The organism is Terriglobus saanensis SP1PR4, from assembly GCF_000179915.2.
Taxonomy (GTDB): domain Bacteria; phylum Acidobacteriota; class Terriglobia; order Terriglobales; family Acidobacteriaceae; genus Terriglobus; species Terriglobus saanensis.
In genome coordinates, this window is record NC_014963.1 from 3849432 (window position 1) to 3906221 (window position 56790).

A 56790-nucleotide genomic window follows, 5' to 3' on the forward strand; every position below is an offset into this window, starting at 1 on the left:
AGCGCGCTGCTCTTTCATGAACAGCGCGCAACTTTGTCTACGCCAACTTCGACTTCACGCGATCACTGATCATCTGCACAGCGCGTTTGCCGCTCAGCGCCGCGCCCTCCTGCCATCCCACGATATGGCTGGTGTGATCTCCCGCAAAAAAGATCGGGCCATCGGGCGTGGTGAGCGTTTCATACGTCTGCGCCGACATCGCACCGACCCACGAACCTTCGTTCCACTTGATCTGTTTCCACGCGTCGTAGATCGGTTTTTCCAGTTCATGCCCGTGGCCGGGATGCATCTTCTCCATGGACGCGCGTGAGCGTGCAAAGCGCTCGTCCATCGTTAGCTCGTTAAATTTGGTATCGTGCTCATCCATGTAACCGACCACGACCACGCCGCGCTCCGTCATCATCTTCGCGCTCGGATACCAGATGGGGCTTGGCCCCTGTGTAGTGAACGACAGACCTCCGTACAGGTTGTAGTCCTTCTCCCAGAAGCGACGCGACTCCCATGCGATTTTGAATGCTGAGCGATACGCCGGCGCGGCAGCGGCCACGGCAGTCTTGTGCGCTGGATCAAGGTCTGCCTTGGTCTTATTCAAGATCGTCAACGGCATCGCGCAGATCGCGTAGTCGGCGTCGATGTGTTCGCTCCTGCCCTTCTTCGTATAGGTGATGCGAACGCCGCTCGATGTCTTCGCAATCTCCGTCACCGGGGCGTCTTTAATCACAGCATTTCCCAGAGCGCGTTCAAAGCCGAACGAGATCTGCTGCATGCCGTTGATCGGCTGGAACATCGTCGCCTGCCAATCCCAGGCCTCTTCAAAGAGCACGCCGTTCCAGAAGTTCGCATCCAGAAGCGTGTGCATCGGGATCGTATGGTCGTTCACGATCATCTCTTGCGCGCCTGCTCCCGGATACTGCTTGATGTCCGCGCGATCCGACCCTTTGTACTTTCCGGACATATCCAGCGGACCGTAGACCTTCAGAAACTCCGTCATGCGCTGCTTGTCTTCCGAACTCAGCTCCTGGTCCAGCGAACCATTCTGCACCGCCTTCGAGAGTAGCTCGCTCACATTGCCTCGCGTGTCGTTGATGACCTTGCGCTGCACGAAGGGCTTTCCCTCGTTCACCTTGTCACTCTGCAGAAAAGACGATCGCGAAGTATTGACCTCTACCTCAAGCGGAACGCCGAGCTCCTTGCAGTACGACAGGATGTTGGAGTGCACCGAGGGTAGGCGGCCCGCTCCCATGTTCTGGTAGAGCCCGTCGCTCCAGGTCACAGGCTGCTTCGTTCCATCTACGAACTCCACCACGTCGCCCGCACGCGCGCTCCAGTTGCGTCCACCGACATGCGGTTTCGCCTCCAGCACGGTCACATCATAACCCAGCTTCTTCGCCTCATATGCGGACGCCAGCCCAGCGACTCCACCACCCAGCACCGCGATACGAATTCCCTTGCCGATCCCCGAAGCAGCCAGCACGCTCTCCTCTGCAGTCGCCTTCATCGGCAGCAAGCCGAGGGACTGCATACTTGCAAATGCCGCAGCATACCCACCAGCCTGCCCCACCCTTGTCAGAAAATTCCGTCGTGTCATTGCCATGAATTGCTGCTCTCCATTCGGTCCGTCAAAATACCAGCTCCTTCCAGCGCCTCACTGGGTGGGTTCTCTGGCTTGTCGCGTGCCCCGACCATATCCGCCAGAGACGCAGCCTTGCGGTGACCGCTGTCACAGGGGAACGTCTAAACGGGATGCGTCCCAGGCGACTTGGGGCGCTGAATACGCGAAATCTGTCATCCCGAGCTAAGCCTCGCGCATCGTACAAAGGAGATATGACCGAAACCTTCACAGAGATCGACCGCAGGCACATGGAGCAGGCCCTGACGCTTGCCCGCGCCACCAGCGGCCTTGCCTCCCCCAATCCGCAGGTGGGTTGCGTGCTCGCTCACGGCGAAGAGATCGTCGGCCAGGGTGCGCATCGCTATGTTGCGCGGGACCACGCGGAGATCGTCGCGCTCAAGCAGGCGGACGGCAAGGCGAAGGGTGCGACGGCGTATGTCACGCTTGAACCCTGCAGTCATCACGGCCGCACCGGCCCCTGCGCCAATGCGCTGATCGAAGCAGGCGTGGCCCGGGTCGTCGCGGCCACACTCGACCCCAACCCGAAGGTTTCGGGCTCCGGCATGGCACGAATCGAACAGGCGGGTATCGTCGCACAGCATGGCCTGCTGGAAGAGCAGGCCCGGGCAATGAACGATGCCTTCGCGCACTACATCCTGACACGGCAGCCGCTCGTTACTTTAAAGTCCGCGCTCTCGGTGGATGGCAAATTGGCTCCTCTGCCTGCCAATCGCATTGGCAACTCTCCCTTCTGGCTTACGGGCACTGCGGCGCGCGAAGAGGTCCATCGGCTACGCCACAGCAACGACGCCATCCTCACCGGCGTCGGCACTCTGATCGCGGATGACCCTCTGCTCACCGACCGCAGCAACCTGCCCAGGCGTCGGCCGCTGCAGCGCATCGTCCTCGACACGCACCTCCGCCTTCCGCTGACGGCGCGCATCCTGGACACGATTAACGACGATCTGATCATCCTCTGCTCCGCCAGAGCCCCGGACGAGACGCAGAAGCACCTACGCACCCTGGGTGTGCGCGTCGAGCACGTGAGCGAGATCCTGACGAAACGCGGCACGCATGAGCTCGACATCCCTGGGACGCTCAAGCTCCTGGGTACCTTCGACCTCCTTTCCGTCCTTCTGGAGGCCGGACCGAGCCTGAATACCGCCTTTCTCGATGCCGACATGGTGGACAAAGCCGTGCTCTTCTTTGCGGAAACAGAGCTGGGCAATGACGCCCTGCCCTTCGCCTACGGCAATCACTCGCCCTTCCGCCTCGTAGAGCATCTGCAAAAGGTCGCCCGGTGCGACTTCCAGAATGAATCCGGATCTCTGGATGCCTGTATCCGTGGCAATCTTCGGGATCCCTGGGCCGATGTCTTTGCCCTCACACCACCCAAACTGCGTTAACCTGAAGATATGTTTACGGGATTAGTTGCAGAGACAGGCACCATCGAAACCCTTTCGCCGACCGAAGGCGCGATGCGCATCGTCGTCAGCGCTCCGCTCCTCGCCAGCAAGCTGCAGCTAGGCGACTCCATCGCCGTGTCGGGCGTCTGTCTTACCGCGCTGGACATCACGGAAAATACCTTCGCTGCGGACCTCGCCGCCGAGACCATCGCGCGCACTTCGCTCTCGCGGTTGACCCAGGGCACCGTGGTCAATCTGGAGTTGCCTACCGCCGCCGGATCGCCGCTCGGCGGGCACATCGTGCAGGGGCACGTGGACGGCGTGGGACGTCTGCTCTCGCTTACCGCAGTCAACTCCGCCGCGAACACCCAGACCGACTGGCTCCTCCGCATCGAAGTGCCCGTTCCGCTGCGACGCTACATCGTGCACAAGGGTTCTATCACGATAGAGGGAATCTCGCTCACCGTTGCAGCCTTCGAGGAAGGCATCGTTACGGTCGCCATCATCCCCCATACCTACGCTGCTACCAACCTCCACACTCTTGTAGAAGGATCCGAGGTCAACGTAGAGGTCGATGTCATGGCGAAGTACGCGGAACAGCGTGCACAGCCTGCTCACGCCGAAGAGATTACGGAAGCGTCCCTCATTAGCGAGGGCTATTAGAGCAACTTCCAATCTTTGTTTGTCATCCCGCAGCGCCACTGTTGTCATTTCGTAGCAAAGCGAAGGAATCTGCTGTTAATCCTTCACCACGCTAAGCTCCAGTTGTTCCGCAACACCCTCTTCCACATATGGGTGAAAGTGCATACGGCACCGCGCTTCATAGAGCCCGGCAGCTCCCACCACGACCAGCTCCTGGCTATGCCCTAGACGCTGTGTATGAATCGCCGGCTGTCCGCAGACCATGCAGACCGCCGAAAGCTTCGTCACCTTGTCCGCAAGCGCCATGAGATTCGGCACAGGGCCGAAGGGCTCTGCAGTGAACGTCGTATCCAGTCCTGCCATAATGACGCGTTTGCCCAGAGCCACTAGTTCCATCGTGAGCGGAAGAATGCCCTCATCGAAGAACTGCACCTCATCCACACCGACGACCTCCACCTCGTCAATCTGTCGCGTACTGAAGAGCGCCTCGCGTAGACGTTCTGCATTCGGCGTCACGACGGCGGCTTCGTGCGTCTGTTCGGAGTGCGACGCGATATGCGTCCGGTGGTAGCGGAGATCGATGTCCGGTTTGAAGCAGGCGACGCGCTGCCGCGCAATCCGCGCGCGCTTCAGGCGGCGGATCAGCTCTTCGCTTTTGCCTGAGAACATGGGCCCAACTACGACTTCCAGAATCCCCGGATGACATGGATCAATCACAAACAATCTCCCGTGCGACTATCGTATCCCGCCGCGCACTGTGGAGAAGCAGTCCCAAGGGTCTCAACCCGGCAGCGGCTGCCACAACTCCACACGGTTACCGTCACAGTCCACGATCCACGCAAATTTTCCATACTCCGAATCATCGCGCTTCGGATCGATGGTGACACCGGCAGCTTGCAGTTCCTCCAACAATGCGTTGAGATCGTCCACGCGATAGTTGATCATCGTGCGCTGCGCACCTTCGCCGAAGTACGTCGTGTCTTCGGGAAAGGTGCTCCACGCGGTCGTGCCCGTACCGGGGGGCACCTCGTCCGTCCAGTCGAAGCTAATGCCCCACTCCTTCGGTTGCATGCCGAGATGTTCGACGTACCAGGCGGACAACCTCTTTGGGTCGTTGGATCGCAGAAACACACCGCCAATGCCGGTCACACGTGCCATCGTCTTCTCCTCTAGATCTTCTCCACGTAGACAGCGGTGCCGTAGGCCAGCACCTCCGTCACACCCTGCATCAACTCGTTCGCGTCGTAGCGCATCCCGATAATCGCGTTTGCGCCGTGCTCCACTCCATGCTGTGCCATGCGACGAAAAGCATCTTCACGTGTCTTTTCGCAGAGGTCTGTGTAGAGCGTGATATCGCCGCCAATCATGGTCTGCAGACTTGCGCCCAGCGTGCCAAAGACACTCCGCGAGCGCACGACAATGCCGCGCACGATTCCAAGACTACGGACAATACGAAAACCCGGCAGCTCAAGACCGGTAGTTACCATTCCTGTTTCCATCACGCGCAGACTCCCAAGCGCAGAAGCGCTTTTCTGTCATACGGATTCTATGACAGCGAAAGTTCCGTAGCGCATGGAAAACAAAGAAATAAGTGCGGGGCCGCTAGCGTTTGCCGAGGCTGTAGACCAGGCGCGAGACCACACCGGAATCAATCGCAGCAACGGCCACCTGCACGCCTTTGCGCAACGAGTTCGCCTTGCCAGCCACCATGAGCACGGCGGCCGCGTTGAATAAAACCACATCGCGACGAGGCCCAGGTTCACTGCCAAAGATCCCACGCAGAATCGCTGCGTTCTCCTTTGCATCGCCACCGGCCAGGGCGCTCATCGGAGCGCGCTTCAAACCGGCATGCTCGGGCGCGACGGTGTAGCTCTTCACCACGCCATCGCGCACTTCAGAGATCTGGCTCACTCCCGAAATGGACAACTCATCGATGCCGGAACCACCCTCATCGCCCGCTCCATGCACCACCATCGCGCGCCGCATGCCCATCAGAGCGAGCGCTTCGGCGACGATCGGCACCAGGTGCGCCGAATAGACGCCCATCACCTGCGTGGTTGCGCCTGCGGGATTGGTCATCGGTCCCAGGACATTGAAGATCGTCCGTGTCCCGATAGTCTTGCGCACAGCAGCCACGATCTTCATCGCAGGATGCATCTTCGTCGCGAGGAGAAAAGCAAAGCCTTTGGCACGAATCACCTCGGCGGCCTGTTCGGCTTCCAGGCCCACGGGAATACTGAGGGCCTCCAGCACATCCGCCGAACCGCACTTGGAGGTAACGGAGCGGTTGCCATGCTTGGCTATGGGAACGCCTGCGCCCGCAGCCGTAAGTGCAACGGCGGTGGAGATGTTGAAGGTCCCGCTGTCGTCGCCGCCCGTGCCGCAGGTGTCCACCAGCGTGGCCCGCTCCTCATCTGTCAGAGGGAGAACGACAGATGCGGACCGCATCGCCTCGGCAAATCCAGCCAGTTCCTGCGCTGTTTCTTCTCTTTGCTGGAGAGCGAGCAAAAGCGCCGTCATCTGTTCTTCGGAAAAATCTCCGCGCAGGAGTGCCTGCATCAAAAGGCGTGCTTCTTCGCGGGAAAGGGGAGTGCTGGCGGCCTGCTCTAAGAGATTCGTCATCCTCTCCACCGTAGCACTCACAGGAAGGTCGCCGCCCAATGCGGTAATCGCACGATTGTGCGATTACGATTTGCCCCTTGTTTATGCGCTTCGGTACGATGACTCGTTAGTACTTTGCCCGGAGACATTGATGAAAATTCATGAATACCAGGCCAAAGAGATCCTGCGCCACTACGGCGTTCCGGTCCCTGAAGGCGAAATGGTCAGCACGATTGAAGAAGCGGACACGGCAGCCAAGCAGCTCTTCTCAGCCGGTAACCCCGTCGTAGTCGTCAAAGCGCAGATCCACGCAGGCGGTCGCGGCAAGGGTGGCGGCGTCAAGGTCACCAAGTCGCTCGAAGACGCGAACGCTGCCTCCAAAGCCATCCTCGGCATGCAGCTCATCACGCATCAGACTGGACCGCAGGGACAGAAGGTGCAGCGCCTTCTCATCGAAGCAGGTTCCGCCATCGATCGCGAACTCTATCTCGGCATCGTGCTCGACCGCGCTACCGCCAAACTGACTTTCATGGCGTCGCAAGCGGGCGGCATGGAAATCGAAGAGGTTGCCGCAGAGAATCCCGACGCTATCTATAAGGAAGCGATCGAACCCGCTCTCGGTCTCCAACCCTACCAGGCGCGCAATCTCGCCTTTAAGCTGGGCCTCAAGCCGACCCAGATCAACCAGGCCGTCCAATTCATGATTGGCCTGTACAAAGCCTTCATCGAAACCGACTGCTCCCTGCTTGAGATCAACCCCTTCATCACCACGAAGGACGACAAGCTGATGGCGCTTGACTGCAAAATCAACTTCGACGACAACGCGATGTTCCGCCACAAGGACCTGAAGGAACTCCGCGACATGGCCGAGGAAGATCCCCTCGAAGTCGAAGCCAGCAAGGACGCGCTCAACTACATCAAGCTCGACGGCAATATCGCCTGCATGGTCAACGGCGCAGGCCTCGCCATGGCGACGATGGATATCATTCAGTACGCTGGCGGCTCAGCAGCGAACTTCCTCGACGTGGGCGGCGGTGCAAACCAGCAGCAAATTGAAGCCGCCTTCGCGATTCTTCTCGCCGATCCGAACGTCAAAGCGATCTTCATCAACATCTTTGGCGGCATTCTGCGCGTTGATGTTCTTGCGACAGCAGTCGTTGCCGCAGCAAAGAACCTCAACGTGCAGCTTCCCATCATCCTTCGCCTGGAAGGTACCAACGTCGAAGAGGGGCGCAAGATCCTTGCGGACTCCGGCCTCCACTTTGAAGTGGGCGCAACGATGAAAGAAGCCGCCGACCTCGCCGTCGTCGCAGCTAAGGGAGGCAAGTAATGGCAGTTTTGGTCGATAAAAATACACGCCTCATCGTTCAGGGCATCACAGGCCGCGAAGGCACCTTCCACGCCAAGGGCTGTGCAGAGTACGGCACCAAGGTCGTCGGTGGAGTCACTCCCGGCAAGGGTGGGACCATTCACGAAGGCTGGCCTGTCTTCAACACCGTCGAAGAGGCAGTGAAAGAGACCGGCGCCAACGCAACGGTGATCTTCGTTCCCCCACCGTTCGCGGCAGACGGCATCCTCGAAGCCGTTGCAGCCCAGCTTCCCCTCGTCATCTGCATCACCGAAGGCATCCCGACGCTCGATATGGTCAAGGCCTGGAGCATCGTCAAGGATTCGAAGTCGGTTCTCATCGGACCGAACTGCCCTGGCGTCATCTCTCCCGGCAAGGCCAAGATCGGCATCATGCCCGGCCGTATTCACAAGGAAGGCAACGTAGGCATCGTCTCCCGTTCCGGAACGCTGACCTATGAGGCCGTCTACCAGCTCACGACGCGCGGCATCGGCCAGTCGACGGCCATCGGCATCGGTGGCGATCCCATTATCGGAACGAACCACGTTGCGGCCCTTAAGCTGCTCAACGATGACCCCGAAACCGAAGCGATCATCATGATCGGCGAGATCGGTGGAACCGCCGAAGAGGCAGCCGCGGACTTCATCAAACAATACGTGAAGAAGCCCGTCGTTGGCTTCATCGCCGGACAGACCGCACCTCCGGGCCGCCGTATGGGCCACGCTGGCGCGATCATCTCGGGCGGCGAAGGCACGGCTGAAAGCAAGATGGCCGCGATGGAAGCCGCTGGCATTCACGTAGTCAAATCGCCCGCAGAGATCGGCGAGATGATGGCGCGTGTCCTCGGCAAAGCATAGTTTCCATTGAAATACCGACGGCGAAGCCATAATGGCTTCGCCGTTTTACTTTGCCGCCAGAAACCGTCGGAACCCGCGTCAGTTGCGGCGTTTCCCGTACAATGGAAGGGTTGGACTCTATTTAGATCAGGAGCATCATGTCACAGCGTACCTTCTCCATCATCAAGCCGGACGCCGTCCGCAAGGGCGACACCGCCGCTATTCTGGCCGTTATTGAAAAGGCCGGCTTCAAGATCCTCGGCATCAAGAAGATTGTTCTCTCCAAGGCTCAGGCCGAAGGCTTCTACCATGTTCATTCGGCTCGTCCTTTCTTCAACGATCTGACGACCTTCATGACCTCCGGTCCCATCTTCCCGATGGTTCTCGAGAAGGACAACGCGATCGCGGATCTCCGCAAGCTCATGGGCGCGACCAATCCCGCGAACGCGGAAGATGGCACAATCCGCAAGCTCTTCGCTGCTTCGATCGAAGAGAACGCCATCCACGGATCGGATGCTGAAGACACTGCGGCTTTCGAGATCGGATACTTCTTCGCAGGCTACGAACTGAAGTAGTTTTGTTTGCTCCAAGATAAAAGAGGCCACCTCATCGGTGGCCTCTTTCGTTTGCGTGCTTGACGATTATTGGTTGTCAGAGTGCGCGTTCCGGCGAGCCTCTTCACGTGCCTTGGCCGCTTCTCTCAACGCGTCTTCACGGGCCTTACGGGCTTCTCGCAAACCATCTTCGCGAGCTTTACGCGCCTCGTTCAAGGCCTCTTCTCTTGCCTTGCTGGCTTCCCTCAGCGCATCCTCACGTTGCTTGTTTGCGTCCTTCAGAGCCTGCTCGCGTTCGCGATTTGCCTCTTGCTGGGCCTGACGCATCTGTTGTTCCGCCTGCTTCACTGCTTCTTTCGCCTCAGCGAGTGCGCGCTCCGGATCTGCGCTCTGGGTGAGTACAGGGGGCGCTGGGGGTTCCGGCATACGGAGAACGGGCATTGCCGGTGGGACGGGCGGCAGAGGCGCAAGGTCGGCTCTGCGCAATGCGATATCGCCGTGCGTCGTGGTGAGACGGATCGCGTGTCCGCCCCCGCCAACGGTACCGCTCAGGCTGCCTGCATTTTCACTACTGCGGCTGGCGAGTGAGAAGTCCGAGTGGACCTCGCCGTCGGTCGTGTCGGCCTGCACGGTGAAACCGGCACGGTCAGGAATGGAGAGATGCACGGAGCCGTTGTGATTGTCGACGCGTACGGCGCCCAGTGGAGCGGCAGCACCGATCTCGACTTCACCGTTCTTGTTCTGCACCGTGAGATCGCCGGAGACCCGGGTCAAGTTGATGTTGCGGTTCTTGGTATCCACCGTGACCGGACCGACAGCCTGCTGCACGTTGAAGTCGTCCGTACCATCGATGTTGACCTCGCCATCCAGGCGCGCCAGCGAAAAGGTGATCTTGCTGCTCTGGAACATGACGGCGTCGCGAATGTGCTGCATGTGGCCGCCGCCGAAGAAGTCGGCCTTCACGTTCACTTTGCCGGCGATGTCGGAGAGATTGATCTCATCGCCACGACCCTCCACCGTAACTGGTCCTGTAATACTCGCGATGGCCAGAGCGGAAGAGCTTTGATTGATGTGCGCGATCACTGCGCCGGTGATCCCCTTCAGGTCGATGTCTCCGTGATTTGCTGTGACCGTGACGTTCGCTTTGATGTTGCTCACATGCACGTCGCCACGATTGGCATTCACCGTAATCTGTGTCCCTGCGGGCACCTGGGCCGTGATGTCCGAGTGTCCACTGTCGATAGTGGGAATGGTAATCGACATCGTATCGCCGGTGGTCGCGATGCGCGCTTCAAGCTGCTTCAGCTTGTCCTGCGCATCGTCATCGTTCTGACTGTAGACCTCGTTATGCGCGGTCAGGTGGAGCTGCCCGTCGTCGCTCAATCCCGTCACGGCCACATCGCCGCGTGCGTTATCGATCGTCAGGATGCTTCCTGCAGCCAGTGCACGGACGATGGGTGCCGGATCATTTTCATGCTTCGATCCTGCAAAGTGGTCCCAGTCCTCGCCATTGATCTTCATGTCACTGAAGTCGAAGCTGTGCTCCTTGGCTTCACTTGCCGCGATGCCAGCTATGATCAGCAGGGCCACAACAAAACTGAAACCCGCGCCGAGCTGATAGCGGAGGGGAGGAGCATCCGAAGCCCGTCTGGCCCGCGCGATGCCCCACTCCGCAAACATGAAGAGGCCAATCACGATCAGCAGGCCCGGCCACCACTCCGCATACCAACTGGCGAGATTCGGCATAGAGACGCGACCGCTGTGCACCAGGAGGAAGACCACGCCTATGGCGACGAGAAGCAACGGTCCAACTAGCGAAGTGCGGCGAAGGCTGCGACGGTAGGCGCGCCACTGGTCTTTCTGTGCGCGTGCCTGGGCCTTCCAGGCATCACGGCTGGCGCGTGCTTGAGCCTGCCACGCCTTGCTCTGCGCACGCTGCCAGCGCGGGTCGTTGCGTGGATCGTTCGGCGGGGGAATGTTCGGATTGTAAGGAGGCGTGGCCATGGCTATCGTCCTTCCCCATTGCGGTCATCGTGATGATCTGCGCCCGGATCGTTGTAGCTGGGCGATGGGACGATCGACGTTTCGCTCGGTTGCACCGGAGGCACGACGGGAGCCGAAGCAGCGTAACTCTCGGCGGCCATCTGCTGTGCCATGAGCCGTTCAGCAATAGCCCACAATCCGAGGTAGATGAAAAACAGCGGCCAGACGCTTCCCCAGCGAACAATATGGAGACTCTGCAAAAGAAAGATCACACCGAGGAGGATCAACCAGCCGGAGCGTCGTGCCGCAAGCAGCAGGTTCCATCGATACGCTGCGGAGCCATCGTTCGCAATGCGAAGGATGCCACTGCGCTGTACAAACATCCAGACACCCAGGCCGATGAAGAGCAGCGGAAGGAAGAGCGATCCGTGGACGACGTACACACCATGGGTATGAGTCGCCAGAAAGAACAGACCCAGCCCAATCATCCAGATAGCGCCCGTAGGAACGCGTGATGCAAAGCTGTTCATATCCGGCGGCGGAATGACGGGAGGAGCTACTGGAGGCGCGTAGCCATACTCCGGCGGCGGCTGAGTATAGGGCGAAGCTCCGTAAGCCGGATCCGCACTGTAAGGATTCGCGGGAGGAACATATCCCGGAGCAACAGGAGGCACATATCCCGAAGGGACATAACCGGGAGCGGTATAGCCCGGAGGAACGTTGCCGGGCGGCGTATAAGGCGGCACGTACGGTCCAGATCCTGGCCAACCCTGTCCGTGACCAAAGCCGATACGGTCCCCAAGATCGTTCAAGCCGAAGGGATTCGGAAGAGGCATGCCGTTGCGACGCGCCACGGCAGTCTGGTGCGCTTCGATGACCTGGTAGAAGACCCAACCGGCAACAAAGAGACCGAAGATCCCATTGACGTCAGAAGACAACGAGACGAGCACGGCGAAGATACCGATATGCACAAGTCCTTTGACCAGCTGGCCGTTGTACATCGCGCCGACACCGGGGATGAAGCCAAGGAGCGCTGCGAGGCCTGGATTGGGCGTTGTAGGAGGGACGGGCGGGGGAATAAAGCCGCCTGGATACCCCACTGGAGGAACATAGCCCGGCTCGCTGGCCTGGGGTTCCGGCGCATCCTGATTGGTGAACTTCTGCTCTTCGTAGCTCATGCCCATACCCCCGTCATCCGTACGTTCTTTCGTATGAATGTTCCTGCATTTCCATCAAGAATTCTGGCCCGATCTGCCTTCATTGCAACCGTTGTAAACTTCGCAGCGGGGATGCGACGACTGGAGCCGCCGCCTGCGGGTTTCTTCGTATCCGGTGCAGGTGGTGCAGGTTCTGTCCGGTGATGCTGAGTCTCTCGATCATTGTCCCGCTGTAGATCGCGCACACGGGATTCCAGCTCATAGACCACACGCAGGTTGTCGTAATAACGGACCACGTGGGCATTCGTTTGATAGAAGCTGCGGCGAAGGCTTGAAGGCTTCAGGTCGGCAAGACGAATCTTGGTGACCCGAACGCCTACCAAATTCAGGGTAAGCGCAACAGAGAAGAACGCCATCGCTGCCGTCATCGCCAGACGAGGCTGCATCGCCATACGAACGAAGCTCTGCGCCCCGACCGCAAAGCGGGGACGGAAGGCAAGGACCTTTCCCGAAGCGGGAATCGCCTGCGCCTGTGCTCCGGCAACTGCCAGACCAGGATTCATCCCGGAGGTCTGGGACAGAATGCGATTGACGAGCGTATCCGGTGGCTCAGGTGGGGCGTCTTTCAGCATCTCCATCCACGCAGCACCACGGCGCGCGTCGGCCACCTTGCTCGCACACGCGGAGCAATGAATCAGGTGCAGATCAAACGCTGCCTGTTCTTCCGCCGTGAGCATTCCATCCAGAGCATCCATCAGGAGCCGTTCGCAGTTTGCGCACGTCAATCCTTCTGTACTTCCTCGCTGCTGTCCGCCGAATTGTGTCTTGTCGGCCATCTAAACCACCTGCCCTTCTATACGTCCTAAAAGCCTTGCAAGTTCCGCGCGCCCCCGGCTGATGCGGCTTTTCACCGTACCCTCCGGAACATTCAGCACAACGGAAATTTCTTTGTAATCCATGTCTTCCAAATCGCGGAGAATCACCGCTTCGCGCAGTTCCGGAGACATTTGCTTCAAACCATGTTGGATGCGCGCACGCATCTCTTTCTGCGCCACCTGGTCGTACTGGCTGCGGCGCGGATCGCTCAGACGGTCGGCCATCGTTGGCCCATCGTCTTCGCCGTCCATGCTCGCATCAATGGAATCAGTGACCCGCTCCTGCCGCGTACGACGGAAATGGTCGACCAGAAGGTTACGCGTCAGCGTCGTAAGCCAGGTCGTAAAGCCGCCCTTCGTCGCATCAAAATTGTCGAGATTCCGGTAGACCTTCAGGAAAACATCCTGCGTAAGGTCCTCAGCGTCGGAAGGAGAACCGGTGAAGCGATAGCAGATGCCGTAGACGCGACGGTGCTGGGAGATGACCAGCTTCTGCCAAGCCAAAGAGTCTCCCTGCGAGCAGGCGACGACGAGCCTCTCCAACTCCAGCTGTTCCGCCGTCTTCTCCAAAGGTCTCTCCGCGCGCTGGCCGCCCATGGTCGGACCCCGACCATTGTTCATGGCGCCACCCGCTGTAACAGGAAGTGTATCGCCGATTTGCGCCAACGGAACGATCTTCACATTCGGCCGTGGGAAAGGATTCTCCGGAAAGCGGGCAAGCCGGGGCGTCTTCGGTCCCAGAGAAGCCATCGAGATGTGCAGAACGCCCATGCATCTCTATACGCAATGTCCTCTGGCGGAGTTCCCTGGGGGAACTTCAAAGGCGCAGCCAGTGGCCGCGCCTTTGAGTTACCACCGTACTTTGTCATCGTGTAACGGGGAAAAGGATCTGCCCATGTACACTTTGTCATCCCGTAGCGAAGCGAAGGGATCTGCTTTTACGAAGTGCCTTTGAGACTGCTTTGTGCTCTCCGCGCCATCCTTTCGCGATGAAGCCGCGAAAGAATGGGACACAGACTCTTTTATGCCGCAGGAACGACGCCGCAGGCGATCCGGTTTCCCGAAGCTCCGGCTGGATCCGTCATCTGGTCGTCCTTCTTTTCATGCACCACGACCGAGGTTCCGCCGTTGGCGAAGATCGAGTTCGGGGCAGACGGATCCAGAGACAGATAATCCGCAACAAACGTCTTCTCGCCACGGTGGTTCTCGCCAACCGTCACGCTCTCGGGAAAATCTCCGTCGTGGTGACCGTCTGTGCTCATGAATCCGTGATGCTTCGTGGTGGGGTTGAAGTGTCCACCCGCCGTCTTGAAATCGGGAGCTTCGCACTTGCCCACCGCATGCACGTGGACTGCGTGGTCGCCAATGGGAAGATTTTCCAGCTTCACTTCAACCTTCACGCCTTTTTTAACCTGCTTGAAGGTGACCGTTCCGGCATCTTTGCCCTGCGGGTCCTTCAGAATGACCTTCACCGACTTCTTCTGGGCGACCGCAGGCGCCACCGCCAGCGTCATCGCTGTTGCTACCGCTGCTAATCGCATACCGAAATTCATCTGTCGTTCCTCCGTGGATTGAATGCACGCTCAGAATACTCCTAGGATGGCGAACCTTTCGATTGATCCCCACAGGTATCTTACTTTCAGTAAGATCAAACCGTCGGGAACTCTCTGCCGTCTACAACATTAGTCGAGGTAAAAGACATCTTCATGCGACGCATCTCACTCCTCCTTCTTCTGTTTGTTGCTTCCATTACACAGGCTGAGACCCAGTGGGTCGGTACTTGGGCCACCTCGCCGCTGAGCGGAAACGCAAAGATCAGCGACACCCTCAAGCTAGGAGAGGCGGAGACCACGGTGCGCGAAGTCGTGCACATCTCGCAGGGCGGAAACACCATGCGTCTGACCCTGACCAATGAATTTGGCGGCGTGCCGCTCAATATCTCTTCGGTACACGTCGCATTTCTTTCTGCCGGAAGCCGCATCCTCCCCGCTACGGACCGGGCCATCACCTTCGGAGGCCAGAGCTCGACAACCATCCCCACGGGACAGTTCCTCTCCAGTGATCCTGTGAAGTTGACCCTGCCCATCTTCTCCGATCTCGTCATCAGCATCGTCGTTCCGACACAGGCGCTCACTACCGTCACCTATCATCCTCTTGCTGTGGAGACCACTTATTTCGCTGCCGGCAACCACGCTGCGGATGAAGCCATGGACGAAGCACCGACCAATACCTCCTGGTACTTCCTCAAAAACGTCCAGGTGAATGCCGAAAAAAAATCAGCTGCAATTGTGACGCTTGGGGATTCCATCACAGACGGCACCGCCTCTACAGTCGATGCGAATCGCCGCTGGCCAGATGTTCTAGCTGCGCGGCTGGCCTCGAATAAAAAGACCAAGTACCTTTCCATTCTGAATGAAGGCATCAGTGGCAACCGCATTCTCCACGAAGGTACGGGACCGCGCGCATTAAGCCGTCTCGATCGAGATGTTCTCGCGGCACCGGGCATCAAATTCCTTATCCTCTTGGAAGGCATCAACGACATAGGACGCACCGTCCAGCCTCTGCGACCTGGAGACGAGGTCACTGCCGACGCCATCATCAACGGCATGAAAGAGATCGTCATGCGCGCCCGTGCCCGGAATATCCGCGTCATCGGCGCTACGCTTACTCCTTTCGTCGGCGCAAAATACGCCTCACCCGCGGGCGAAGCGATGCGGCAGCAGGTAAACGCCTTCATCCGCACACAAGGCAGCTTTGACGGTGTCATCGACTTCGATAAGGCGACCCAGGATCCCGCCCACCCAGACCAGTTCCTTCCGAAGTACGATCACGGCGACCATCTTCACCCGTCCGACGTTGGGTATGCCGCCATGGGGAGCTTCGTCGATCTGAAGCTCTTCAAATAAATCAGGGACCATTCCGTACTTGCAAGTCCGGATACGCTTCAAGAGAGAAAGAATAAATTCAGCGCCTCCGTGTCTTATCGACAACAACCATTAGTTGAAGTCGATCCGGGAGATCCCATTGAAGTTGAATCCGAAGTTTGCTCTTGCTGCCTCATTAACCGTTCTTGCCCTCTCTACAACCGTTCACGCGGAAGATCTAAGCAGAGACATTCTTGTTCGCGAGAACATGGTGTGGGAGACCTTCGTGGGATCACAACCCAATATCACGGCTTTTAAGCAGCTTTTAGCCCCGGATTACCTCTGCATCGAAGCTACGGGAGTGCTGATGAATGAGGCAGAGAATGTTGACCAGCTTAAGATTTTGACTTTTTCGTCTTTTCAGATTCACGATCCGCACGTCATTCGGATTTCGGCCAAATCAGCTCTGATCGTCGCCCGCGTTCATTTCGAGGGCACGGCCGGAGGACAGAAAATGGATGGCGAAACTTTGACTTCGACAGTTTGGATAAAACAAGGCAAGACCTGGCTGGCACAACTCCATCAGGAAACATTCAAAAAATAGTTCGTCGCGTTTGGAAGCGCTAAAGTGTCTTTGTCATGTGGACAATCGGAAGTGTCTCTCCGTTTGGAAGCGGGATAGTTCTGTACTCCCTCGGAAGGTATCCTTTGAGGGAGTACAGAGGTACACCAGTGAGAGTCGATCCCATCTCAAGCTTTCGAAAACCGGCTTCATGCGCCGCGTCCTCACAGTGCTTCAACATCAAAGTACCCAGTCCCCGACGCGACCACCCGTGATGAACGAAAATCGCCCGGATTTTTGCCGGTTCCGTGGCAGGATCAAGCAAGGTTAGCTCCCGATTCGGCCCATGGTCGCTACCAAAGAGCGTCCTTCGGTAACTCCATCCACCGGACGCAACGATCCGATCTGGCTCTGCAATAGGTGCTGCCACGAAGTACGTTCCGTCTTCAACGAGTTGCGTATCCAGCCCAAGCGCATGCCCTAGGGCACCCTCGATCTGCGCGGCGCTGTAATCATTCTTCTGCAGATGACGGACGGACAACTCGATCAGTTCACGAAGCTCGGGGATATCGCGAGGTTCCGCGCGACGAATTTGAAATTCTTCAGTGCTCAAAAGATCTCACCGGCTTTTCTGAAGGCCGCGCTCCGAATCGCCCAGCATTGATCCAGTATCTCGTTCCCACTGCGATCACCCGATGGCCATTCGCAAGGAAGACATCACTCAACGTGCCCGTACCTGCTGCGATATCGGCAACGGTCCAGTCCGGCACCAGACCGCACCACTTTTCGAGCAGCGGCAACGCTACGAAAGGGTCGTAACGTTCGCGATACTGGGCGTACTCTGCCACCCTACCGCTGAATCTCTCAACATGAACACTCATCTCCATTCATTCTAGGCAGTATCGACAATAGACTTTGCTCCGTTCCTTTGATTTGTTGTCCTGTTTTTCATGGGTATTGGGCGTTCTGAGTTGAGTGAGTGCAGTGGAGCCGGATCGAGGGTCTGCTTCCCGTGCGTGTGAAGACCGTAGACCGGACCACCGTGGGCAACCGTGTTTTTATCAAAGGGGTTCTTTGGGTGCTTCGCCTCCGGTGCTCGCTGACACGGTCACGGAAGATCTTCTCCCAACCCGCCTTGGCCGCCCAGCGACTGAACCGCTTATGAACGTTCTTGTACTTGCCGTAACGCTTGCGCAGATGCACAGAATAAATGCGGGGGTCGAGAGAAAAGAGGCCGAGAGAAAATTGTTGATATCATTTTGTAAATTGTCAGCAGTGCTATTCTCGTACGATGACCCGCTTCTTATTGCTGGGGATGTTGCTTAGTTTGCCTGTATGTGCACAGCAGACCAACCCTCATATACTTCTCCACACCGATCTTGGCGACATTGAATTGGAAGCCGACGCAAGACAAGCGCCAGCGACCACTGCAAACTTCCTGCGCTACGTAAATGGTGGATTCTATGATGGAGGTGCTTTTCACCGCACTGTGACTCCACAGAACCAACCTGACAATCTGATCAAGATTGAGGTTATTCAAGCGGGCATCAATCCCGACTTGGAGAAAAAAATTTTCCCTGCAATTGGTCTTGAACGAACGAATAAGACCGGCCTCCATCATGTCAATGGCACGGTCTCGATGGCCCGCAATGTCCCGAACTCTGCAACATCTGAGTTTTTCATCTGCATCGGCGACCAGCCAGAACTTGACTTCGGAGGAAAACGAAATCCAGATGGCCAGGGCTTTGCCGCATTCGGGCACGTTGTCCGGGGGATGAGCGTGGTTCGTAAGATCCAGTTATCGTCGGCAGAGGCACAGAAGCTTACGCCACCCATTGGAATTCTTTCTGCAACAATTGTAAAAACCAGAATCAGCCATACTCGCATCGAACAGCCTCAATAGATGGAGTGAACGAAGTGATACAAGCAATTCGCCCATTCTTGGCTCACCGTCTCTTATTACTTCTGTCGCTCAACGAAGTAATAAGAGAAGTCCACACCTATTGTTCGGATCATCTGGCACACTATCGTTTCTGGCGCGCCTCGAAGCCTCATGATAGCGCTCTGAGCGCCCGATTCCTTCACAAAGCCCCGCTCTCTTCTTCGGATGAAACCTCGCTGTGCAAGCCGAAAAGATCCTACGGAAATTTGGCGTGAGGGATGGCCCCTACCTCGCCGACGTCGTTTTACTGATGGCGAAATAAGCAGTGCGCATGCAGTCGCCGCAGTTGGTCTTCGCAGGGGTAGACACGCTCCATTTCAGAGCGTGCAAGAAGGCTGGTATTTCGCTCTTCGGGAGTAATTTGAACGCCTACTGGTCTCCGGGGGAAACTGGCCTGGACTAGCGTCGCTTTTGCTTCGATACCATATCCGGCGTCTCGTTGTATCAGATCGAGGCCACCCAGCGGAAGCGTCAGATCTTCCTGCCTCATCACGACCTTGTTCATCGTGATTTCGATTTCCAGGCCAGCGAAAACGGCCTCCACCTAATTTCTTCGACTTCTAGACATGACGCTCATCTTTATCCATTGCGAAGACACTGCTTGAGAATAGCTTCAAACGTAACAAAGCCCACTCCGAAGAGTGGGCTTTGCTTTTGAAATAATGCCGGCGACCACCTAATCTCCCACACAGTCACCCGTGCAGTACCATCGGCCCAGCGAGACTTAACTTCCGTGTTCGGGATGGGAACGGGTGTGGCCCTCGCGGTATTTTCACCGGCAAATTGTCGAATGATCGCGTTGCGATCTTTCACGACTGAATAGATTGGGCTAGAGGTATTTCCTGTTTGTTTCTATTAGTAACTACATGGCTTGTGTCGAGAATCTCTTCGAACAGACTATATAAAACATCTGCGCAGAGTAAATTCTATGGACAAGCCGAACGGGCGATTAGTACTGGTAAGCTACACGCATTACTGCGCTTCCACATCCAGCCTATCAACCAGGTGGTCTTCCTGGGCCCTTCATTTCCCTTTTGGGTTGGGAGATCTCATCTTAGGGCATGCTTCCCGCTTATATGCATTCAGCGGTTATCATAACCGAACTTCGCTACCCAGCCGTGCCTTTGGCAAGACAACTGGAACACAAGAGGTTCGTCCATCCCGGTCCTCTCGTACTAAGGACAGCCCCCTTCAAATCTCCTACGCCCACAGCAGATAGAGACCGAACTGTCTCGCGACGTTCTGAACCCAGCTCACGTACCGCTTTAATAGGCGAACAGCCTAACCCTTGGAACCTTCTACAGCTCCAGGATGCGATGAGCCGACATCGAGGTGCCAAACCGAAGCGTCGATATGAACTCTTGGCTTCGATCAGCCTGTTATCCCCGGCGTACCTTTTATCCGTTGAGCGATGGCCCTTCCATACAGAACCACCGGATCACTAAGGCCTGCTTTCGCATCTGCTCGACTTGTAGGTCTCGCAGTTAACCACACTTATGCCTTTGCACTCGACGGTCGATTTCCAAACGACCTGAGTGTAGCTTCGCGCGCCTCCGTTACAATTTAGGAGGCGACCGCCCCAGTCAAACTACCCGTCTTACTATGTCCCTCTCCCAGATAATGGGAGCAGGTTAGGATCACAACAATCGCAGGGTGGTATCTCACCGTTGGCTCCACCAAAACCGAGATCCTGGTATCAAAGCCTCCCACCTATCCTGCGCAGCAATTGCCGTAAACCATAGTAAAAGTATAGTAAAGGTGCACGGGGTCTTTTCGTCTAGCTGCGGGTAACCGGCATCTTCACCGGTACTACAAGTTCGCCGAGCAACTCGTTAAGACAGTCGAACGATCGTTACTCCATTCGTGCAGGTCGGAACTTACCCGACAAGGAATTTCGCTACCTTAGGACCGTTATAGTTACGGCCGCCGTTCACCTGGGCTTCAATTCAGAGCTTCGACTTGCGTCTAACCCCTCCTTTTAACCTTCAGGCACCGGGCAGGAGTCAGCCCCTATACGTCGTTTTAGACTTTGCAGAGACCTGTGTTTTTGTTAAACAGTCGCCGTTCGCGTTTCACTGCGGCCACCTCGGGCTATAAACCCTAACGTGGCGACCCTTCTCCCGAAGTTACGGGTCTAATTTGCCGAGTTCCTTAACAAGCTTTCACTCGAGCGCCTTTGGATATTCTCCTCGTCTACCTGTGTCGGTTTGTGGTACGGTTCCCAATCCCTCTCCTTAGAGGTTTTTCTTGGCAGTGTGAAATCAGCAGCTTTCAGGCATACGCCTTACTGTTTTGTACCTCACTGTTAAGTCTCAACGGATTTGCCTATCGAGACCAGCTTACGTACATCAACCCCCATAGCCATAGGAGGGCCTGCTTATCCTTCTGCGTCACCCCATCGTAATAACGAGGTACTGGGAGGTCCGGAATATTAACCGGATATCCATCGCTTACGCCTTTCGGCCTCAGCTTAGGGACCGCCTAACCCTGAGCGGATTAACCTTCCTCAGGAAACCTTAGACTTTCGGCGTGAAGGGTTCTCACCTTCATTATCGCTACTTATGCCGGCAGGGTCTCTTCTCGAAACTCCAGTAGTCTTCTCAGTCTACCTTCATCGTCGCGAGAATGCTCTCCTACCACGCACACTAAAAGTGTGCATCCGCTGCTTCGGTATATAGTTTTAGCCCCGTTGTATTGTCGGCACCGGACCGCTTGACCAGTGAGCTATTACGCTTTCTTTAAAGGATGGCTGCTTCTAAGCCAACCTCCTGGCTGTCTGAGCGTTCCGACTTCCTTTCCCACTTAACTATAATTTGGGGACCTTAGCAGGCGGTCTGGACTGTTTTCCTCTCGACTGTGAAGCTTAGCCCCCACAGTCTGACTCCCGGGCTGGTTGTGATCGGCATTCGAAGTTTGGCTGGATTCAGTAAGCCGGAAAGCCCCCTAGTCCAATCATGTCTCTACCACCGATCCAAATCACCCGAGGCTAGCCCTAAAGCTATTTCGGAGAGAACGAGCTATCACGGAATTTGATTAGCCTTTCACCCCTACCCTCAGCTCATCCGAGCTTTTTTCAACAAACACCGGTTCGGTCCTCCAATGGGTGTTACCCCATCTTCAACCTGGCCAAGGGTAGATCATCCCGCTTCGCGTCTATTCCTGCCAACTGAACGCCCTATTCAGACTCGCTTTCGCTGCGGCTCGCTCACGCTTAACCTTGCTGACAAGAATAACTAGCCGGCTCATTATGCAATAGGCACGCGGTCAGACATTCCCTTACGGGCATAGTCCTCCCACTGCTTGTAGGCACACGGTTTCAGGTACTTTTCACTCCCCTCAATGGGGTGCTTTTCGCCTTTCCCTCACGGTACTGGTTCACTATCGGTCAGAAACGAGTATTTAGCCTTACGGGATGGTCCCCGTGGATTCAAGCAGGGTTTCTCGTGCCCCGCCTTACTCAGGTACCTGCTTCGAGTCTGGATCAATTTCGTCTACGCGATTGTCACGCTCTATGATCTCCCTTTCCAGGAAGTTCGACTATCGACCAGATTGGTAACTCTACTGTTGCAGGCCCTACAACCCCCGTTGCACCGTAATGCGACGGGTTTGGGCTCATCCGATTTCGCTCGCCACTACTTTCGGAATCGAGGTTTCTTTCTTCTCCTGGAGGTACTGAGATGGTTCACTTCCCTCCGTTCGCTTGTTCCTACCTATGTATTCAGTAGGACATACCCAGGTTTTACCTGGGTGGGTTTCCCCATTCGGAAATCTCCGGATCAACGCCTGTGTGCGGCTTCCCGAAGCTTATCGCAGCTTGCCACGTCCTTCATCGCCTGTTTCTGCCAAGGCATCCACCGTGCGCCCTTAGTAGCTTGACCATAGAATTTACTCGCACGCAGAGGTCATTGCTGACCAAAGCGCCTCATAATCTACGTTTTGATAATTTATATAGTCCGCCGTGTCAGATCGCTTCACGCATCGGAACACACCCGATACATCCACGCCTGACTGAATATTCTAAAGACACTCAACACTAAATCTTCATCGCAAGGAAACTACCCATGCTTTGAAGGCTCAGCCTTGTAGTTACATTTACCCAATCTATTCAGTTGTCAAAAATCCTCAACGCGCCTTGTAACGCGTCCACCTTGTGGTGGCATGAGCTAAGTTGCCGCCCAAGGCTCAGCACCTGGATAACTCCAGAAGCTCAACCTCATTCAGTAACTTTCCTTCGAGAGCAGATAATGGTGGAGCTGACCGGGATCGAACCGATGACATCCTGCTTGCAAAGCAGGCGCTCTCCCAACTGAGCTACAGCCCCATGATAAAGCACATAACGAGCGCAATGGTGGGCCTGGGTAGACTCGAACTACCGACCTCACCCTTATCAGGGGTGCGCTCTAGCCAACTGAGCTACAGGCCCAGCTAGATGGCTTAAGATATCTTACAACATCTCAAGCCCTCGCTGATCTTGTGGAGCTCGTTGAGCTCTCGAAAGTTTTCGAGGACACAGTTGAACGTGCGAACCGGCTACGCCGGATCTGACCATCGTAATGATCGAAGAGACTAAAAGAAGGTCTAGTTCAGGCTCCTCCAGTATTCACCCGAAGGCTTAGACTGGAAGGTTTCCGACAACTCATGAGCCACTCAGCCGAAGCTGCCCGTGATACACGGGACGTGGTCATGTGCCGGAGCGTTCTCTTTTAGAAAGGAGGTGATCCAGCCGCAGGTTCTCCTACGGCTACCTTGTTACGACTTCACCCCAATCATGAATTACACCTTGGGCGGCTGCTCCCTTGCGGTTAGCGCACCGACTTCTAGTGCAACCCACTTTCGTGATGTGACGGGCGGTGTGTACAAGGCCCGGGAACGTATTCACCGCAGCGTTCTGATCTGCGATTACTAGCGATTCCAGCTTCATGGAGTCGAGTTGCAGACTCCAATCCGAACTGAGGCCGGCTTTTTCCGATTGGCTCCCCCTCGCGGGTTCGCAGCGGTTTGTACCGGCCATTGTAGCACGTGTGTAGCCCTGGACATAAAGGCCATGAGGACTTGACGTCATCCCCGCCTTCCTCTCCGTTATCCGAAGCGGTCTCGCCAGAGTGCTCAACTGAATGGTAGCAACTGGAGATAAGGGTTGCGCTCGTTGCGGGACTTAACCCAACATCTCACGACACGAGCTGACGACAGCCATGCAGCACCTATATAGCAGTCTATTGCTAGACGCCGACGTTTCTGCCGGATTCCACTACATTTCGAGCCCAGGTAAGGTTCTTCGCGTTGCGTCGAATTAAACCACATGCTCCACCGCTTGTGCGGGCCCCCGTCAATTCCTTTGAGTTTCAGCCTTGCGACCGTACTCCCCAGGCGGATTGCTTATCGCGTTAGCTTCGGCACGGCAGGATTGGGTACCTGCCACACCAAGCAATCATCGTTTAGGGCTAGGACTACCAGGGTATCTAATCCTGTTTGCTCCCCTAGCTTTCGTGCCTCAGCGTCAGTTATGGTCCAGTGAGCCGCTTTCGCCACAGGTGTTCCTTCCGATATCTACGCATTTCACCGCTACACCGGAAATTCCACTCACCTCTCCCATACTCAAGCCCGGCAGTTTTTGATGCAGACTTCGAGTTGAGCCCGAAGATTTCACACCAAACTTGCCAAACCGCCTACGCACCCTTTACGCCCAATAAATCCGAACAACGCTTGCCCCCCTCGTATTACCGCGGCTGCTGGCACGAAGTTAGCCGGGGCTTCTTCTATGGGTACCGTCATTATCTTCCCCATCGAAAGGAGTTTACGTACCAAGATACTTCATCCTCCACGCGGCGTTGCTGCGTCAGGGTTTCCCCCATTGCGCAAAATTCCCCACTGCTGCCTCCCGTAGGAGTCTGGACCGTGTTTCAGTTCCAGTGTGTCCGTGCGCCCTCTCAGGCCGGATACAGATCATTGCCTTGGTGGGCCATTACCCCGCCAACTAGCTAATCTGCCGCGACCCCCTCTCCAAGCGCATTGCTGCTTTGACTCGTAAGTGTTATGCGGTATTAGCCCAGGTTTCCCTAGGTTATTCCCCACTCGGAGGTAGGTTAGTCACGTGTTACTCACCCGTACGCCACTTTACTCAGGACCGAAGTCCCTTTCTCGTGCGACTTGCATGTGTTAGGCACGCCGCCAGCGTTGATTCTGAGCCAGGATCAAACTCTCGTTTGAATTCTGGTTGCTTGCCTTACGACGGAGGTCGTAAGAGTCAAGCGCCTGTCAGCGCTCGAAAGGCCGACAGGTTTAAAACTAGTGAGAATGACTAAACCAAAGGCCTACTTCATCTCACGACTGGCACGTTCAACTATGTTGTCAAAGATCCTCGCCAGATCGGCCTGAGCCGTCTGCTTTGGATCAAGGACATCTAAGAGGCAAAGCCTGCTGTAGAGTGTCCTCGAACTTGATGGCGCTGTTTTCGTCTTGGTACTGACCTTCTTCATCCGCCTTGATACTCAACTACTTAGTATCTTTTGGCCCGACTACTTGTCAGTGACGTTTTGCGCGAACTCTCTAAGAGTATCGCTTTCGCTTGCCCTTGTCAATCCCCTCGCCAATCTTCTTTTCAACCCGTCAGGGAGAAGAACCAGCTGGAAGAACCAAGGCAAACCGAAACACACTCGGAAGCTCGCGAAACAGCGCACAAAATCTCAATCATCTCTAAAGTTGACTGCCATAAAAGCAGTAACTCCGAGGCTCTAGGCCTCTCTTGTAGAGCAGTGGCTTGGGTTTGGATTGGGCCGCCGTAGCTTGCCACAACAAACGCTTGGACTGCAGCTCCATCAACTCGCCGGAAGCCTCTCTGAGGCCCTATCCGTTGTCGCCATTCTTTTCTGGCAGACCGCAAGCGTGAAACGCTTACTTCTTGTTCTTTACTTCTTTGTTTTCTGCAACTTCTTGACTCTACAGGAACATTCCGCTTTCTGCAACTTCATGTTTCAGCAGGCTGCTTCTTGTTTTCTGCAACTTTCCAACTCTACAGGAACATCTTGCTTTCTGCAACTTCGTGTTTCAGCAGGCAACCTTTTGTTTCCGCAACCTCTTGACTCTACCGGATCATTTCGTTCTGTGCAACCCCTGAACACCGTCTCTTGATCGGTGACTCAGTGCGAAGCACTCACTCCCTGAACCTTTCTGAGAGTAACGAAGCATTCACGATCCCGCAAACGCGCAACGTGGAAAACCGGTGGAGAAACTCCCTACAATAGCCCTACGCCATAGCGAAAGCCTGCGTGAAATAAGGGGAAACATGGAAGCGAACGAAATTCAGGAATTTGTCGAAGACCAGGAGAAGGGACGCGAATCGCACCTCTACCCCGTCTCGTTCTCGATCAGCGTACTTGCGGTACTGGTAGCCCTTGTTACCGTCATGAGCCACCGCTCTCATACTGAAGCCATTCTCGCCCAGGCCCGTTCTACCGATGAATGGGGGCTTTATCAGGCAAAAAAGGTCCGGCAGAACCAGATCAACCTCGCCTCCGACCTTCTCGCAGTCGTGGCTCCTACCAATCCCACCGCATTGAAAGACCAGGCAGCGTACAAAGCGCACACCGCCAAGTGGGACAACGATCTGAAGGAGAGCGAAGAGCGCGCCCGCAAGTTAGAAGAAAAGGTCGAGCTCGCGGAACATCGGGCTTCTCGTTTCGATGCCGGGGAAGCCCTCCTGCAGATCGCGGTCGTTCTTTCTTCCATCACCCTCCTCACACGTCAGAGAACCTACTGGCTTTTGGGTCTGGCGATAGGAGCCGTCGGCTTAGCCTTCGCACTCACCGGATATCTGCTGCGTTAGGCGGATATACTGGCAATTACTCGCATCCAGCGATCGGTTCGGAGAAAGCTATGGCAATAGAGACGACTGAGAAGATCTGGCACAACGGAAACCTCATCCCCTGGGAGAAAGCCCAGATCCACGTCATGAGCCATGTCGTCCACTATGGCTCTTCCATCTTTGAAGGTCTGCGCACCTACGGACAGGGTGATACCGCAGGCATCTTCCGCCTTCCGGAACACATGCAGCGCTTTCTGGATTCGGCAAAGATCTACCGCATGCCGATTGACTACACCCTCGACCAACTCTGCGATGCCGTCCTGCAAGTCGTCGAAGCGAACGGCGTTGCTCCCTGTTACATCCGTCCCATCGCCTTCCGTGGATACGGCGAGGTCGGTGTGAATCCCCTTCGTTCACCGATGGAGATCTACATCATCAATTACCCCTGGGGCAAATACGTGCCTGGCAATGCAGGTGCGGATGTCTGCGTTTCAAGTTGGAACCGCCTCGCGCCCAACACCATGCCTTCTCTCGCAAAAGCTGGCGGAAATTACATGAACTCGCAGCTGATCCGTATGGAAGCTGAAGTGAATGGCTACTCCGAGGGCATCGCGCTCGATGTGAATGGATACCTCTCCGAGGGTTCTGGCGAGAATCTCTTCCTCGTGCGCGGCGGCGTGCTCTACACCACACCGCTTGCGAACTCGGTGCTCAGCGGCATTACGCGCGCGTCCATCCTTACACTCGCCAAGGAACTCAACATCCCTGTCGTCGAGCAGACTCTGCCCCGCGAGATGCTTTACATCAGCGACGAAGCCTTCTTCACCGGCACCGCGGTTGAGGTCACGCATCTGCGCTCCGTCGATCGCATTCTCATAGGAGACGGCAATATGGGCCCGATCACAAAGCTCCTTCATGATGAGTTCTTTGCCCTTGTGAACGGCAAGAAAGCCGACCGTCACAACTGGCTCACGCCCGTGAAGGTCAAATCCGCGGAAGCCGTTCCCGCATAACCTGTAACTTGCGGACGAAAAAGGGCAGCCGGAGATCGGCTGCCCTTTCTATGTCTTTCGTAATTCCTACGACATACTTTGTCCTTCCGTAGCGAAGCGAAGGAATCTGCTTTTTCAGTTATCGAGTCGAGCTAGTAACATCGACCACTTACTGCAAAGCTAACTTCGACAGCTCTTCCATAATCTGGTCTGGAGCCTTGCCACTCTCATTCCCAAGAACAATGACATTGACATCCTCCGCCGGGAAATACGTCATGTAGTTATTGAATCCATACACGCTCCCCGAATGCATCACAGTCTTATGCCCGGCAACCTCTCCCATCACAAGGCCCATCCCATGGAGCGCTTTCACAGGAGTCGTCATCTTAGTGAAAGACGCGGGCGATAGCACCTTCCCTCCAAACAGCGCATTCTCCCACTTCAAAAGATCGTGCGTCGTGGAGTGAATTGCACCCGCAGCGAAAGACACGCTCGTACTTGTATACCCTGCCCGGATGAGCACGCCATCTTTCAATTCATAGCCTACTGCGCGATGCGGAAGGATCATCGTATCCACACCAAGCCGCGATTCTTTCATTCCTACGGGACCGAAGATATTTTCCTGTAAGAACACTCCGAGATCCTGCCCACTGACTCGTTCGATCACCATCCCCAGGACGTCATAACCTGAGTTGCTGTAGTTGTACTTGGTGCCCGGCTCAAAATCCAAAGGCAGATCTCGAAACTTCTCCAGTAGCTGCGCACGCGTCTTCACCGCCGCACTCCATTGGTCATAGCCTGCAAAATCCGTCACATTCGGAATTCCGCTCGTATGCGTCAATAACTCCGCCAGCGTAATCTTCTCCCATGTCTTCGGCGTGTCCGGAAGATACTTGCTCAGCAAATCGTCCGTCTTCAACTTGCCACGTTCTTCCAGCAGCAGAACGCTCGCGGCCGTAAACTGCTTCGTAATCGAACCTAACCGAAACCGTGTATCCGGAGCATTCGGAATCGACCACTCCGCATCGGCCATGCCGTATCCCTTGTCCAGCAGAACACTGCCGTGCCGCACTACCAGCACAGTCCCCATGTACTCATGCTTGTCCACATACGCCTGCACCGCCGCATTCATCTGCTTCGAAACAGAACTCTGCGCCCCAGCGGAGATCGCCAGCAGCAACGCACAAACTGGAAGTTTTCTCATTGCGCTTACTGTAAGCGAGTCGAGCCAGGATGCAAAGCCGATGATCTGGCGAGCTACTGCAACTACGAGATGAACTTTAGAAGATTAGGACTGGGATAACACGCGCTGTCTGTTCCGACGCAAAACGTCAGGTTCCATCCCGTCTGCGTATTCGCCAATTTCGTGGGCACGTCGATGGTGAAGCTAACCCGGTCGCCTGGCCTCCAGTTCCCTTGCATCTCCGGATAAATCTTGCTTTGAGTCCGCTCTCGATTCGTGAGCTGCGTGCAATAAATTTTCACTGTATTGAAGGTCGGATTGTTCGGCTCGTTGGGAACAGTGAACGATACCTGGTAACGCACCGCATCCGGCTGATCGCTCCTGGTCACCTTGATGCCCATATTGCTCGATGCATTCACTGCCTGTAAAGCACTCGTCCCTGCTGCAGCAGTAGAGGCAACGGCATTTGAGAAAGGAATCTCCGTTTGCGGCAGCGGATACAGACACTGCTGCGTGATCTTTCCCTTGCTATCCGAGATAAAGGCTGTATCGATGAAGAAGAGCAGGTTCCGGCAGGACTGTTGCAGACTATGCGTATTAACTGCCTGTTGAATCAGGTCCGCTTGCATCTTGGCTCGATTCAACTCACGCGTGCTGCGATCGTTATACGAGGCCATCGCAAGATTGCCGACCAGTCCCAACGCCGTGGCAAGCAATCCGATCACAGCGGGATTGCTCCACTTCAGCGTCTGTGCAGACTTCTGTGCCGAAGCAAACTTATCGGCTAACTTCGGCGGCGCTACCTCCGATGCCGCATCGGATAAATCGGGAGCTTCGATCTGAGAGTGAGCCATGCGTCTCCTGCCAACGGATAAGGCCGCAGTCGCTACATTCCGACGACAGCCTCCTCCGTTGTTCTAAAAGACACGTCAACACACAAAAAAATTCCCTTCAGAACTACTTCGTATGCCAACTAAGGCTTCGTGGAGACTTCATCAGGAGTCGCCGTTGCCGCAGCTTCGTGCGTCTGCCACCCTGGCAGCTGCTGCGATCCAGTAATCAAACGCGCACCCTCTTCAAAGAAGAGATACGTATAAGCCCAGGAACGAAAGACCGAAAGCCGGTTGCGGAATCCAATCAGGAAGAAGATATGCACGATCAACCAGGCAATCCACGCAGGAAAGCCGCTCAGGTCGGCCTTGAAAGGCCACGCGACGCGCGCCACCGCGGCCTTTCTTCCGATCGTTGCCATATCTCCCTTGTCGAAGTAATGGAACGTCTTCTTTATGGGTTCTCCGCGCAGAAGATGCTTGATACTTTCTGCGGTGTAAGTGCCCATCTGCATTGCAGGCTGTGCTACTCCCGGGACCTGTTTGCCATCGATCTCCACATGGGCAAGATCGCCGCAGATAAAGATCTCTTCATGTCCTGCGGGATGGAGATAGCCATCCACCACAACGCATCCGCGCCGATCTGTCTCCACGCCCAATAGCTTTCCAAGGGGAGAAGCCTGCACACCTGCAGCCCACAACGTCACGACAGAGTCGATCTTCTCGTCGCCGACCATTACGTATCCCGGCTTTACATCCGTTACGTGAGCGTTCGTACGCACATTCACGCCCAGGCCCGCGAGTTGCTCGAGCGCCTTCTTCTGCAGGTCCTCGGGGTACATGCTCAACACATGCGGTGATCCCTCAAGAATCGTCACCTGCGCCGTCGATGGATTGATGTGCTTGAAGTCGCTCTTCATGTAAAGCTTCGCAATGTCCGAGATAGAACCTGCCAGCTCCACGCCCGTCGGTCCGCCGCCAATGATTACGAAGTTCAGAGCCGGATGCTGGCCTGTCTCCTGCATCTCGTTTTCAGCAAGTTCAAACGCCAGCAGAACACGACGGCGAATCTCCAGCGCATCTTCGATTGTCTTGAGTCCAGGCGCCAGCGCGGCCCAATCGTCGCGCCCGAAGTACGAGTGAGTCGATCCCGTAGCTATCACAAGATAGTCATACCTCAGTACGGTCCCGGATTTGAGCGTGACGCGGCGCGTGTCTTTGTCCACCGCAATGACTTCGTCCATCAGCACTTCTGTATTGGGCGAACGAAGAATCGCCCGGATCGGTTGCGCAATGTCAGCGGGAGAAAGCACCGCCAACGCCACCTGGTAGAGCAGCGGCTGAAAGGTGTGATGGTTCTTCCGATCCACCAGCGTCAGATTGACCGGCGCATCAGCCAATCCCTTGGCAACGTTCAATCCGGCGAATCCAGCACCCAGGATCAAGACACGTTTCTGCTCCGCCGTCGCTAAGTCCTGCATACCCTTCACCTCGCATCATCTCTCAGCTTCACTGTTCAGATGCCCGGGATGGTCATTTCGTCTCACACAAGATTCATTTCACGGGGAGACAGAGCGATCCGGCGGTTATTCCGTTGCAACCAACCCGGCATGCCGCTTGGTAAACAAACTCACAATAACCAGCGCCAACAGGGATACCAGCAGCGCAGGAAGAATCGCGTCCCTCTCCGCCACAACACGCGGAAACCAACCACTCACACGCTCCCAACTCACCGTGATCACCGTTCCCGCAGCGATACTGGCCACCGCCCCCGCGGCCGTTGCCCGCTTCCAGAAGAAAGCCGCCAGAATCACAGGCGTAAGCGCAGCCGAGTAAATCGTGTAGGCATACAGGGTCTTCTTCAGCACACTCTCCGTCCCCAGAGATTGAAACAGCGCCCACAGACCGAGCAGCGCCACCATCCCGCGAGACACCAGAAGAATCTCCTTGTTCTTGGCACCCGGCCTGACGTAACGGATAAAAACATCATTCACTAGGTTGGTCGAAGGGGAAAACAGATAGTTGTTGGCCGTCGAGATGATCTTTGCAAAGATCGCACCCATCATCACCGCCCCAAGAATCCCCGGCAATCCGTGCAGCGCCGAGTACGCCAGGATCTCGCGCGGACGCGCATGCACCTCGCCCGTGGGAAACAGAGCAGATCCCACAACAGCAATCGCCACAATAATCGTCTCCAGAATCACCGTGCCGATGATCCATCCAACCACCGCCTGTCGTGCGTCCTTCTCACTCTTTGCGGAGAAAAACTTTTGATACATCGACTGGTTTCCGAGCATCAACAGGCACGTCGGCAGAAACAGCTCCAGAGCCTGCCATCCACTCAAATCGCCGAGGACCTGAAAGTGCGTCGCCGGAAGCGCGGCGTGAACTGCGCCCCAACCTCCCGCGCTATGCGCCAGCAGGGGCAGCGCCACCAACATCGTGACGGTAGTCAGCATTCCAATGGCAACGTCCATGTACGCAACAGAACTCATACCCGCAATCGCCGTGAATACGATGACGAATCCTGCCAGGATGTAGCGCCCCATAATCGGCGTGACCACATCCGGAAAAATCAGGTGCAAAATATCTCCGCCACCAATCAACTGGTAACTCGTAATCGCCGTGTAAGTGAACAACACGGCAATCACCCCCAGCACGCGCGCCGTCTGGTTGTAGCGCGCCTCCAGTAAGTCGGGAATGGTGAACTGCGCAAACTTTCGGGCACGTGGCGCGATGAAATAGATCAGCAGCAATCCAGCCCAGCCTCCACCACCCTGCCACAGTGCTGCGAACCCATGCCGGTAAGCGTTCTCCGCTCCACCCAGCAGACTGCCCGAACCAATCCAGCTCGAGAGCAGCGTAAACACCAGCACAAACGCGGGCAGACTTCGCCCAGCCACCAGGTAATCCGCCTTCGTCTTCACCTTACCCAGCCGCGACAAACTCACTGCCAGCAGCGAAAGTACGATCAACCCAACCACAACGCCGTAAAGATTCATAAGTGCCAGCAGTGTACTCGCAAGAACCTCATAACCTGTAGCGAACGCCCTGTGCCCCATTCTTTCGCGTACTTTGCGAAAGGGTGGGGTCGCGCGGAGCGCACAAACGGATTTGTCAGGGATCTGCTTTTCAAACCATCCGAATCCAAGAAACACCCCACTATTTCCATCACATCCCCAACAACCCGCATCCAACCGAAAATGCCAGACAATCCCAAGCTCACCGGAGCACCCGTTCGCCTGGAAGGCCGGGCTAAGGTCACCGGCGCGGCGCGCTACACGGGAGACTTCGCCGACGAAACCCTGTCCGCCTATCTCCATCCCGGCGAGACGCCGAAGAAGGTCCTCTACGCGGCAGCGGTGCAGAGCACGATTCCCGCTGGCCGCATCCTCGCCCTCCACACCGAAGCAGCAGAGCAGATCGTGGGCGTGCACGCGATCCTCACACACAAAAACGCACCACGTCTCAAAAAAGCGCGCAGCCTCATGCAGTCCGAACTAGCCAAATATCTTCCGCTGCAGAACGACACAATCCACTATCACGGCCAGCCCATCGCGCTCGTCATAGCAGAGAACTCCGAAGCCGCAAATCACGCCATCACCCTCATCTATGCGACGTATGCCGAGTCTCCGGCGCACGTCGACTTCGAGGCGAATCTGCACAAAGCCCAGCCCGAAAAAAAAGTAGGCTCGGGCGAAGCTGGTCACAAAGAACGAGGCCATCCCCAACACGAGTTCAACAAATCTGAAGTACAGATCGACCACATCTACACCACCGACCCCACGCACCATAACGCGATGGAACCCGGCGCAACGCTCGCCCACTGGCACGCGCCTTCTAAAACAGAATCCATCGAACTCACCTGCATCTGCTCCACTCAGTTTGTCTACGGAGACGCCATCTTTCTGGGCGAAGCCTTCGACCTTGGCATGCGCGACGGCATGCTCCGTCTCGGTCTACAGATCGGGCTCGGCGCGGAGATGTCATCGAAGGTACGCGTGGCCGCTCCGCTCATCGGCGGCGGCTTCGGTTCCAAGGGTAACAACTCGCATCTCGCGCTCGCGGCCATGGCGGCCAAATATACGGGGCATCCCGTCAAACTCGTTCTCACACGCCCGCAGACCTTCAGCATGATGCCGTATCGCGGCGGGGCCTGCCAGCGCATCCGGCTCGGCGCGGACAGCACCGGTCGTATCTCCACGCTCATGCAGGAAGGCATTCTGCAGAACGCTGAGACCGGCACCTTCATTGAACCCATCGGCGAGATGACCTCGCATCTCTACAACGTTCCCAACACCCTCATCGACCATCAGAGCGTCCGCCTCAACGTGAACGCCACGGGATGGATGCGCGCCCCTGGCATCACGCCCGCGCAGTTTGCGCTCGAAAGCGCACTCGACGAACTCGCCGACAAACTCGCCATCGATCCCATCGAGTTGCGGCTCATCAACTACGCCGAAAAAGATCCGGACACAGGTAAGGAATGGTCTTCCAAGAAACTCCGCGAGTGCTACATCGCGGGCGCATCGGCCATCGGTTGGCACAAGCGCAACGTGGAGACACGCGAAGGCGAAGAGGCCATCGGCTACGGTATGGCGACTGCGGTTTATCCGACCAATCACTTCCCTTCCACGGCGCGACTCACTCTCAATGCAGATGGCACCGTTCTGGTGCAGGCCTCGGCTCAGGAGATCGGCCAGGGCACCATCACCACCCTCGGCGTCATCGCTGCCGAGGCCCTTGGTTTGCCACTTACGCAGGTCCGCGTCGAAGTGGGCGATACCACTCTACCCATGGCCTTCATGGCGGGCGGCTCATCGACATCGCTCTCCGTCGGCACAGCCATCCTCGACGCCGCAAAGAAACTCCGTAAGAAGATGACCCAAACGCAAGAGCGTCCACTCTCCGTCAAAGGCATCGCCGGTCGCACCTTCGGTCGCTCCAAATATGGTCGCGCAGCCTTCGGTGCACAGTTCGTCCGCGTCGCAGTGAATCACCATACGGGTAAGATCCGTGTCACCCATATGGCAGGGGCCTTTGCTGCAGGTCGCATCCTGAACCCACGCACAGCTCGCTCTCAATTTTTAGGCGGCATGGTCATGGGTCTCGGTCACGCCCTGATGGAACAGACTTCGCTCGATCTGACTCACGGCGCATGGGTCAATGCCAATCTCGGAGAAGCCCACGTTCCCACCAACGCGGACATCCCCGAGATCACAATTCAGATGATCGAAGAAGACGACTCGCGAGGCTCAGATCTTGGAGCAAAAGGCATTGGTGAGATCGGCATCACCGGAGTCGCCGCGGCCATCGCCAACGCCGTCTACAACGCCACAGGCAAACGCATCCGCTCACTCCCAATCACCCTCGACAAAGTTCTATAGCCTCCGACGTCGTGCCCCCTTCTTTCTCGGCTTTATCGAGAAAGGGTGGGTCGCGCGGAGCGCACAAACCTGATGTATTAGGAAGCCCACAACCGGGTGCCCCATGTCCCGCCTTTGGGACATGGGTTATGCGCAAAGCGCATCCTTCGCCAAGAGCGAAAAAAGCAGATCCCTTCGCTTCGCACGGGATGACAAAAAAGTTACGGTGGAAAGATGCCTGACACTTTTACTGCGGCAGCGCCACCACAGTTCCCTCAGCGATCTGCTTATCCAAAATAAGCTTCTCCGCCACAGCCGCCTCGATCTCCGAGTTCACCTCGGCCCCCAGCAGCAACATCAACCCCGCAACATAAAACCACGTCAACAGAATGATCACCGCCCCCAGCGACCCATACGTCACCGAGTAGCTATCGAACCAGTGCAGATACAGACGCAGCCCCAACGACCCCAGCACCCACCCCAGAAGCCCAATCGCACTCCCCGGACTGAACCAGTGCCACTTCCGTTTTTGCACGTCCGGCGAAAAGAAGTAGAGCAGTGCGAAGATCAGCACCATCAGCAGCGTCGCCACAATCCACGCTACCGTCCGTGTGGCAATGGAGACCGCAATCGCTCCGGAAAACTTGTAGCGGACCAGTTCCGCGCCGATCGATCCGCCCAGAAGCGCACCTAAAGCGGCCGTCAACACCAGGGAAACCGCGATCGTCAGGACCATCGCCTCGCCACGTGCCCGCCAGTAGCTCCGCGTCTCCTTCACCTTGTAGACCGCGTTCAGCGTGTCCTGGATGGCGCTCACGCCCACACTCGCAGACCACAACGCCGTCAAAAGCCCCAGCGTCACCTTCCGGGTGGAACTCGCCTGCGTCGTCTGGTGGAAGGTGTCCATCACAATACCAAACGCGGCCGGAGGGACCAGCGAAGCGATTTTGTCCAGCAACTGGACATAGATATGGGTAGCACTCTTAGCCGCCAACCCCATCACAGACGACATTGCAATCAGTGTAGGAAACAATGCAAAGAAGAAGTAATAGGCCAGTTGCGAAGCCCGTCCAAAGAGATTGTCCTCAATCACTGCGGTCCACGTGCGCTTCGCCACCACTTTGACGGGAACGCCGCACAGGTCCCACATCCCCTCAAGTGGGCTGTGCGACACATATTCCCAGACGCTCCGTTCCGCTGGCGGACAGGACTGTTCAAACACGACGCACCTCAGGCCATGAGATGCAAGCGCAGGAATCCACGGCTACCGCCATTTCATCCAATCTTCAACCATGCCCCGTCAACATCCTCCCATCGTCAACAAACTCCTCCAGCTCTGGAACGTCGTCCGCGAATCTCATCGCCAGCCCATCGCGGGAACCCAACAAAAGCCGCGCCTCGTCTCCGCAGAAGAAGTCGGCGCCACCTTCATCGGCCATTCCTCCTTCCTCCTGCAGATCGGAGGAAAGAACGTCCTCATCGATCCGGTCTTCTCCCGATACCTGATTCTCCTGCGCCGTCAGCGTCACCCAGGCCTCCGCATCCAGGACCTTCCGCCCATCGACGCAGTGCTTCTCACCCACGCGCACATGGACCATCTCAACCTGCCGTCCCTGCGCAAGATCATCCGCCGGACCAAGCGCCTGACCGGCCACCCGCCCGAGGCCATCGTCCCTCGCAACGTCTCCGACCTCGTCGCCAAACTCGGCTTCCGCAAGATCACCGAACTCGAATGGTGGCAGGATACGGTTGTCGAAGAGAGTGAAGTCACCGTCACCATGACCCCCTGCAAACACTGGGGAGCCCGGATGTTCTCCGACACTCACCGCCACTTCGGCGGATACGTCCTCGCCACGGCCACCCAGTCGATCTACCACTCCGGCGACACTGCCTACTTCTCCGGCTTCCGCGAGATCGGCCGTCGCCTCCACCCTCAGACGGCCCTGCTCCCCATCGGCGCTTACTCCCCGGACAGTTACCGTGCCGTCCACACCAGCCCGGAAGAAGCCCTGCAGGCCTTCCAGGACCTCGGGTCCGCCGCCACCTTCATCCCCATGCACTTCGGCACGTTCCCTCTTGGTCAAGAACCGATGGAAGAACCGCCCCTGCGTCTCCTGGCCGCCGCAAGGAAAGCAGGCATCGAGGACCAGATTGTCGTGCTTCAGGAGGGAGATACGGCGCGCCTTATTGCCTCACCAGTCATCCAACCTGTATGACTTCGCAATCGAACTCCGCGCGTACAGCACTCGTCGTCGGCGCAACCGGCATCACGGGACTCTCCCTGACCTCTCATCTCGCGCGCAATCAGTGGCAAGTCCTTGGCCTCGCCCGCAAGCCGCAGGCGTCTGCTGGAGTGACACCCATCGCCGCGGACCTTCAAAATCCTGACTCCGTCCGCGCGGCTCTCAAGGACCAGAAGATCACTGACATCTTTCTCAATGTCTGGTCGCGTCAGGCCAACGAAGCGGAGAACGTCCGCGTCAACGGAGACATGCTGCGCAACCTCTTCTGGGCGCTTCCGGCCAACATCGAATTGCAGCACATCGCTCTCGTCACAGGAACCAAACAGTATCTTGGCCCCTTCGAAAGCTACGGCCAGACCTCTGCCGAAACTCCCTTCCGGGAAGACACGCCCCGCCTGCCCGGTTTGAACTTCTACTACACGCAGGAAGACATCGTCGTTGAAGAAGCAGCGAAGCGCAACGCGACATGGAACGTCCATCGTCCGCACACCGTCATCGGATACGCCCGTGGCAATGCGATGAACATGGGCACAACGCTCGCCGTCTACGCTACGCTCTGCCGCAAGACGGGCGAGCCCTTCATCTTCCCCGGTTCGCATCTGCAATGGAACGCCATCACCGACGTCACCGACGCACGCATCCTCGCGCAGCATCTGGAGTGGGCCGCACTCACACCGGCGGCCCACAACGAAGCCTTCAACATCGTGAACGGAGACACCTTCCGCTGGCGCTGGCTCTGGCCCCAGATCGCCGCCTACTTTGGCATCGAACCGCAGGGGCCTCCGGAAGCTATTGCACCGCTCGATGACCGCATGGAGAAGGCTGCGGGTCTATGGAAGGCCATCGCCGCAAAACACAACCTCGCCGAAGACAACATTGACAAGCTCGTCTCCTGGTGGCACACCGATGGCGATCTCGGACGCCAGCTCGAATGCGTCAACGACATGACGAAGAGCCGACTGCTCGGCTTCACCGCTCTGCAGCCAACTCCACAATCTTTCTTCGACCTTTTTGATGAGCTGAAAAAAGACCGTACTATCCCCGCATAGAGACCAAGGGTGAGCGCACTCCCGCGCTCACCCTTCCGCACAAAGATTCTCTCTTCATATTTCAGAACACTAAATTTCCGCAAACGGGAATCTGCGATCTCTCCTGTCAAAAAATAATCTTCTCTTCATATACTTCTCCTGCGAACAGGCTGTCTTCGAACGAACATATTCGTAGACCGCGCGAGGCTGTGTACAGTAACTTCCCTTCCCAGATGCTGTATGTTGCAAATTCCCATATCAGTACTGAAGCAGTAAGCGCAGCGCGGTCACTGGAATAAGAGACCTGCTTCGGTGTTCTTCCCACTAAGCAACAGACCTCGGGTGATTTTTCGTTGGGATGTGTGGCAGAAAGGAATGTTTCTGGAGCCAACATTCTCTTGTGCGCGAATGTTGCCGCGCAAACCATTCTCTTCAACTGGAAAGATTTGAAAGGAAAGTGAAATGAAAAACGCATTACTCGCCTTATTGCTGATGCTTTCGTTAGGAGCAGGCACCATGCTGGCTCAAGATTCTGGAGCATGTCCGACACCGCAACCGACCTCGAAAGGCAATGGCCTAGTCGCTGGTGTGCCGGTAGACGGTGGTGGACTGAGGTATTACTTTCCCGATGCTCTGCTCGGAGGATTTGATTGTTTTGAACAGTTGAAGTCCTGGTTCCCTTCCACGATTGCGTCCACAGGTTCAATCAACCCGAAACATATCGTGGTAGACATGGCCTACGCCGATGAAGGCACAGCAACCTTCTTCAACGTGGTCGTTCCCGTCGCTGGCGCTTACACTCTGGATTTCCGCTACGCCTTTGAGGAGGGTCTCTATCCTGGCGTGAAGGACAGGCCAGAAGGAATCACCGTGAATGGAGTTCTCATCACAAATGATATGCATTTCCCGGAGACCGGAAGCTTTGAGGTCTATCAGGACCAGACCATCGTGGTTCCTCTTGTAGCCGGAAAAAATACAGTCCAGATGACGAACATCGCCGCCCAAAGCGTCTCACGAGTCGACTCCATGACGGTCACACCGTACAACGGTGCTGTCCCCTGCGAGGGCCTGCCGACTGCCATCAGCGGTCTGAGTGCCCAGGCAGCCTCTACCACCCAGATCAACCTTAACTGGAATGCAAGTACCGCCCCCATGAACTGCGGCAGCGTTACATATAACGTCTATCGCAGCACAACACCTGCATTCACGCCCTCCGGTTCAAGCCTGATCGCCAGCCAACTCATCACGCCGCAATACAGCGATACCAATCCGGTTTGCGACACGACCTACTACTATGCCGTTGCGGCCGCCGATCCCAATGGCACCTCGTCGACTTCGAACCAGGTCACCGTTGCAACAAATGAGTGCCCTGCAGTCGGAAACGTGCAGATCAATGCTGGCGGCCCGGAAGTGGATCCCTTCGTTGCAGATATTGACTTTGCAGGTGGAGGCAAACAAAATCACACCAATACCATTGACCTGACCGCAGTCCCCAACCCTGCACCCATGGCGGTCTATCAGAGCGCACACACAGGAAACTTCACTTACACGATTCCCGGCTTCAACCACGGATCGACTCACACGATCCGGCTGCACTTTGCCGAGACTTACTTCAAAGTAGCGGGTGCCCGCACCTTCAACGTAACGATCAACGGCAATACTGCGTTGACTAACTTCGATATCTTTGCGGCGTCCGGTGGAATCAATAAGGCCATCGTGGAAGAGTTCACCCTTCCTGCCAGCGACTCCGGCAGCTACGTCATCAGCTTCGCTTCCGTCGTCAACTCCTCGCTCCTGAGCGGAATTGAAATTCACTAAACCTTAAACAATCTCGCCCGCGGGTAAGTTACCCGCGGGCGAGATACATTCGATGGTTATTAAGTGGCTCGGAAGATCTAAGACCAACTTATTTCTCCACCGTCCAACCGACCTTTGTCCCGTTCTTTGCGTTCTGCTCTTTGAGCCATTTCGTCAACGGAGCAAAGTACTCAAGCATGGGACCGGCATCGAGATGATCGCTGCCTGTCATCTCCTTGAGCGTCTTCTGCCAGGGCTGGCTCTGCCCCTTCTCAAGCATTGCATTCAGCCTGTCGCCCGCCGCCTTGCTTCCATAGAACGAGCACCGGTTGAGAGGCCCCTTGTATCCGCTCGCCTCGCACATCGCCTTGTAAAACTGGAACTGATAGATACGCGCCAGGAAGTAACGCGCATATGGCACATTTCCCGGAATGTGATACTTCGCACCAGGATCGAAGTCTGCCTCCGTACGTGCGATCGGAGGAGCAACGCCCTGGTACTTCTCGCGCAGCTCCCACCATGCCTTGTTGTAATCCCCAGGCTTCGTCTCTCCGCTAAAGACCTGCCATCTCCACTTATCCATCAAAAGGCCAAACGGCAAAAACGCGATCTTATCCAGCGCGGTTCTCAGCTGCAAAGGAATGTCCGCCTCAGGCGGAGGAACAGTCTCGATGAGCTTCAGCGTCTTCAGATACTCCGGCGTGATCGACAACGCCACGGCATCCCCAATCGCTTCGTGGAACCCATCGTTCGCTCCGTTGCGAAAGAGGAATGGCTGCTTCCGGTACGCCCTCTGATACATGTTGTGACCGAGCTCGTGATGCACCGTGACAAAGTCCACATCGTCCACGTGGATACACATCTTCAGCCGCAGATCGAGATCGTTATCCAGGTCCCACGCACTCGCATGACAGACAACGTCTCTATCTGCCGGACGAGTAAACTGCGACCTCTGCCAGAACGTATCCGGCAGCTCCGCAAATCCGAGTGAGTGAAAGAACCCTTCGCCAAACTTCGCCATCTGCTTCCCCGCTTCAAGCGGTGGCACATTCCCAATCCGCGTCTTTAGAGCAGCCTCAAGGTCATACGTCTTCACGGCATCCGCGGGGGCTACGAGGTCATAGACATTGCCCCACTCCTGCGCCCACATATTGCCCAGCAGATGCGCGGGAATCATGCCGTCCTTCCGTTCCGCCGCAGCACCGTACTTCTTGATCAATCCCGCACGCACATACGCATGCAGTTCCTGATAGAACGGCTGAAGTTGACCCCACACACGATCCAACTCCGCCGAAAACTCTTCGGGCTTCATGTCATACCCGGCACGCCACAGATCGCCTGTGTCTTTGAAGCCGAACTCCTTCGCACCCTGATTCGACAGCTCCACCAAGCGCTCATACTTCGGCCGCATGGGCACGCTGACCTTGTGCCAACCCACCCAAAGATCTTCCAGCTCCTTCGCATCGTGGCTCTTCGCCATCACAACATCGATCTGGTCGATCCCAAGGCACTTCGTCTTGTCTCCACCAACGCAGTACTTGCCCTTGCCATACATCCCATCCAGAGAAGCACTCACTTGCGTCAACTCCGCCAGCAGCTTCTCATCCGTGGGAGAGCCGTTCAGCTTCAGCAACATAAACTTCCGCTGCATGTCGGTAGACAAGCCCTTCAGCCCATCGAAGCGACGAGCCTCAATCACTGCACGATTCGCGCGCGCCGCAAAGCGCTCATTCGCCTTGGCCGCAATGGCTTCGGTGTCGTCGTTGATGAAGGTCTCCTGTACCCAGGCCGCACGTTGTGCCTCATTCGCCGCCGTCAGCAGATCGGCCTCAGTGGCCGCCATCCACTTTTCGGCTTCGGCGGGTGAAGGAGGAGCACCCTGCGAGAAGAGCGCAGGGACAAACGACATCGCTAAAACAAGGGCAAGAAAACGAGAGCTTCGCATGCCGAAAAGTCTATCGCACAAATTAAACGTATGTGTCATGTAGCGCTATCGATACGAGCCTCGCCCCGTGCCCCATTCTTTCGCAGCTTTATCGCGAAAGAGTGGGATCGCGCAGAGCGCACAAACCAGACTTGTTAGGAACGCGAAAAAAGCAGATCCCTTCGCTACGCTACGGGATGACAAAGTAGAACAAAAAACGGGTGCCCCATACATCGCGCTCTTTGCGATGTGTGGGTTATGCGCAAAGCGCATCCAGAACACCTCACCCTAACTCCACACCCAAAACTCCATCCACCACCTGCGAAGAAGTAACCCCCAACACCTTAACCACCTTCGACCGCGAGCTCACCCCACTCAGGATCTCCACGCTCATTCGCGGTACGTCCAGTAGAGTAGCAACAAACCGCACCAGCGCCTCGTTCGCCTTGCCATCCACCGCAGGCGCAACCAGCGCGATCTTCACCGCCTCGCCATAGATCCCAACCACCCCAGAACGCTTCGCCCCTGGCTGCACACGCACCGCAAAGGTCACCCCACCCGTGACCTCGCGCACCACCAGGCTAACCGCGAGACCCAAAGATCCCCGTCCCAATCCGCACGCACGTCGATCCCTCTTCGATCGCCACGGCAAAATCGTGCGACATGCCCATGCTCAACTCCGGCAGCGCGAGATCGCCATGGAACTCCGAACGCATCGCATCGCGAATCTCGCGCAGCTTTTTGAAGTAAGGCCGCGCGCCTTCAACATCCTCGGTAAACGCAGGCACCGTCATGAAGCCGCGCACTTCGATGCCATCAAACTCCAGGATCTCGCGCAACACTCCGGAGAGCGCATACTCAGGCAGACCGTGCTTTGTCTCTTCCTCGGAGAGCTTCACTTCGATCAACACCGGAAGCACCAGCCCCGACTGCGCCGAAACCGAGTTCAGCTTCGCCGCCACCTTCACTGAATCCACAGCGTCGATGCCAGAGAACGCCCACGCCGCCTTGTTCGCCTTGTTGCTCTGCAGGTTGCCGATCAGGTGCATCTCCACCTTGGCGACCTCTTCTCCTATGAGCGAGTGCAGTTGGTCGCGCTTGTGCTCCCACTCCTGCACCTTGTTCTCGCCAAAGAGCGTCTGCCCGGCGCGGTAGGCCTCCGCGAGCATCTGCGGCGGATGCGTCTTCGACACCGCCATCAACTTCACTTCGCTGGCATCCCGTCCGGCTTTTTCACACGCTGCGGCTATCTCCGCGCGAATTTCACTTAAGTTCTCTGCAATCGACATAGTTACAGCTTAATGCCCACACGCCTGCATTGAAAAAGTATGCGGACAGTCTCTCTCCTTATTGATTGGTTCCAACGCTTCAGGAAGCCCTCTATTCTGTCATCCCGTAGCGAAGCGAAGGATCCGCTTTTTTCTCTGTAAACACCTGATCGCTCTTGGAGCGAACGATGCGCTTCGCGCATAACCCACACATCGCAAAAAGCGCGATGTATGGGGCACCCCGGCTTCAAGTGTGGATCTTTTCTCTTGTTTTAATTGTAGCGATTCGGAGTAGGTAAATCGGCAGTTTGACATGGACTGTATTACTCATGCTTTCAATCATTTGCGAGGAATATTTGTTTGGAGGGGCTTGACAGGTTTTCAAGAAGTCGGCAAAAAAGAAGCAAATCCCTTCGCTCCGCTACGGGATGACAAAGGGTTTCTACGGACGGCAAGGCCTACCGTCGAACGGGAATTCCCAACCTGTCACGCCACCGCTCAGCAAACTCCTTCGCCGCAACCCGCCGCACCTTCTCACGCAAAACATCCACCTCCACACCAGCACCAGGATCAGTCTCCACCACCAGCGTCCGCGCATCCTTCCACCCCGCAGCCACACCAGCCATCCGGTGAAGATCCACCTCCCGCACCCCGGCCTTCGCCAACACCCAAACCCGAACCGCAGGCGGATGCTCTCCCTCGTCTCCCATAATGGAGAACGCACGCGACCCCGGCGACCACTGGATCTCCCCCTGCTGCCAGGCGCTCAGATCCAGATCCGCCACCCACTCTGCACCGTGCAAAACGACAATCCGAGCCGACTCTCCCGAGCTGTAATCAAATCCAACAGAGTATTGTCCGTCCGGCGACCTCACCTCGGCCGACTCGCAATGATGCTCGCATTGCAGATCGAAGATCCGCGCCGCCTTCGCCCATCGCGGAGCATGCTCCTGTCCCCAGGCCACCCCGCTCAACAGTAAAAGAAAAACAACAAACCGCACTAATCCCGCCCCAGCCGTGCCTTCGCGCTCTGCATCCGTCCAACCGCAGGCACCATCTCGCCAGCCTTCGCCAAGCCATAGCGCGGCATATTGGCATACACCGCCTCGTACTCGCCCGCCTTCACCATGTACGTTTCGTGAAAGATGCCCACCGCTCCGTTCCCTCCGACCAGGCGATTGAACTCCGCCCATGCCGGAAGATGTGCCTTATCCTTCGCATGCGCGTAGGCATGAAGATGCTCAAAGCTCCGCCAGTACTGGGTCATCGCGATCGTTCGGCCACTGAGGGCGCTACTCGCGTGCAGCAGCCCAAGCTCCGGATGCTGGAAGAGTTCGGTCAACATGCGCGGCATCGCCCTTGTGACCGGCAACCACTTTGAAAACGCAAAAAGCCGGTTCACGCGCATCCCGATCAGGAAGACGACAAAGTCGCCTTCGATCTGCGCCGCGAACCGGCCGTTATGAATCTCCGCCATCGAAAGTCCCTCAGCGAGAAGTTATCGTCCGTGCTCTTCCAGGTACTTTTCCACCTCAAGCGCCGCCATGCAGCCCGTACCCGCAGCCGTAATCGCCTGCCGATACTTCCGGTCCTGCACATCGCCCGCTGCAAAGACGCCAGGAATCACCTCGCCGTTATGCGTGCAGAAGACTTGCTCCTTGCTCAGGATGTAGCCGTCCTCGTCCAGGTCCATCTGTCCGGCAAACATCTTCGCGTTCGGAATGTGTCCGATGCCCAGGAAGAACCCAGCCAGAGGGATCTCGCTCGTCTGTCCGCTCTTTACATTGCGAATCACGATGCCGCGGACTTCCTTCTCCTCAACGCCCAGCACTTCCTCGACAACGGTGTTGGTCATCATCACGATCTTTTCGTGCGCCATCGCGCGCTCCAGCATGATCTTGCTGGCGCGGAAGCTCTCCGAGCGATGGATCACGTAAACCTTTGTGGCGAAACGCGTTAGGAAGAGCGCCTCTTCCATCGCGGAGTCGCCGCCGCCGATGACGCAGATGTCCTTTCCGCTGAAGAAGAAGCCGTCGCAGGTCGCGCAGCTCGAAACACCATGGCCGATAAGGGTCTGCTCACTTGGCAGACCCAACCAGCGCGCCGAAGCTCCGCTCGCTACAATCAGCGTCCGCGTCTTGATCGTCTTGTTGCCCAGGTTCAGTTCGATCGGACGCTTCGTCAGATCGACCGAGACGAGATGCCCCATCTCCATCTCCGCTCCGAATTTCTGTGCCTGCTTGCGCATGTTTTCCACAAGCTCCGGTCCCTGGACGCCCTCGGGCCATCCGGGAAAGTTTTCCACCAGTGTCGTGATGGAGAGCTGGCCGCCCGGCTCATGCCCTTCCAGCACAAGGGGCTTCAGATTGGCGCGTCCGGTGTAGATCGCCGCCGTCAGCCCGCTGCATCCTGAGCCCAGAATTACCGTGTCGCGTGTCATTGTTTCGGTTGCCATCGTTGTCGTCCTTTGAAGAGTCCCCTCATTCTAAATGCGCCACCGAGCCAAACGATTCATTCCAAGCCACCCATCGACCTCCGGGAGCGTCCATCTTCCGTATGACTACGGAGACACGTATCCCCCATTTCTGGAAAGGCCTCTGCTGCGGACTCATCGGTGGCCTCGCCGGAACCGCCGCCAAGTCCGCAGCAGAGGCCATCTTCCCGCCCCGCGTCCACGGGGAACCCGAGCCGCCGGAAGTACTTGCAGAGAAGGCGGCTGGACATCACCTGGCGCTTTCCACGCGAAATGCGGCGGGCGAGACCATCCACTGGGGCTTCGGTGCGCTCGCAGGCGCTGTCTACGGCGTCGCGGCGGAGTACTATCCCGCCTCCACCGAACGTGGCGGAGCCGCCTTCGGCATGGCGCTCTGCGCAGCCACTCATGAGGGAGCGCTCCCGGCCCTGGGCCTCGCGGCTTCGCCTGCAGAACAAAGCTCTCGCGAAAAAAGTTCAGAGGTCGCCACTCACGTCGTCTACGGCGTCGTCACCGAAACCGTCCGCAGCCTTCTGCGCCGAGTCCTCTAGCTAAGAACCCATGTCCCAGAAGCGGGACATGGGGCACGCCTATTTCCGAGTCCTACCGCAGCAACGCAGAAGCAGCCCAAAGCACCGGTGCCTGCCCATGGAAGTCCCCGGTCCGGCGCTTGCGCTCGTAGTAGTAGCTCAGACTGTCCAGCTTGCCCGTCCCCTCGCAGACCTGAGTTACGTCGGCGTTCTGGTCGACAAACCCGGCCAGCGAGAGCCAGGCGCGACGAGCCGCCGCGGCGTTTCCCTGCGCCGGAAGCCAACCGTTCTTCACGCCCGAGATCAGCGCGAATGCGAACATCCCCGTGGACGAACTCTCCGGCCAGGAATCTTCGCGGTCGATCAGCTGCCGCCACGATCCGTCCTTGTTCTGGTACTTCAGCAGGGACGACATCATCAGTTGGTAGCTCTTCATGATGCGTGCTCTCTGCGGATGATCGTTGGGGAGCGAACGCAGCATCTCGGTCATGCCCGCAGCCACCCAGCCGTCTCCACGTCCCCAGAAGTACTTCACATCCGGAGCGTGATAGAAGAGCCCGTTCGGCTGTTGCAGCTTATCCAGGTACGAGACCATCTCCACCGCCGCGCGATCCAGATATTTCCGGTCCTTCGTCGCCCGATAGGCCTCAAGTTGCAGAATTGTCAGCATGTACATGTCGTCGATCCAGTAACGCGTCTCCGCGCTCAGGCCGTCGGGCTGCGGATTCTCCCACTGCCGGTCCGCCCAGCTCTTTCCCAGCGCCAGCCACTTTGCATCACCAGTCTGGATGGCAAACTCCAGCGGAGCCACGCCAAAGATGGAATCGTCCACATGATGTCGCACCGGAATCCGTGCCGCCTCGGTTCCACCTACCTGCAGCGGTTCGAACTTCTTGATCAGCCGGTCCCGCAGGTCTGTGTCCTTGGTCAACTGGGCAAACGTCATTGCGCCATACCAGGTGCAGATCTCCGAGTAGTGGATGGTCGCGGTGTACTGGTGTTCCTGGGGAACAAAGTGCTCCGAGACACGCTTGCCCACCTCCTGCGGACTCATATCCTTCGGCCAGTTCGTAAACTCCGGGATCTCAGCCGCACGTACCTGTCCCACCATAGCCACACCCAGCACCATCGCCGCCACCACGCGCACTGCCGCTAACGTCCGCATTCGATCTCCTTCAAAGCGTTACTCTGTTTTCGCAACCCATCTTCCGGGGAAAGCACGGTACTGTCAATACAGACTTCCATTTCTCCCTCGAAACCCTCCTATGCCAACTGCCCGACTCACCCTCGAACTCAACATCGAAGGCGCCCACTCTCTGAAGGACCGCCGCCAGGTCGTGCGCTCGCTGAAAGATAAGCTTCGTCACGCCTTCAACATCTCCATCGCAGAGATGGACGAGGCCGTCGTCTATAACCGGGCCGTCCTCGGTGTCGCCGCTATCTCCCACTCCACCGAATACCTCCTCGGCCTCCTCGAAGAAGTCGAACGCGCCGCCACCCGCATCGGCGTCGGCCTGGGAGCCGAGATCCTGGACGCTACCGTAGAGCTTCTCGACTAACCAAGTCCGGGTGCCCCATGTCCCGCCTTTGGGACATGGGTATGCGCAAAGCACATCCTTCGCTCGAAGAGCGACCCCGACGAAAGCCGAAACAACAGATCTCTCCGCTTTTGCTATGCGCCGAAGGCGCATCCGATCGCGCTCCGCGCGATAACAACAGATCTCTCCGGCGTTACGGGATGACAAAGAGGAGGACTGAAGCGCACCAACCCTGTCCAACCCACAGAATCCCCAATTGCGTTACCCTTAAATGAGACATGCCCGAACACAGAGCCAGAGAACACCACCGTAACCGTCTCGCCGAAACCCTTCGCGAAGAGATCGCCATCATCATCGAAGGCGAACTCAACGACCCTCGGATCGGATCGACGACCGTCACCGAGGTGGCACTTGCGCCAGGAGGCAAGTCCGGACACGTCTACGTCGCCGTCGTCGGCACAGAAGAAGAGGAAGACGCTACCCTGGAGGGCCTCGTCGCCGCCCGGGGCTACATTCGCTCCCAGCTGCTGGAGCGCATGGGTGTGCGGCATCTTCCCGACCTCGCCTTTCATATCGACCGCTCCGAGCGACTGAGCGCGCGCATGGACCAGATCCTTACGCGCGTCGCCAAGCGGACCGGAAAGAGCAAGGCTCGCCAGTCCAAAGAAGACGCTGCCAAGGCCGCAGCGGCAAAAGTTGCCGAACAGGAAGCCATTCTGGCGACCGTAAAAGTCCTCGCGAAGGCTGACGCCTACTCCGAGAAGAACCTCATTCGCAAACCCGGAAAGAAGTCAGCGGACAAGTCGGAACGCTAGTCAACCGTCGCCGTCTGTTAGCTTTATGTGGATCTCTTGCTTTGCCCACGATGCCTGAAGACCTCCAGAACGAGCCCGCAGGAAAGCGTCCCTTGCGGGAACGTCTGAGCCGCTGGCTGGACACGCCCGCCGCAACCAGCATGTGGGAGATGCTGATCCTCCTGGCCGCAACGGCCTTCCTTCTCTTCTTTGGCCTGATGCCCCTCCGTCTGGGGCACATGGAGTTCAGCCGAGCGGAGATGGGTCTCGTCGGCGCGGACGAACCGCGCTATGCCCAGATCGCCCGCGAGATGTTGGAGGTCCACTCGAAAGAGTGCCACGATCTCCACGCGCGGATGTGGCCGCATAGCTTCCACGCAAAGGACCTCAATGCCAGCTTTCACTGCTCCATCGCTGGCGGCATTACCCCCATCCTCTACGGCCATCCCTGGCTCGAAAAACCCGCCCTCTACTACTGGCGCACCATGAGCTTCTTTAAGGAGCTGGGCGTGCACGACTGGGTGGCCCGCCTGCCCTCGGCGACCGGCGCGTTCGCCATGATCATCCTGATCTACCTTCATATGCGGAGGTTCCGTCCAGGCGGGCATCTGGATGCGGCGCTGATCACCGCCAGCTCCACGGCCATCATCGCCTTCGCCCGTGGAGCCTCGACAGACATGCAGCTTGCTGCGCCCTTCGCGATCGGCATGTTGGGTTGGTACGCCTGGTACGAAACGGGAAAGAAGTTCTGGCTCTTCGATCTTTATTTCTTCGGCGCTCTGGCCACGCTCGCGAAAGGCCCCGTTGCCGTCTTCCTCGGCATGTCCATCATCGTCATCTTCGCCGGCCTGCGGCGCGAGTGGAGCGTTCTCCGCCGGATGATCTGGATACCAGGACTGGTGCTCTTTCTCGTGATGGTGCTGCCCTGGTACATTGCAGTGCAGATCCGCAATCCAACGTTCTACAAACTCTTTCTGCTCGAACAAAACCTGCAGCGGTTTGCTTCCAACCGCTACCAGCACCATCAGCCAGTCTTCTTTTACCTGATCGTGCTTTTGCTGGCGCTCATGCCCTGGACGGTCGTTGCTCTCCGCGCCCTCGTCGACTCCATCGAAATAGCTATCGCCGAGTGGAAGACACGCAAGAACCCAGCCCGCTATCTCGGCCACTCCCGCGCCGGAGACGCCTTCCCGGAGTTTCTGGTGATCTGGGCGCTCTTCCCCATTCTTTTCTTCTCGTTTTCCGGATCCAAGCTGCCGGGATACATTCTGCCTTCGATCCCTCCGATCACGATTCTGACCGGCGACTATCTCAACCGCGTCCGTCGCACTGGCCTCAGCAACTGGCTGCTGATCTCCCACGGCGTCACGGCGGGCATCTTTGCCTTTGTCCTTCTGCTCTGCCCGCAGTACATGGTCTACCAGCGCATGGTACCGCCCGCTTCGACCATCCTGATTGCGGCCCTGATCGCGACCGCCTTCGCCGTGATGATCATCTTCCTGGTCAAACGATGGGGCCTGAAGCGCCTGCGCATCCTCACGCTGGCGCCCGTGCTCTTTCTGATGATCTTTCTTTTGCGAGAAAACGGTTGGCTGCTGGACGCCAACTACTCCGCCCGGCCTCTTGCCGACAAGATTGCCCTGATCGCCCCCGGAGTGCCCATCCTCGTCACCCATCATGTGCGCCGCGACATGGACTATGGATTGGCGTTCTACCGCAATGTTCCCCTCCGCCACTATCTCCACGAAGATTCGGCGACAGAAAAGGTCTCCGTGATCGACGGCGTGCCGCAGCAGGAACATATCCTCGTAATCCGCGCCGATGAGACCGCTGCCCTGCCGAAGCTACTTCCCGACCGCTTGTATGAGCCGCTCTTTCTCTATGACTGGCAGGGGCTGGCTGTGTATCGCGTGTATGCAGCACGTTAGATAGCGCTTCCACGGCAGTTTGCCGCGGTCAAGCTGCGCTAGTCTCATGAAGGCGGCTTTGAACTCACTCCGGTCCAACCTCGAAATCCGAGATCTCCGCAACTTCAGCGGCTCCCAGATGCGTCTCCTTCTGGAAGAGGAGTCCCGTGAGTGGACACGACGTCTGCAATGGGACTACGCACCCTCCATCAAGATGCTCATGCAGTACCTGGACGCACGGATTCTTCCCGGTCTGGTAGCCGTTGACGCGCCAACCGGCACAATCCTGGGCTACTGCTTTGCGGTCTACGAAGGACAGAAAGCAGTTGTAGGCGACGTCTTCTGCTGGCCTGCCGGGTCTTCCGAATACAGCCACGCCGAGATCCAGAACGCACTTCTTCGTCCCCAGTTGGAAACGCTGCAGAACACTCCCGGCATTCTGCGCGTGGAAGCGCAGCTTCTTCTGCATGACTCTGGAAGCCTCGGAGAGGTCTTTCGCGAAGCAGGCTTCACCGCATACCGCAGACTGTTCATGCAGCGAAGTCTGCAGGAAAATCCGTTGCCACCGACAGGCTCCGAGTCACCCATGCAACTACCGCCGGGAATTCGATTGGTTCGCTGGACGACCTCGCACTTTCAGCAGGCGGGAGAACTGGTCTATCGCGCCTACGCGGGACATGGTGACTCGGTCATCAATGATCAGTACGAGTCGATCCATGGAGCACTGCGGTTTCTGCACAACATCGTGCGCTTTCCAGGATGCGGTGTCTTCGATGCGGAGGCGTCGTGGGTTCTCTGGGACGAGCACACACAGCGGATGCAGGGGCTGCTTCTCTGCTCCGTGGTGCAGGAGGGCGTCGCCCATATGACCCAGATCTCCATTGCCTCGCACCTGCGGGGGAGAGGCCTGGGCCGGTTTCTCCTGCGCCATGCTCTGACCGAGCTGACGCTTCGCGGATTTGAGAGCATTACGCTGACCGTAACCAAACGCAACGCCGCCGCAATGCGGCTTTACACGTCATTTGGGTTTGAAGAGCGAACGGACTTCGATGCGATGGTCTGGGTTAAGGACCGCTAAAGACCAGGAGTTTAGTCCGCTCCCTGAAGAAATACCCATTTGCCCTTGCTGAAATAGTGAATAATCGATGCCTTCTCGCAGATGCCAACCTCAACGCCATCGTGGTCAAGTCGAGGGAGGGACTTTAATTCATCCGGTGCATAAGCCAGTGCATGATCAAGAATGTATTTCGATGTTGCAACACCGACCGTGGCTTCACATTTATCTGCGTGGGGTGAAGGATCGAACGCCCCTTGATCGATAACTTCCCCGCTCCATGCACCCTCCGTATTCGAATAAACGAGGATGTCTTGAATCTTGCGGGCAGCAATATAGCAAACGACAGCGTAGCCAACGGAAGTAGCAGATCGGAAATGACCCTTCGTATAGGCTTGGTCGTTAGTACCAACATCACCGACGTATTTGGGAACGACACACTTTCTAAAAGCAAGATCCCGGCGAACTCCCTCGGGTAAACCCAGAATCGATTCCGGCCCTCTTTCCTTGGCGACTGGGTTATATACCTGTCCTAATGCCGAAATTGCGAACAGAGAGAGAACCAGAAGACCACGCATACGGGCTTTCCTCGCAGATCTCCCCACTGGAAAATCTACCCTTGTCTGTGCAATTTCGCTCGACAGGGGTTTGGAGATCGGCTTTATTTTACCCACAGTCGGGGTACTCTAATTCACTTCCGGTGTCTAAATCGCGATTCAATTACTTCGCTGCAAATGAAGTAATCAAGTGCAAACGCTTCTAGTGCTTGATGAGAAACATCAGCCAGCTTGCCGCCATCGTTCCAGCAACGAAGAGACCGAAGCAGAAGAGACCGAAGCGGATCATCATGCGCGGTTCCGCCCGCTGCGTAATGCCGAAGACGACGGACGCGCAGGCGGCAAAGATAAGGACAGCCGAAAAATGCGACATGGCTAAAGCCCAACCTTTCTGCCATTGGCAAGAGAGTGCGCATCGACTGCCGCGATCACGTTGAGAAGGCCGGCCACCGCGATGAACTTGGTGCCGTATTCGGCGACCGCGAGAAGCACCGGTGCGTTACCCCAGTCCAGCATGCGACCCACGAAATAGAGCACCGGATTACCCGCGTCAGCGACGACGCCCAGGAGGTCCAGCATGTCTCCCGTACCTGTTGCATAGAGCTTGCCACCCATTGCCAGGCCCGCGGCAAAGAGCGTCACGATCGAGATGAAGAGAAGTCCAGCGCGGATGTACTTCCGCAAAAGGAGGTGGCCAAGGCCGGGTACAACCCATCCGGCAATCAGGACCACGATGGGCAGGTTCTTGTTTCGGCTCTGGTTGGGGAGAACAGCCTTGGTCGTCATTCGTTCTTGATGATAGCAGCGAGAGGCGAGGCAAGGGTTTGGGAAGAGGACATCTCGAGTGTTAACGTTGAACGAATGTCGTTTCGCCGTAGCCTCACGTTCTTGTTCGTCAACTGCGCCGTCTTTGCCGGAGGCATGGAGTGGGCCTTCCACCGGGCGCAACCGGTGCTCGGCACCCCGGTCATCTCCTACCTGCTCTCACGCTCGAAGAACCCCTCTGGCTACCCGATCGCCGCTTTTGCGCTGATCTTTTCCGCTCTCTTCCTCGCCGCCTCGGCCAGCGGCCTTCCGGGTAATGCGCCTCGCCGACTGGTGCGCGCTGGCTGTGTCGGCTTGTTCGTGATGGCGGTGCTGGCCTTCTTTGTCGAAAGCCTGGGCTCGCTGCACGATGCGCTCTCCGCCGTCACGCTGATAGGTCTACTGCTCGGCGTCGCCTTTGGCATCGCGTCCTTGCATGCCGCAGCTACCAAAATGGGAAGGATCGTGATCTGGACTGCGCTCGGGGCCCTGCTCCTCCTCGTACTGCTTCTGGTGGATGCCTACATCGATACGGGCTTCTTCAACAACAGCTCCTGGTGGCGAAACTTAGCAGAAGCGGAGTGGGCGCTGATCGCGGTCATCGACGCGGCGCTGGCTGCTATTTTGATCACAGCACAGCGCCGCTCTCAGCGGCGTACTTAGATCCTCACCAGCTCACGCTGAATCTTCCCGGTCACCACGGCCTTCCCGACGGAGGTCATCATATCTATCTCGCTGCGTACCCCGAAACACTCCGGCCCCGGTGGAAGATAGATTCCCGGCTCCACGGAAAAGCACGTCATGGGCAGAATGCGGCGTTCGTCGTGCGTCTCCAGGTTGTCGAGATGCGCCCCTGCGCCGTGTAGCTCCGTTCCGATATTGTGGCCGGTGCGGTGCGTGAAGTGCTGCGCGAAACCGGCTTCTCGAATGACCGCGCGAGCAGCATCGTCGGCCTCCCAGCCCGCAATCGGCAGGTTGTCCGCAAACCTTTTTTCGACGAGGTGGATGGCCGCATCCCGCGCGTCGCGCACCGTGGTGAAGACAAGCTGCTCCAAAGGCGTCGGCTCGCGATCCACAACGCCGGTCCACGTGATGTCGTACCAGACGGCGTCGGGACGGTCTGCCTGCTTGCCCCAGATATCAATCAGAACGAAGGAGCCGCGCCGGATCTCCGCAGCGCTTCCCTGCACCGGTTCATAATGGGAATCCGCCGCGTTCGCACCCACGCTGACATTGGGTCCGTGCTCCCAGACGAGGCCTTCGCGTTGCATCGCGTCAGCCAGCCACGTGACCATCTGGAACTCATCCAGACGCGCTCCCGCACGAACCATATCGCCCATATGTTTCCAACCAGCTTCGAGGATCGCGTCGATCTTGCGCTGGGCCACGTAGTGCGTGGCGACTTGATCTGCAGTGAGTACGGCTTCGAACTCACTAACTAGATCAGCGGACGAGACGATCTCTTTACCCATCTCGCGCAGCAGCTCAATCGTTCCTGCATCGACCATGGAGACGTACATGATGGCATTGCGCGGGGAGTACTGCATCGCAAGCTTGCCTGCGCCGGAGAGCATCGCGGCCAGCGCCGCTTCAAGCTCCTGCCACGTCGAGTAAAGCGTCTTCGAGCCCGGCAAGGTATCCAGGCGACCGGCTTCGATGCGGTGCGACAGCTTCTTCGGCTCACCTTCTGCGGGGAGAAAGTAAAACCATCGTCGCGTGACGTGCATGGAAGGGTCCAGGCCGAGGATGCCATAGGCGAGCGGGTCCCGCCCATGGTGGTCGTAAAAGAGCCAGCCGTCCAGATTTTGTTTGCGCAGCTGGGCCTGAATCGCTTCGAGTTTTTCTGTCGTCATGGATCGCCTCGACAGAAGTTTACCCGGAGGATTCAGGCCGCGCGATGGGGATGTTATTCGACGTGCCTACTCAACGTGATAGTTCGGAGCTTCGCGCGTGATGATGACATCGTGCACGTGCGATTCGCGGAGGCCAGCGCCCGAGATACGAACGAAGCGGCCATTCTCCTGCAACTCAGGAATCGTGGAGCAGCCTAGGTATCCCATGCCCGAGCGGAGACCGCCGACGAGCTGAAAGACCATCGCCTCCAACGGTCCGCGATGCGGAACGCGACCTTCGATGCCTTCCGGCACGAACTTCGCAAGGCGGTTGCTCTGCGCGCTCTCGGGTGAGGTGATCGAACGCGGCGCCGTTCCTGCCGAGTTCAGATCGTCCTTGCCCTGGAAATAGCGCTCGCCCGATCCCTGCGCCATGGCGGAAAGCGAACCCATGCCGCGGTAGCTCTTGAAAGAACGGCCCTGATAGAGAATCATCTCGCCGGGAGACTCATCCACACCGGCGAAGAGCGAGCCGATCATGATAACGGAGGCTCCCGCTGCGATGGCCTTGGTGAGATCGCCAGAGTACTTGATCCCACCGTCGGCGATGATCGCAATGCCGCGCTCTTTGGCCGCGCGATACGCCTCGCTGATGGCCGTAATCTGCGGCATACCTGCACCGGTCACCATACGTGTCGTGCAGATCGAACCCGGTCCGATACCGACCTTGATGGCATCCGCTCCCGCTTCAATCAGAGCGAGGCAGCCGTCATAGGTGGCGACGTTTCCGGCGAGAAGATCGACATCCGGGAAGGCGCGTTTGCACTCGCGAACGGCTTCGAGCACACGCGAGGAATGACCATGTGCGCTGTCGATGGCAAGTGCGTCGACACGTGCGTCAATGAGGGCTGCGGCGCGTTCGAGGAAGTCGCCCGTCGCGCCGATAGCGGCAGCCACGCGGAGACGGCCCTGGTCGTCCTTGCAGGCGTTCGGGTACTTCAACTTCTTCTGAATATCTTTGACCGTGATGAGGCCCTTGAGTTCATAGGCGTCATTGACGACAAGGAGCTTCTCCACGCGATGCTGATGGAGGATGTGCTCTGCCTGCTCCAGGGTAGTGCCGACGGGGACGGTGATGAGGTTCTTCTTAGTCATCACTTCGGAGATCGGAATGTCCGTCTGCGAGATGAAGCGGAGATCGCGATTGGTCAGGATGCCGACAAGCTTCTTGCCCTGCGTCACGGGAACGCCGGAGATCTTGTAGCGGCGCATCACTTCCAGCGCATCGGCGATGGGACGTTCGGGCTCGATCGTCACGGGATCGACGATCATGCCCGATTCGGAGCGCTTGACCTTGTCGACTTCCTGCGCCTGCTGCTCGATGGAAAGATTGCGGTGAATAACTCCCATGCCTCCAGCCTGCGCCATGGCGATCGCCAGACGGCTCTCGGTGACGGTATCCATCGCAGCGGAGAGAAGGGGCGTATTTAGCGTGATGCGCTTGGTTAGGCGTGTGGACGTGCTGACCTGGGTTGGGACCACGTCGGAAAATGCGGGGACGAGAAGAACATCGTCGAATGTAAGGGCTTCAGGAACCGGATTCTGAATCATAAGGTTCAATCAAGTGTAGTCCAGTCTGGAAATGGTTGTATGCGGCGGAGATTTATACCACCGCAAAGCCGTTTGAACCGCCCCGCGCGAGGAAGATACCCGGAATCTCGATCTTCAATTCTGTTCTGACCAATCCCATTACTTTGGTTCCTGCAGAAACGATTGCCTCTGCCCGACTCTGGGCATTCAGTGGATACGCAGAAGCCTAGATTTGAAACAGGTTAGGTGCAATCTATGATTCTTGAGCCAACCTCCAACACCGGCTGTAGGGATTGTCGGGATGGAGTCGAAGAGCCATTTCCTTTTACCATGGCGTTTCAACCCATTGTTGACGTTGAAACGCGCACCGTCCGAACCTACGAGGCCCTGGTCCGCGGCCCAGAAAACCAGCCAGCGTCTGAAGTGCTCGCCATGGTCAATGAAAAAAATCGCTATGCCTTCGATCAGGCGTGCCGCGTGAAGGCCATTCGTCTGGCCTCAGAGCTGGGCATGGTGAAAACGGGAGCGCGCCTCGCCGTGAACTTCATGCCCGAGGCCATCTATAGCCCGTCAGGCTGCATTCAGAAAACTCTTCGGGCAGCACGGCAATACAAGTTCCCACTTGATCGGCTTATCTTCGAGATCACCGAACACGAGCCAGTTCGCAATACGGCCCACCTGAAGAGCATTATCAAGGAGTACAAGAAGCATGGTTTCGGGATCGCCCTGGATGACTTTGGCGCGGGGTATAACGGCCTGAGCCTGCTTGCCGAGTTGGATCCCGACATCGTCAAACTCGATGCGCGGCTTATCAAGGAGCTGCATCTGCGACCCCGGTCGCAGGCGATCGTGCGCGCCATGACTGAACTTTGCAAGTCTCTCGACATCACGGTCGTG

At 57.1% G+C, this 56790-nt stretch carries 51 protein-coding genes, 2 tRNA genes and 3 rRNA genes (1 of these 56 cut by a window edge); 21 read left to right on the forward strand and 35 right to left on the reverse strand.

What is annotated here, in order from left to right:
• Positions 1-37: 37 nt before the first annotated feature.
• Positions 38-1594: a flavin monoamine oxidase family protein gene (locus tag ACIPR4_RS15600; protein WP_013569630.1), complete on the reverse strand. Its 1557-nt coding sequence runs from the start codon at positions 1592-1594 to the stop codon at positions 38-40.
• A gap of 230 nt (positions 1595-1824) precedes the next feature.
• Between ACIPR4_RS15600 and ribD the strand changes: the two genes are divergently transcribed.
• Together ribD and ACIPR4_RS15610 are read left to right on the forward strand one after the other, a co-directional pair.
• Positions 1825-3018: a bifunctional diaminohydroxyphosphoribosylaminopyrimidine deaminase/5-amino-6-(5-phosphoribosylamino)uracil reductase RibD gene (ribD, locus tag ACIPR4_RS15605; protein WP_013569631.1), complete on the forward strand. Its 1194-nt coding sequence runs from the start codon at positions 1825-1827 to the stop codon at positions 3016-3018.
• Positions 3019-3027: 9 nt separating this feature from the next.
• Complete coding sequence (locus tag ACIPR4_RS15610) at positions 3028-3681, forward strand: riboflavin synthase (RefSeq protein WP_013569632.1); 654 nt, start codon at positions 3028-3030, stop codon at positions 3679-3681.
• A 75-nt stretch (positions 3682-3756) separates the two neighbouring features.
• On the opposite strand, the gene ACIPR4_RS15615 is transcribed toward ACIPR4_RS15610, so the two are convergent.
• The 4 genes from ACIPR4_RS15615 to trpD all read right to left on the reverse strand — a co-directional run bounded on the left by ACIPR4_RS15615 (position 3757) and on the right by trpD (position 6282).
• A complete protein-coding gene (locus ACIPR4_RS15615) occupies positions 3757-4377 on the reverse strand; it encodes a thymidine kinase (protein WP_013569633.1) in 621 nt (206 codons plus the stop codon).
• Positions 4378-4440: 63 nt separating this feature from the next.
• Positions 4441-4818: a VOC family protein gene (locus ACIPR4_RS15620; protein ID WP_013569634.1), complete on the reverse strand. Its 378-nt coding sequence runs from the start codon at positions 4816-4818 to the stop codon at positions 4441-4443.
• Positions 4819-4829: 11 nt separating this feature from the next.
• A complete protein-coding gene (locus ACIPR4_RS15625) occupies positions 4830-5159 on the reverse strand; it encodes a YbjQ family protein (protein WP_013569635.1) in 330 nt (109 codons plus the stop codon).
• A gap of 103 nt (positions 5160-5262) precedes the next feature.
• Positions 5263-6282 carry an anthranilate phosphoribosyltransferase gene (trpD, locus tag ACIPR4_RS15630; RefSeq protein WP_013569636.1) on the reverse strand — a complete coding sequence of 340 codons (1020 nt, stop codon included), beginning with the start codon at positions 6280-6282 and terminating at the stop codon, positions 5263-5265.
• Between the two features lie 130 nt (positions 6283-6412).
• Between trpD and sucC the strand changes: the two genes are divergently transcribed.
• From sucC to ndk, 3 genes are all read left to right on the forward strand, one after another.
• Positions 6413-7591, forward strand: a complete 1179-nt coding sequence (sucC, locus tag ACIPR4_RS15635) for an ADP-forming succinate--CoA ligase subunit beta (RefSeq protein WP_013569637.1) — start codon at positions 6413-6415, stop codon at positions 7589-7591.
• Positions 7591-8466: a succinate--CoA ligase subunit alpha gene (sucD, locus tag ACIPR4_RS15640; RefSeq protein WP_013569638.1), complete on the forward strand. Its 876-nt coding sequence runs from the start codon at positions 7591-7593 to the stop codon at positions 8464-8466. Before sucC ends, sucD begins: the two co-directional genes overlap by 1 nt.
• 137 nt (positions 8467-8603) lie before the next feature.
• Positions 8604-9020, forward strand: coding sequence for a nucleoside-diphosphate kinase (ndk, locus tag ACIPR4_RS15645; protein ID WP_013569639.1), 417 nt, complete (start codon positions 8604-8606; stop codon positions 9018-9020).
• A 66-nt stretch (positions 9021-9086) separates the two neighbouring features.
• On the opposite strand, the gene ACIPR4_RS21820 is transcribed toward ndk, so the two are convergent.
• From ACIPR4_RS21820 to ACIPR4_RS15670, 5 genes are all read right to left on the reverse strand, one after another.
• A complete protein-coding gene (locus tag ACIPR4_RS21820) occupies positions 9087-11003 on the reverse strand; it encodes a DUF4097 family beta strand repeat-containing protein (RefSeq protein ID WP_013569640.1) in 1917 nt (638 codons plus the stop codon).
• 2 nt (positions 11004-11005) lie between these two features.
• The gene (locus ACIPR4_RS15655; protein ID WP_144312455.1) at positions 11006-12160 is read right to left on the reverse strand and encodes a LiaF transmembrane domain-containing protein; all 1155 of its coding nucleotides are present in this window, start codon (positions 12158-12160) and stop codon (positions 11006-11008) included.
• Complete coding sequence (locus ACIPR4_RS15660; RefSeq protein ID WP_013569642.1) at positions 12157-12975, reverse strand: anti-sigma factor family protein; 819 nt, start codon at positions 12973-12975, stop codon at positions 12157-12159. Before ACIPR4_RS15660 ends, ACIPR4_RS15655 begins: the two co-directional genes overlap by 4 nt.
• Entirely contained in the window at positions 12976-13785 is an 810-nt protein-coding gene (locus ACIPR4_RS15665) for an RNA polymerase sigma factor (RefSeq protein ID WP_013569643.1), read from the reverse strand. It lies immediately after the preceding gene.
• Positions 13786-14036: 251 nt separating this feature from the next.
• Positions 14037-14555, reverse strand: a complete 519-nt coding sequence (locus ACIPR4_RS15670; RefSeq protein ID WP_144312703.1) for a superoxide dismutase family protein — start codon at positions 14553-14555, stop codon at positions 14037-14039.
• Between the two features lie 165 nt (positions 14556-14720).
• On the opposite strand from ACIPR4_RS15670, the gene ACIPR4_RS15675 reads away from it, so the two are divergent.
• Both ACIPR4_RS15675 and ACIPR4_RS15680 read left to right on the forward strand, forming a co-directional pair.
• Positions 14721-15920 carry an SGNH/GDSL hydrolase family protein gene (locus tag ACIPR4_RS15675; RefSeq protein ID WP_013569645.1) on the forward strand — a complete coding sequence of 400 codons (1200 nt, stop codon included), beginning with the start codon at positions 14721-14723 and terminating at the stop codon, positions 15918-15920.
• 118 nt (positions 15921-16038) lie between these two features.
• A complete protein-coding gene (locus tag ACIPR4_RS15680; protein WP_013569646.1) occupies positions 16039-16482 on the forward strand; it encodes a nuclear transport factor 2 family protein in 444 nt (147 codons plus the stop codon).
• 19 nt (positions 16483-16501) lie between these two features.
• Here ACIPR4_RS15680 and ACIPR4_RS15685 read toward each other — a convergent pair whose 3' ends face one another.
• The gene (locus ACIPR4_RS15685) at positions 16502-17053 is read right to left on the reverse strand and encodes a GNAT family N-acetyltransferase (protein WP_013569647.1); all 552 of its coding nucleotides are present in this window, start codon (positions 17051-17053) and stop codon (positions 16502-16504) included.
• A complete protein-coding gene (locus tag ACIPR4_RS15690; protein ID WP_144312456.1) occupies positions 17043-17321 on the reverse strand; it encodes a class I SAM-dependent methyltransferase in 279 nt (92 codons plus the stop codon). Before ACIPR4_RS15690 ends, ACIPR4_RS15685 begins: the two co-directional genes overlap by 11 nt.
• A 410-nt stretch (positions 17322-17731) precedes the next feature.
• On the opposite strand from ACIPR4_RS15690, the gene ACIPR4_RS15695 reads away from it, so the two are divergent.
• Complete coding sequence (locus tag ACIPR4_RS15695; protein WP_013569649.1) at positions 17732-18343, forward strand: peptidylprolyl isomerase; 612 nt, start codon at positions 17732-17734, stop codon at positions 18341-18343.
• A 283-nt stretch (positions 18344-18626) separates the two neighbouring features.
• Here ACIPR4_RS15695 and ACIPR4_RS15700 read toward each other — a convergent pair whose 3' ends face one another.
• From ACIPR4_RS15700 to ACIPR4_RS15725, 6 genes are all read right to left on the reverse strand, one after another.
• A complete protein-coding gene (locus tag ACIPR4_RS15700) occupies positions 18627-18926 on the reverse strand; it encodes a hypothetical protein (protein ID WP_041586136.1) in 300 nt (99 codons plus the stop codon).
• A gap of 119 nt (positions 18927-19045) precedes the next feature.
• A 5S ribosomal RNA gene (gene rrf / locus ACIPR4_RS15705) occupies positions 19046-19162 on the reverse strand.
• 148 nt (positions 19163-19310) lie between these two features.
• Positions 19311-22260, reverse strand: a 23S ribosomal RNA gene (locus ACIPR4_RS15710).
• 367 nt (positions 22261-22627) lie between these two features.
• Positions 22628-22703 (reverse strand) — tRNA-Ala (locus ACIPR4_RS15715).
• Positions 22704-22728: 25 nt separating this feature from the next.
• A tRNA-Ile gene (locus tag ACIPR4_RS15720) sits at positions 22729-22805 on the reverse strand.
• A gap of 284 nt (positions 22806-23089) precedes the next feature.
• Positions 23090-24589, reverse strand: a 16S ribosomal RNA gene (locus ACIPR4_RS15725).
• Together the 16S, 23S and 5S rRNA genes with 2 tRNA genes alongside form the textbook arrangement of a ribosomal RNA operon.
• A gap of 1075 nt (positions 24590-25664) precedes the next feature.
• Here ACIPR4_RS15725 and ACIPR4_RS15735 point away from each other — a divergent pair.
• On the forward strand, positions 25665-26204 hold the full coding sequence (locus ACIPR4_RS15735) for a DUF4337 domain-containing protein (RefSeq protein ID WP_013569650.1): 540 nt from the start codon (positions 25665-25667) through the stop codon (positions 26202-26204).
• A gap of 50 nt (positions 26205-26254) precedes the next feature.
• Positions 26255-27196: a branched-chain amino acid transaminase gene (locus ACIPR4_RS15740; protein ID WP_013569651.1), complete on the forward strand. Its 942-nt coding sequence runs from the start codon at positions 26255-26257 to the stop codon at positions 27194-27196.
• A 148-nt stretch (positions 27197-27344) separates the two neighbouring features.
• On the opposite strand, the gene ACIPR4_RS15745 is transcribed toward ACIPR4_RS15740, so the two are convergent.
• The 4 genes from ACIPR4_RS15745 to ACIPR4_RS15760 form a co-directional block, all read right to left on the reverse strand.
• Entirely contained in the window at positions 27345-28379 is a 1035-nt protein-coding gene (locus ACIPR4_RS15745; protein ID WP_013569652.1) for a serine hydrolase domain-containing protein, read from the reverse strand.
• A 62-nt stretch (positions 28380-28441) separates the two neighbouring features.
• Positions 28442-29212 (reverse strand): hypothetical protein, encoded by a 771-nt coding sequence (locus ACIPR4_RS15750; protein ID WP_013569653.1) that lies wholly within the window; start codon positions 29210-29212, stop codon positions 28442-28444.
• A gap of 119 nt (positions 29213-29331) precedes the next feature.
• Positions 29332-30669 carry an NAD(P)/FAD-dependent oxidoreductase gene (locus ACIPR4_RS15755; RefSeq protein ID WP_013569654.1) on the reverse strand — a complete coding sequence of 446 codons (1338 nt, stop codon included), beginning with the start codon at positions 30667-30669 and terminating at the stop codon, positions 29332-29334.
• Between the two features lie 105 nt (positions 30670-30774).
• On the reverse strand, positions 30775-32190 hold the full coding sequence (locus ACIPR4_RS15760) for a sodium:solute symporter family protein (RefSeq protein ID WP_041586869.1): 1416 nt from the start codon (positions 32188-32190) through the stop codon (positions 30775-30777).
• A 201-nt stretch (positions 32191-32391) separates the two neighbouring features.
• On the opposite strand from ACIPR4_RS15760, the gene ACIPR4_RS15765 reads away from it, so the two are divergent.
• On the forward strand, positions 32392-34575 hold the full coding sequence (locus ACIPR4_RS15765; protein ID WP_013569656.1) for a xanthine dehydrogenase family protein molybdopterin-binding subunit: 2184 nt from the start codon (positions 32392-32394) through the stop codon (positions 34573-34575).
• Positions 34576-34801: 226 nt separating this feature from the next.
• Here ACIPR4_RS15765 and ACIPR4_RS15770 read toward each other — a convergent pair whose 3' ends face one another.
• On the reverse strand, positions 34802-35776 hold the full coding sequence (locus ACIPR4_RS15770; protein ID WP_013569657.1) for a YihY/virulence factor BrkB family protein: 975 nt from the start codon (positions 35774-35776) through the stop codon (positions 34802-34804).
• Positions 35777-35846: 70 nt separating this feature from the next.
• Here ACIPR4_RS15770 and ACIPR4_RS15775 point away from each other — a divergent pair, with 70 nt between their 5' ends.
• The 3 genes from ACIPR4_RS15775 (at position 35847) to ACIPR4_RS15785 (ending at position 39643) form a co-directional block, all read left to right on the forward strand.
• Complete coding sequence (locus tag ACIPR4_RS15775) at positions 35847-36770, forward strand: MBL fold metallo-hydrolase (protein WP_013569658.1); 924 nt, start codon at positions 35847-35849, stop codon at positions 36768-36770.
• On the forward strand, positions 36767-37846 hold the full coding sequence (locus tag ACIPR4_RS15780) for an SDR family oxidoreductase (protein ID WP_013569659.1): 1080 nt from the start codon (positions 36767-36769) through the stop codon (positions 37844-37846). The genes ACIPR4_RS15775 and ACIPR4_RS15780 overlap by 4 nt, the downstream gene beginning before the upstream one ends.
• 441 nt (positions 37847-38287) lie before the next feature.
• On the forward strand, positions 38288-39643 hold the full coding sequence (locus ACIPR4_RS15785; RefSeq protein WP_013569660.1) for a malectin domain-containing carbohydrate-binding protein: 1356 nt from the start codon (positions 38288-38290) through the stop codon (positions 39641-39643).
• A gap of 88 nt (positions 39644-39731) precedes the next feature.
• Here the strand turns inward: ACIPR4_RS15785 and ACIPR4_RS15790 are convergent, their stop codons facing one another.
• The 6 genes from ACIPR4_RS15790 to trxB all read right to left on the reverse strand — a co-directional run bounded on the left by ACIPR4_RS15790 (position 39732) and on the right by trxB (position 45269).
• On the reverse strand, positions 39732-41567 hold the full coding sequence (locus ACIPR4_RS15790; protein WP_041586138.1) for a M2 family metallopeptidase: 1836 nt from the start codon (positions 41565-41567) through the stop codon (positions 39732-39734).
• 262 nt (positions 41568-41829) lie between these two features.
• Positions 41830-42144: a DUF167 domain-containing protein gene (locus ACIPR4_RS15795; RefSeq protein ID WP_013569662.1), complete on the reverse strand. Its 315-nt coding sequence runs from the start codon at positions 42142-42144 to the stop codon at positions 41830-41832.
• Complete coding sequence (locus ACIPR4_RS15800; RefSeq protein WP_013569663.1) at positions 42128-42835, reverse strand: YggS family pyridoxal phosphate-dependent enzyme; 708 nt, start codon at positions 42833-42835, stop codon at positions 42128-42130. The genes ACIPR4_RS15795 and ACIPR4_RS15800 overlap by 17 nt, the downstream gene beginning before the upstream one ends.
• 437 nt (positions 42836-43272) lie before the next feature.
• A complete protein-coding gene (locus ACIPR4_RS15805; protein ID WP_013569664.1) occupies positions 43273-43815 on the reverse strand; it encodes a hypothetical protein in 543 nt (180 codons plus the stop codon).
• The gene (locus tag ACIPR4_RS15810; RefSeq protein WP_013569665.1) at positions 43815-44291 is read right to left on the reverse strand and encodes a DUF4188 domain-containing protein; all 477 of its coding nucleotides are present in this window, start codon (positions 44289-44291) and stop codon (positions 43815-43817) included. Before ACIPR4_RS15810 ends, ACIPR4_RS15805 begins: the two co-directional genes overlap by 1 nt.
• A 21-nt stretch (positions 44292-44312) precedes the next feature.
• A complete protein-coding gene (trxB, locus tag ACIPR4_RS15815; protein WP_013569666.1) occupies positions 44313-45269 on the reverse strand; it encodes a thioredoxin-disulfide reductase in 957 nt (318 codons plus the stop codon).
• Between the two features lie 101 nt (positions 45270-45370).
• Here trxB and ACIPR4_RS15820 point away from each other — a divergent pair, with 101 nt between their 5' ends.
• Positions 45371-45838, forward strand: coding sequence for a DUF1440 domain-containing protein (locus tag ACIPR4_RS15820; RefSeq protein WP_013569667.1), 468 nt, complete (start codon positions 45371-45373; stop codon positions 45836-45838).
• A 52-nt stretch (positions 45839-45890) separates the two neighbouring features.
• On the opposite strand, the gene ACIPR4_RS15825 is transcribed toward ACIPR4_RS15820, so the two are convergent.
• A complete protein-coding gene (locus ACIPR4_RS15825; RefSeq protein WP_013569668.1) occupies positions 45891-46982 on the reverse strand; it encodes a glycoside hydrolase family 88/105 protein in 1092 nt (363 codons plus the stop codon).
• Between the two features lie 100 nt (positions 46983-47082).
• On the opposite strand from ACIPR4_RS15825, the gene ACIPR4_RS15830 reads away from it, so the two are divergent.
• The 4 genes from ACIPR4_RS15830 to ACIPR4_RS15845 all read left to right on the forward strand — a co-directional run bounded on the left by ACIPR4_RS15830 (position 47083) and on the right by ACIPR4_RS15845 (position 51134).
• Positions 47083-47376: a DUF503 domain-containing protein gene (locus ACIPR4_RS15830; protein ID WP_013569669.1), complete on the forward strand. Its 294-nt coding sequence runs from the start codon at positions 47083-47085 to the stop codon at positions 47374-47376.
• Between the two features lie 257 nt (positions 47377-47633).
• Positions 47634-48170: a 30S ribosome-binding factor RbfA gene (rbfA, locus tag ACIPR4_RS15835; RefSeq protein ID WP_013569670.1), complete on the forward strand. Its 537-nt coding sequence runs from the start codon at positions 47634-47636 to the stop codon at positions 48168-48170.
• Between the two features lie 50 nt (positions 48171-48220).
• Positions 48221-50077, forward strand: a complete 1857-nt coding sequence (locus tag ACIPR4_RS15840; protein WP_013569671.1) for an ArnT family glycosyltransferase — start codon at positions 48221-48223, stop codon at positions 50075-50077.
• Between the two features lie 58 nt (positions 50078-50135).
• On the forward strand, positions 50136-51134 hold the full coding sequence (locus ACIPR4_RS15845; RefSeq protein WP_245536362.1) for a GNAT family N-acetyltransferase: 999 nt from the start codon (positions 50136-50138) through the stop codon (positions 51132-51134).
• An 11-nt stretch (positions 51135-51145) separates the two neighbouring features.
• Here the strand turns inward: ACIPR4_RS15845 and ACIPR4_RS15850 are convergent, their stop codons facing one another.
• From ACIPR4_RS15850 to ACIPR4_RS15855, 3 genes are all read right to left on the reverse strand, one after another.
• Entirely contained in the window at positions 51146-51688 is a 543-nt protein-coding gene (locus tag ACIPR4_RS15850; protein ID WP_013569673.1) for a hypothetical protein, read from the reverse strand.
• 181 nt (positions 51689-51869) lie between these two features.
• Complete coding sequence (locus ACIPR4_RS22810; RefSeq protein WP_013569674.1) at positions 51870-52040, reverse strand: hypothetical protein; 171 nt, start codon at positions 52038-52040, stop codon at positions 51870-51872.
• A 2-nt stretch (positions 52041-52042) separates the two neighbouring features.
• Positions 52043-52453 carry a DUF6677 family protein gene (locus ACIPR4_RS15855; RefSeq protein WP_013569675.1) on the reverse strand — a complete coding sequence of 137 codons (411 nt, stop codon included), beginning with the start codon at positions 52451-52453 and terminating at the stop codon, positions 52043-52045.
• A gap of 75 nt (positions 52454-52528) precedes the next feature.
• On the opposite strand from ACIPR4_RS15855, the gene ACIPR4_RS15860 reads away from it, so the two are divergent.
• Complete coding sequence (locus ACIPR4_RS15860; protein WP_013569676.1) at positions 52529-53134, forward strand: hypothetical protein; 606 nt, start codon at positions 52529-52531, stop codon at positions 53132-53134.
• On the opposite strand, the gene ACIPR4_RS15865 is transcribed toward ACIPR4_RS15860, so the two are convergent.
• Both ACIPR4_RS15865 and guaB read right to left on the reverse strand, forming a co-directional pair.
• A complete protein-coding gene (locus ACIPR4_RS15865) occupies positions 53131-54324 on the reverse strand; it encodes a M24 family metallopeptidase (RefSeq protein ID WP_013569677.1) in 1194 nt (397 codons plus the stop codon). The genes ACIPR4_RS15860 and ACIPR4_RS15865 overlap by 4 nt on opposite strands.
• Positions 54325-54390: 66 nt before the next feature.
• A complete protein-coding gene (gene guaB / locus ACIPR4_RS15870) occupies positions 54391-55914 on the reverse strand; it encodes an IMP dehydrogenase (protein ID WP_013569678.1) in 1524 nt (507 codons plus the stop codon).
• 309 nt (positions 55915-56223) lie between these two features.
• Between guaB and ACIPR4_RS15875 the strand changes: the two genes are divergently transcribed.
• Positions 56224-56790, forward strand: partial view of an EAL domain-containing protein gene (locus ACIPR4_RS15875; RefSeq protein WP_222829240.1) — the 5' portion only. 123 nt of this gene lie beyond the right edge of the window; 567 of the gene's 690 nt are visible here — the first part of the coding sequence; its start codon is at positions 56224-56226; its stop codon lies beyond the right edge, outside the window.

What these genes read in the sequence shown, in the direction of transcription:
- ACIPR4_RS15600 (WP_013569630.1), bottom strand. Translation starts at nt 1,594, where the DNA reads ATGGCAATGACACGACGGAATTTTCTGACAAGGGTGGGGCAGGCTGGT.
- ribD (WP_013569631.1), top strand. Translation starts at nt 1,825, where the DNA reads ATGACCGAAACCTTCACAGAGATCGACCGCAGGCACATGGAGCAGGCC.
- ACIPR4_RS15610 (WP_013569632.1), top strand. Translation starts at nt 3,028, where the DNA reads ATGTTTACGGGATTAGTTGCAGAGACAGGCACCATCGAAACCCTTTCG.
- ACIPR4_RS15620 (WP_013569634.1), bottom strand. Translation starts at nt 4,818, where the DNA reads ATGGCACGTGTGACCGGCATTGGCGGTGTGTTTCTGCGATCCAACGAC.
- ACIPR4_RS15625 (WP_013569635.1), bottom strand. Translation starts at nt 5,159, where the DNA reads ATGGAAACAGGAATGGTAACTACCGGTCTTGAGCTGCCGGGTTTTCGT.
- trpD (WP_013569636.1), bottom strand. Translation starts at nt 6,282, where the DNA reads ATGACGAATCTCTTAGAGCAGGCCGCCAGCACTCCCCTTTCCCGCGAA.
- sucC (WP_013569637.1), top strand. Translation starts at nt 6,413, where the DNA reads ATGAAAATTCATGAATACCAGGCCAAAGAGATCCTGCGCCACTACGGC.
- sucD (WP_013569638.1), top strand. Translation starts at nt 7,591, where the DNA reads ATGGCAGTTTTGGTCGATAAAAATACACGCCTCATCGTTCAGGGCATC.
- ndk (WP_013569639.1), top strand. Translation starts at nt 8,604, where the DNA reads ATGTCACAGCGTACCTTCTCCATCATCAAGCCGGACGCCGTCCGCAAG.
- ACIPR4_RS21820 (WP_013569640.1), bottom strand. Translation starts at nt 11,003, where the DNA reads ATGGCCACGCCTCCTTACAATCCGAACATTCCCCCGCCGAACGATCCA.
- ACIPR4_RS15655 (WP_144312455.1), bottom strand. Translation starts at nt 12,160, where the DNA reads ATGAGCTACGAAGAGCAGAAGTTCACCAATCAGGATGCGCCGGAACCC.
- ACIPR4_RS15660 (WP_013569642.1), bottom strand. Translation starts at nt 12,975, where the DNA reads ATGGCCGACAAGACACAATTCGGCGGACAGCAGCGAGGAAGTACAGAA.
- ACIPR4_RS15665 (WP_013569643.1), bottom strand. Translation starts at nt 13,785, where the DNA reads ATGGGCGTTCTGCACATCTCGATGGCTTCTCTGGGACCGAAGACGCCC.
- ACIPR4_RS15670 (WP_144312703.1), bottom strand. Translation starts at nt 14,555, where the DNA reads ATGCGATTAGCAGCGGTAGCAACAGCGATGACGCTGGCGGTGGCGCCT.
- ACIPR4_RS15675 (WP_013569645.1), top strand. Translation starts at nt 14,721, where the DNA reads ATGCGACGCATCTCACTCCTCCTTCTTCTGTTTGTTGCTTCCATTACA.
- ACIPR4_RS15690 (WP_144312456.1), bottom strand. Translation starts at nt 17,321, where the DNA reads ATGAGTGTTCATGTTGAGAGATTCAGCGGTAGGGTGGCAGAGTACGCC.
- ACIPR4_RS15695 (WP_013569649.1), top strand. Translation starts at nt 17,732, where the DNA reads ATGACCCGCTTCTTATTGCTGGGGATGTTGCTTAGTTTGCCTGTATGT.
- ACIPR4_RS15735 (WP_013569650.1), top strand. Translation starts at nt 25,665, where the DNA reads ATGGAAGCGAACGAAATTCAGGAATTTGTCGAAGACCAGGAGAAGGGA.
- ACIPR4_RS15740 (WP_013569651.1), top strand. Translation starts at nt 26,255, where the DNA reads ATGGCAATAGAGACGACTGAGAAGATCTGGCACAACGGAAACCTCATC.
- ACIPR4_RS15745 (WP_013569652.1), bottom strand. Translation starts at nt 28,379, where the DNA reads ATGAGAAAACTTCCAGTTTGTGCGTTGCTGCTGGCGATCTCCGCTGGG.
- ACIPR4_RS15750 (WP_013569653.1), bottom strand. Translation starts at nt 29,212, where the DNA reads ATGGCTCACTCTCAGATCGAAGCTCCCGATTTATCCGATGCGGCATCG.
- ACIPR4_RS15755 (WP_013569654.1), bottom strand. Translation starts at nt 30,669, where the DNA reads ATGCAGGACTTAGCGACGGCGGAGCAGAAACGTGTCTTGATCCTGGGT.
- ACIPR4_RS15760 (WP_041586869.1), bottom strand. Translation starts at nt 32,190, where the DNA reads ATGAATCTTTACGGCGTTGTGGTTGGGTTGATCGTACTTTCGCTGCTG.
- ACIPR4_RS15765 (WP_013569656.1), top strand. Translation starts at nt 32,392, where the DNA reads ATGCCAGACAATCCCAAGCTCACCGGAGCACCCGTTCGCCTGGAAGGC.
- ACIPR4_RS15775 (WP_013569658.1), top strand. Translation starts at nt 35,847, where the DNA reads ATGCCCCGTCAACATCCTCCCATCGTCAACAAACTCCTCCAGCTCTGG.
- ACIPR4_RS15780 (WP_013569659.1), top strand. Translation starts at nt 36,767, where the DNA reads ATGACTTCGCAATCGAACTCCGCGCGTACAGCACTCGTCGTCGGCGCA.
- ACIPR4_RS15785 (WP_013569660.1), top strand. Translation starts at nt 38,288, where the DNA reads ATGAAAAACGCATTACTCGCCTTATTGCTGATGCTTTCGTTAGGAGCA.
- ACIPR4_RS15790 (WP_041586138.1), bottom strand. Translation starts at nt 41,567, where the DNA reads ATGCGAAGCTCTCGTTTTCTTGCCCTTGTTTTAGCGATGTCGTTTGTC.
- ACIPR4_RS15800 (WP_013569663.1), bottom strand. Translation starts at nt 42,835, where the DNA reads ATGTCGATTGCAGAGAACTTAAGTGAAATTCGCGCGGAGATAGCCGCA.
- ACIPR4_RS15810 (WP_013569665.1), bottom strand. Translation starts at nt 44,291, where the DNA reads ATGGCGGAGATTCATAACGGCCGGTTCGCGGCGCAGATCGAAGGCGAC.
- trxB (WP_013569666.1), bottom strand. Translation starts at nt 45,269, where the DNA reads ATGGCAACCGAAACAATGACACGCGACACGGTAATTCTGGGCTCAGGA.
- ACIPR4_RS15820 (WP_013569667.1), top strand. Translation starts at nt 45,371, where the DNA reads ATGACTACGGAGACACGTATCCCCCATTTCTGGAAAGGCCTCTGCTGC.
- ACIPR4_RS15825 (WP_013569668.1), bottom strand. Translation starts at nt 46,982, where the DNA reads ATGCGGACGTTAGCGGCAGTGCGCGTGGTGGCGGCGATGGTGCTGGGT.
- ACIPR4_RS15830 (WP_013569669.1), top strand. Translation starts at nt 47,083, where the DNA reads ATGCCAACTGCCCGACTCACCCTCGAACTCAACATCGAAGGCGCCCAC.
- rbfA (WP_013569670.1), top strand. Translation starts at nt 47,634, where the DNA reads ATGCCCGAACACAGAGCCAGAGAACACCACCGTAACCGTCTCGCCGAA.
- ACIPR4_RS15840 (WP_013569671.1), top strand. Translation starts at nt 48,221, where the DNA reads ATGCCTGAAGACCTCCAGAACGAGCCCGCAGGAAAGCGTCCCTTGCGG.
- ACIPR4_RS15850 (WP_013569673.1), bottom strand. Translation starts at nt 51,688, where the DNA reads ATGCGTGGTCTTCTGGTTCTCTCTCTGTTCGCAATTTCGGCATTAGGA.
- ACIPR4_RS22810 (WP_013569674.1), bottom strand. Translation starts at nt 52,040, where the DNA reads ATGTCGCATTTTTCGGCTGTCCTTATCTTTGCCGCCTGCGCGTCCGTC.
- ACIPR4_RS15855 (WP_013569675.1), bottom strand. Translation starts at nt 52,453, where the DNA reads ATGACGACCAAGGCTGTTCTCCCCAACCAGAGCCGAAACAAGAACCTG.
- ACIPR4_RS15860 (WP_013569676.1), top strand. Translation starts at nt 52,529, where the DNA reads ATGTCGTTTCGCCGTAGCCTCACGTTCTTGTTCGTCAACTGCGCCGTC.
- ACIPR4_RS15865 (WP_013569677.1), bottom strand. Translation starts at nt 54,324, where the DNA reads ATGACGACAGAAAAACTCGAAGCGATTCAGGCCCAGCTGCGCAAACAA.
- guaB (WP_013569678.1), bottom strand. Translation starts at nt 55,914, where the DNA reads ATGATTCAGAATCCGGTTCCTGAAGCCCTTACATTCGACGATGTTCTT.